We start from the raw sequence: 55,169 nt of genomic DNA on the forward strand, positions 1-55,169 counted from the left end.
TGTGGTGAAGAGCCCGATCGATGGCCGCGTCACGGCGCGCAACGCCGCCCCCGGACTTTTCGTTCAGCCCGGCAGTGCGCCGGCGCCGTACTCGGTGGCGGATAACTCGACCATGTGGATGCTGGCGAACGTCGCCGAGAGCGATGTCTCCACCATTCACGTCGGCCAGGAGGTCAAGGTCGCCGTGATGTCGTATCCCGGAAAGGTCTTCGAGGGGCACATTTCCACGATCAGCTCGAGCGTCGATGCCAATACGCACCGGATGCTGGTTCGGTCGGAGATTGAAGACCCGAACCATGAATTGCGATCCGGGATGTTCGCGCGTTTTGCCATCACGACCGGCAATCCGGTCAGATCGCCTGCGGTGCCGCTTGACGGCGTAGTGCGCGAAGGGGATGGCACCATGACGGTGTGGGTCACGACCGACCGGAAGCGCTTCATTCAGCGCACTGTCAAGATCGGCGACCGCAAGGACGGTCTTCGTCAGATCCTTGATGGTTTGCAGCCTGGCGAACTCGTCGCCACGGAGGGGGCGATCTTTCTGAGCAACATGCTGGCGATCGGCCAGGTCGGCGGTTGAGCGGACGTGCCAATCGCGTTCGCGCGCTCGAACTGCAACTTAAGAAAAGAGGCAAACAGTGCTGAAGGGAATCCTCGCATTCGGCTTGACCCGGCGTCCCATCATCTTATTGGGGCTCTTGGTGTTCATTGGTGCCGGAGTGCTTGCGTTCTACAAGCTGAATATCGAGGCCTATCCGAATCCCGCACCAGTCATCCTCGAGATCACGGCACAGGCTCCAGGCCTCTCTGCGGAGGAGATGGAACGCTACTACACGATTCCGATGGAGATCGGTCTTTACCCGACGCCGGGCGTCGAAAGCATTCGCTCCACGTCATTCTACGGACTGACTTTCATTCGCGTAACCTTCAAATACGGCATTGATTATTACTTTGCCTACACGCAGGCGGCGCTCAGCCTGCAGCAGAACGTTACGCTGCCGCAGAACCAGATCCCCCAAATCCAACAATCGAGCCTCACAGGGGAGATCTTTCGCTACCAGGTGGTGGGACCACCGCATTTCGGATTGAGCAATCTGCGTACCGTGCAGGACTGGATCGTCCTGCGGCGCCTGTTCTCGGTGCCGGGTGTCGCGCAGGTCAATTCATGGGGCGGGACCACCAAGCAGTACAGCGTCAACGTTGATCTTCACAAGCTCGATGCTTACAGCATCACGATTCCCCAGATCATTACCGCGCTCGGTAACTCCAACATCAATATCGGCGGCCGCGAGATCACCGTCGGCCAGCAGTCGATCAACATTCGCGGCCTCGGTCTTTTCGACTCGGGCGGCGGCGACAATTTAACACAGGGTTACCACGTTCAGGACATCGAGAACGTCGTTCTGACGCAGTTGAACGGTGTACCGGTGACGATCAAGGATGTCGCCAGGGTCGAGCTTGGATTCGTGCCTCGGCTCGGGATCGCGGGGCGCGACCACGACGACGATGTGGCGTTGTCCATTGTGGTGATGAATCGTACGCTGCACACCAACGACGTGTTGCCGAAGGTGCAGGCCATTGTTGATCAGATGAACCACGACGGCACCCTGCCGCCAGGTGTAAAGCTCGTTCCTTACTATGATCGCGGCACACTCGTATCGGTGACCACACGCACAGTCCTGCACAATCTGGTCTTCGGTTGCGTACTGGTCTTCTTGATTCAGTGGATGTTTCTCGGCAATCTTCGCAGCGCGATCATCGTCGGCGTGAACATTCCGTTTGCCTTGTTCTTCAGCGTGATCATTCTCGTGCTGATGGGCGAGGACGCCAACCTCTTATCCGTGGGCGCTGTCGATTTCGGTATCATCGTGGACTCCGCGGTGATTCTCGTCGAAAACGTGTTCCGGAACTTTCAATCGAGGGCGGAGCAACAGCAGGAAGCCCTGGGCCTCCTTGCCGATGGTCGGTGGGGTGAGGATCCGACGCGGGACCGCCCGGGTGTCCGCAGCCTCTGGACCGATCGGTTGCGGCTGATCCTTTCCAGCGCGCTGCAGGTCGACAGGGCGATCCTGTTTTCGGCGCTCATCACCGTCGCAGCGTTTGTCCCACTGTTTGCAATGCAGGGCGTCGAGGGCCAGATCTTCGGACCGATGGCGCGCACCTACGCCTACGCACTTGCCGGCGCATTGATCGCGACCTTCACGGTGACGCCGGTGTTGGCGTCATATCTCTTGCCGGAACACGTGCACGAAGCTGAAACCATCCTTGTGCGGGCTCTGCGCAAAACGTACGAGCCGGTGCTGCATTGGTCGTTGGGTCATCGCAAGACCATGTTCGCCGTTGGATTGGTGTTCCTGGGTTTGATCGGGCTGTTGGGGACGCGGCTTGGTAGCGAATTTCTACCGCACCTTGAGGAAGGCAATCTGTGGATCCGGGTGGCATTGCCACCCTCGCTTGGGCTCGACGCCGGCACCCCCGCGACAGGGAAATTGCGCGAAATCCTGCTCAGTCATCCAGAGGTGATCACGGCAGTGACGCAGCACGGTCGCCCCGACAACGGAAGCGATGCCTCGCCCTTCTCCAATATCGAAATATTCGCGCCGCTCAAGCCATACGAGGAGTGGCCGACAAATTACACCAAGGACAAGCTGATCGAGCAGCTAAACAAAGAGTTCACCGATGCAGTGCCTGGCGCGACCTTCAACTTCTCGCAGTACATTCAGGACAACATCGAGGAGGCATTGTCGGGCGTGAAGGGCGCCAATTCGGTCAAGATCCTTGGCCCCAATCTCAGCGTATTGGAGCAGCTTGCCACTCAGGTTCAGTCTGAGCTGCAAAAGGTCCGCGGCGTTACCGATCTCGGCGTGTTCCACGTGCTCGGTCAGCCCAACCTGAACATCAAGGTCGATCGTGAAAAGACGATGCGCTATGGCCTTAATACCGGCGACGTCAATACCGTGATTCAGGCGGCGATGGGAGGAACCCAGGCAACGACCCTGCTTGAGGGCGATCGCCAGTTTTCGGTCTCGGTCCGCCTTGACCAGGACTACCGCAATAGCCTCGAATCCGTCGGCGACATCAAGGTTGGCTACACAACATCTGCTGGTACCAACGCTTATATCCCGTTGCGTGAGCTCGCCACCATCACACTCGACACTGGTGCCACCTACATCTATCATGAGACCAGCACACGCAACCTTCCAATCAAGTTCAGCGTGCGCGGGCGCGATCTCGGCGGCACTGTCGAAGAGGCGCAGGAGCGGATCGCGAGGAACGTTAAGCTGCCGCCCGGATATCGTATCGTCTGGGCCGGCGAGTTCGAAGACCTCGAACTTGCCAAGAAGCGGCTGGAAGTGGTGGTCCCGATCAGCCTGATCCTGATCCTGGTGTTGCTGTACGGCCTGTTCAACTCGCTGCGCGACAGCCTGCTGGCGCTGGCGGGTATTCCGTTTGCGATCGCTGGCGGCATCGTCGCGCTCTATGTCACTGGTCTGGATTTCAGCATCTCTGCTGCCATCGGCTTCGTCTCTCTGTTCGGTGTGTCGGTGATGGACGGCATTCTGATGATCACTTACTACAATCAGGTTCACGTCGGCGGCATGCCGAGGCTCGAAGCCATGTTCCATGCTGCCACCCAGCGCATGCGGCCGATGCTGATGACCGCGATGTCGGCTTGCATCGGTCTGTTCCCCGCAGCAATCTCTTCAGGGATCGGCAGCCAGGTGCAGCGCCCGCTCGCCACCGTGGTCGTGGGCGGCATGCTGATCGGACCAATTATGCTGCTTGTGGTGGTGCCGGCGCTTCGGATGATGTTTCTCGATAGAGAGGGCGAACCGGCAGGCGAAGGTGGCGCGCAGAGTCTTGCGCCGGCTGAGTAACGTACTGGGGCGGTTCACAATTGCAGGAGATGACGATGAAGTTCGGTTCGCATTTGATTGGTCTGGCGCTTTGCATGGCGATGACGGCCTCGGCCGTCGCTCACGACGCTGGTAGCGCGGCGCCGGCAGCGATCGGAGGTGCCGATCAAGGCAATGGTGGCGGCAAGAGCGGTATGGATGTCGACACCCTGTTCGGTCCGAAAGGCAAAGACGCTAAGGGAACGGGTGCCAGCTCGAAGCTGCAACCGGTCGTTAAGCTCCAGACACTGGCCCAGGCAGGCCAGAAGCCGTCCATCGCCGGCACCGCCAAGATCGGGACCTTAAGCAACAAGGCGTCGGCCGGTTCGGGCAGCCCTGTGGGAGTGGCGCCTCCAAGTCACACGCCGACTTCGGCCGGAGCTGCCGCCGCGACCACCAACGGTCCCAGTATCAACGGCACCGCGATGGTCCGACCGGCTGCGCGGACAGCAACAGTTGGCGGCTCGGCCAAAGTTACCCCGGGCGTTTTGAGCGGGAGCAGCATCACGCCGAAGCACCCTTGAGGCGTGCAAACGGGAGCAACAGATGGGCAGATGGTTCTTTCGCGTGACGGGAGACGAGCCGACACCTCCGACGGTGCCGCCACATCAAACGCCGAGCGTCGTCGTTGGCGACCCCAAGGAATCGAAGGGAGCTGTTGCGCCCGCGACCGACGCCAGACATCAGGAAAAGATACGCGAGCTTCTACGTCTCGAATTCGAATGCGCAGCTGATTCCGCCCTGAGTAAAGGCAATTTGACAGCAGCAAGGATCCTCCGGAAACTTGCAAGAACGACCCGCGATGTCGAAGTCGACGTGCTCTACGCCTATGCGCAGTTGTTGGACGATATCAGTGGCCCGCCTGTAGCATCGGATGAACTAAGGCAGATCGGCGTCGAGTGGTTTCCGAAAAGTGCTGTCGAATATGTCGAGAGGTTGGCATCCGCTCGCGAGAATGCGCGCGCCTCTATGCACAATGAGGAATAAACACTTTCAAGCGAAATAGATGTTCCCTGAGAGGCCTTGGTGATGTGCCGCACAACACGGCTTGCGGCATTTGCCCAATGGACCGGGAAAGGCTTTCGAGGAGGGCTGGCAAGATCCTCGGAAATCAGGGCTCGATCAGTTTGCCTGTCACGGCCTTGATGGCTGCTTGAGTCCGGGTCGCGACACCAAGCTTGATTCGCGCACTATCGATGTGAAAATCGACCGTTCGCTTGGCTAATTCTAGGATCTTTGCGATCTCGGCCGAGGTCTTGCCGCGCGCGACCCATGTTAAGGTCTCAATCTCGCGATCATTCAGTTTGGCTTCTTTCGCCCAGACATCGGTTCGCGCAACATGGGCAAGGCGGGCGTTGATGATGGAGACCAGAATGTCGAAATCGATGGGCTTCGTGACATAGTCGTCTGCGCCAAGCTGCCGCCCCTTAAGTTCGTTCCTGCGGTCGGTGAGGGCAGTAAGAAAGACAAACGGCATGTTGTTGAATCGAGGCGCGATCTTGGTCAGGTGCTCCAAAACCTCGAAGCCAGACATCACTGGCATGTTGATATCGCACAGCACCAGGTCGGGCATCGTCTTGAAGATCGCGGCGAAACCCTCCCCCCCGTCGTAAGCGAGCGTGACCTCGAATCCCCGATCGACGAGCTCCTCGGCGATCAGGGCCGCCGTTTCGCGGTGATCCTCGATGCAGAGAATCTTCTTCCTGGTATCCGCCATGGCTGCGTCTCTAGCTCGCGGAAAAGCGATGACTTCGTTGCCGGCAGTCCTGCCCGGTGCAGCTAGCCTGACGCAGCCTTAAAGGGTATTCGGGAAGGGGGCAAATGTGATTAATCACAGTAGCCGTTGAGGTAAAACTCCGTAGATTCAATCAATTTGCAGTCCCAAACGTGGCTGCACTCTTAGGTGGCGGAGATGCGCGCGCGCTCGCTCAATCTGATCCTGTCATTGGTATTCCTGCTGTTCTTTCTGCTGATCGCAGCCTTGGGCTTGTTCAGCGTCCAGCGGCTTGGCGAGTTCAATCGGGTGTCGGCCGATGTGCGCGACATCTGGTTGCCAAGCACCCGGCTTATTGGCGACCTGAACAACTTTACATCCGATTTTCGTGCGGCCGAAGGGCGATATTTGTTGTCGTCAAACCACGAATCGGACTCGGCCAGGAGGGAGATCGAGAGCCTCGGACAGGCCGTCGGGCAGGCACAAAAAGGCTACGAGAGCCTGCATCGGTCGCCCACCGCCTCTGCGCTCTATGTCAAATTCAAAAAAAACTGGAGTGCTTATCTTGCTGTGGTTGATCGTGTTCTGCAGTCGTACATGGCGGGGCAGACAGCGCAGGCCATCAATCTCTACCGAACAGATTCACAGTCGGCTTACGATGCGGCCAGCGATGCGCTAGACAGCCTCGCGCGTCTCAATGTCGACAGCGCGAAGGTCGCAAGCTACGAAGCGGACGCCGCCTACCAGCACTCGCGGACGCTGATTTTCCTCGCCATGGGGATTGCAGCACTGTTGATCATGGCAGCACTATTCTACGTGAAGCGCTTCATTTCAACGCCGTTGCGCGGGCTGGCGTCGGGGATGCACCGGCTTGCGGGGAATGACACCAACATCGAAATTCGCGGAACAGACCGGATCGACGAGATCGGCGAAATGGCCCGCGCGCTCAGCGTGTTTCGCACCAACGCGATCGAGCTGATGCTCAGCCAGCGCTCTTTGTCGCAGCAGGCAACAATGCTGGAAGAGAGGCTCGCGGAGGAGCAGCGGTTGAACCAGCTGCAGCAGGACTTCGTGTCCATGGCGTCGCACGAATTCCGCACGCCGCTGACGGTGATCGATGGACAGGCGCAGCGCCTTGCCAAGACGAGTCAAGGGGCCACAAGCGCGGATATCGTTGAGCGCGCAAGCAAGATCCGCAAGGCTGTCCTCCGCATGACGACCGTCATGGATAAGCTTCTCAATTCCTCGCGCCTCGTTGACGGTGAGGCGCAGCTATATTTCCGCCCCGTCGAGCTGGAGCTTCGAGGGGTCCTGGATGAGGTTTGTCAGGTCCATCGCGAAATCGCGCCACAGGCGAATATACACCAGGACCTAGGAACCAGATCGCTGCCGGTCCTCGGCGATGCCAAGCTGCTTTTTCAAATGTTCGGCAATCTGATATCAAACGCTCTAAAATACTCGCCCGATGGCAGCTTGATCCAGGTTGTTGCCGCGATCGACGGCGACCAAATCATGGTTGCTGTCCGTGATCGTGGCGTGGGCATCCCTAAAAAAGATCTTGCGAAAATCTTTGATCGCTACAGCCGCGGCAGCAATGTTTCCGGGATCGTCGGCACCGGTGTCGGTCTGTACCTGGTCAAGATCGTCGCCGAGCTGCACGGTAGCAAGGTGAGCGTCGAAAGCGAGGAGGAGAAGGGGTCCTGCTTCACCGTATGGTTGCCGTTGTCGCCGACGGCCAAGTCTGGGAGACTATCCCAGTCGAGGTTAGTTCCAATTGAACCGGGCCAAGGGTGAACGAAGCAAGCGAGGCTTTCGGCTATCCCTTGTTCGTCGTATCGGCAAAATCCCGGAAATAGCGAACATAGGCGTCTTTGCTGACGAGAAGGCCGGCTTTGCGGGCGGCCTTCGCAAAGCGCTCGAACTTCTGCTGTTCTGCCTTTTTGAAGTTCGCCGTTTGCTTCTTGCCAGACTTTCCCACGAGGCGCTCCGCCGCCGGGACACAAAGTTGGTCGTCGAACCCATGACGGATTCCGATGGATGAATCGCTGAAATGAAGTGTCCCGGGACACTACGGACGCAAGTGGTACAAGTGTAAACTGTAACAAATACCAGCGCCGGACTAGTGCAGGACGCTGCCGCCGCGTTCGGCAAGACCGCGATCGACGGCCGCTGCGTAAGCCTTTGCAAGCTCCGTCTCGAGATGCTCGTTGATCAGGAGCAGCGCCCGCACGGCACCGCGCAGGTCGCCGTTGCAGCTCGCGACGATCTCGTCGATTGCAGTATCGTTCGATCTCAAGCTCATCGAAAATCCTCCGGTTCAAACCAGGACAAATCCTGCCGGTCTTTCCTGCATCCCCTGGGATTGCGAGGAGGATCGGCGCCCACCCGCGCCTAGATGGCGGAACCGACCGTGGCGATTATAAGGAAGCTGCGATGACGACTGCATGAAGCTGGTCCGAGCCTTGCCGGCCCTCCAGTGAGACCATTGATTCTATTGCGTTTTTACAGATTGAGATTATGCACATATCCACAGGCCCGGCATTTCCGGTGGAAGCGCTGATGCCCACGGGGCGAAACTGCCGCGTGCCGAGACCCGTAGCTGTGATGTGCCCTGGATTGCCCGGACTCTCTCCATGACCGTGATGTCAGTCGTGACGGCGCTGGTTCTGCTGGCGCTGGTCACGCAGGCCGGAATCGTCGCCGTGCAGCGTAGTTTTCCGCCGCAGGGCCGGATGATCGAGGTCGATGGTGCTGTGCTCCACGTCGTCGACATCGGCCCGCACGACGCCGGCCTGCCGATCGTGATGCTGCACGGCGCGAGCTCCAATCTGGAGGTGATGCGGCGTCCGCTTGGCGACCTCCTCGCCAGGGAGCATCGGGTCATCCTGATCGACCGTCCCGGCCACGGCTGGAGCACGCGCGCGCGGCGGCAGGATTCGACGCCCGAGATCCAGGCGCGGATGATCGACGAGGCGCTTGGCAAGCTCGGGATCGATCGCGCAATCTTCGTCGTGCATTCGTGGAGCGGGGCGCTCGGCGCGCGGATGGCGCTCGATCATCCGCGCCGCGTCGCCGGCCTCGTGATGCTCGCGCCCGTCACCCATCCCTGGCGCGGCGGCGTCGGCCGCTACAACGAGATCATCGCAACGCCGTTGATCGGCCCGCTGCTCGCCTACACCGTCACGCTGCCGCTGGGCTATTTCGTCGCCGAGTCCGGTGCGCGCAACGTCTTCCTGCCGCAGACCATGCCGGACGGTTTCGTGCAGGACTCGGCGACGCCGCTGCTGCTGCGCCCGCGCGAGTTCATCGCCAATGCCTATGATCTGGTGACGTTGAAAGAAGCGGTCGCCGCGCAAGTCGCGCGCTACGGCGAGATCAGGATGCCGGTCACGATCATCGCCGGCGAGCCCGACAAGACCGTATCCACCAACATCCACGCACGCCCGTTTGCCGCGACCGTGCCGAATGCCAAGCTGATCGTGCTGCCCGATCTCGGCCACATGGTGCAGAACGCCGTGCCGGATCTGGTGAAGACCGAGGTCGAGACGATGATCGGTCAAATCGCCGCGGCGCAGGCGGCCGCAGACTAAAGCGTTTTCGAGCGAAGTGGATACCGGTTCGCGTGAAGAAAACGCGTCAAAACAAAAGGCTAGAGCTTCGGTTCTGATTCAATCAGAACCGAAGCTCTAGCGGCCGCCATTCGTCCGCTTACTGCTTGATCTTGCCGTCCTTGTCGAACTGCGACACGTAGGTCCAGAGATTGTTGATCTCGGTCTCGTTCTTGATGCCGGCGAACGCCATCTTGGTGCCGGGGATCTTGGCCTTCGGATCCTTGATGTATTCCTTGAACTGTGCCTCACCCCAGGTGATGCCGGAATTCTTGTTCGCATCCGAGTAATTGTAGTCGGGCGCGGTGCCGGACTTGCGGCCGTCGAGGCCGTTGAGCTCGGGGCCGACCTTGTTCTTGGCGCCTTCGCCGATCGCGTGGCAGGCCAGGCATTTGTTGAACGACGATTTGCCGGCCGCGGCATCCTGCGCCATCGCGCTGGTGGCCGTGGCAGTGACGGTGAGGATCATCAGCGCGCCAAAAGTCAGTTTTTTCATAGGGTGCTCTTCGTCTCTTTCCCGGTGGGGTCTCGTTCGGTCGGCGATCGTCGAACCCTGCCGGTTTTGGCACGGCCCGCTCGGCTTGGACAAGCCACGAAACCATGACAGGTTTCATGATTTCCTACTTGTCCCAGAGCGAACTCGCCGGAAGATCGTGGCTCCGACTTTCGGATGGCCTACCCAAACGGCCGCGGACGTGGTTGATTTGTCGCGACAAATCGATCACGCGGCGGGAGCCGGAAGGATAAGTCATGGCCATCATGATGCCTGCGAGCGACCAGACGGTGCTCGGGCGCCGCGCGGAGATCGTTGCTGCATTGCGCGCAATCGTGCCCGGCGAGGGCGTGATCGACACGCCTGCCGAGATGCGGGCCTATGAATCCGATGGGCTGACCGCCTATCGGCAGCCGCCGATGGTCGTGGTGCTGCCCGACACCACCGAGCAGGTCTCGCTCGTCCTGAAATATTGTGCCGCCCACGGCATCAAGGTGGTGCCGCGCGGCTCCGGCACGTCGTTATCCGGCGGCGCGCTGCCGCTGGAGGACGGCGTGCTGCTGGGCCTCGGCAAGTTCAAGCGCATCCGCGATATCGATTTCGACAACCGCGTCGTCGTCACCGAGCCCGGCGTCACCAATCTGGCGATCAGCCAGGCGGTCGCGCATGCCGGCTTCTATTACGCGCCCGATCCGTCCTCGCAGATCGCCTGCTCGATCGGCGGCAATGTCGCGGAGAATTCCGGCGGGGTGCATTGCCTCAAATACGGCATGACCACCAACAACGTGCTCGGTTGCGAGATCGTCCTGATGAGCGGCGAGATCCTGCGCATCGGCGGCAAGTCGGTGGAGAATTCCGGCTACGATCTCATGGGAGTCATCACGGGCTCCGAGGGCCTGCTCGGCGTCATCACCGAGATCACGGTACGCATCCTGCAGAAGCCGGAGACGGCGCGCGCCCTGATGGTCGGCTTTGCGCAGGTCGAGGCCGCCGGCGAATGCGTGGCGCGCATCATCGGCGCCGGCATCATTCCCGGCGGCATGGAGATGATGGACAAGCCCGCGATCCACGCCGCCGAAGCCTTCGTTCATGCCGGCTATCCGCTCGATGTCGAGGCGCTGCTCATCATCGAGCTCGACGGCCCCAAGATCGAGGTCGACGAGCTGATCACGCGCGTCGAGACCATCGCGAATGGCTGCGGCTCGACCACCTGCCAGATCTCGACCTCGGAGGCCGAGCGCAATCTGTTCTGGGCCGGGCGCAAGGCCGCGTTCCCCGCGGTGGGGCGCATTTCGCCCGACTATCTCTGCATGGACGGCACCATCCCGCGCGGCGCGCTGCCGAAGGCGCTGGCGCGCATCCGTGAGCTCTCGGAAAAATACCAGCTCGGCTGCGCCAACGTGTTCCACGCCGGCGACGGCAATCTGCATCCCCTGATCCTCTACGATGCCAACAAGCCCGGAGAGATCGAGCGCGCCGAAGCTTTCGGCGCCGACATCCTGCGCGCCTGCGTCGAGTTCGGCGGCGTGCTCACCGGCGAGCATGGTGTCGGCATCGAGAAGCGCGATCTCATGGGCGACATGTTCACCGAAATTGACCTCAACCAGCAGCAGCGGCTGAAATGCGCCTTCGACTCGCAGGGCCTGCTCAACCCCGGAAAAGTGTTTCCGACCCTGCACCGCTGCGCCGAGCTCGGCCGCATGCATGTGCATGCGGGCAAGGTGGCGTTCCCGGACATTCCGCGGTTCTAGGCCGCCGGATATCCGGCATGGTGGCGGCATGGTGGACGTTCTGATCAGTGCCACGGAAGCAGCGCCGACCAGGCCGCAGACGAAGTCGCGCCTGCTGTTCATCGACAACATCCGCTGGTCGATGATCATTCTCGTGCTGAGCATGCACGCGGCCGACACCTACTCTCCGTTCGGCAATTGGTACTATGTCGACCGGCAGGAGACCGGCTTTGGCACCGCTCTGTTCTTCGGCATCTATCAGAGTTTTCTCCAGGCCTTCTTCATGGCGGCGCTGTTCTTCATCGCCGGTTATTTCGCCGCCGGTGCCTTCGATCGGAAAGGATTTTCGAGATTTGCGCGTGATCGGCTGATCAGGCTCGGCCTGCCGACCTTGCTCTACATGTTGGTGATCGGCCCGCTGACGCAGTATTTTCTGTCCCGGACCTGGGGCAAAGGCGGCTTCAGCCACCAATGGCTGACCCATCTGAGAGACGGCGAATGGCTCTCCGAGACGGGGCCGATGTGGTTCTGCGCGGTGCTGTTGCTGATTTCGCTGCTGTATGGCCTGATCCGCCGCACCGGATGGCGCGAACCGCAGCTCGCGCTGCGCGGCTGGGGAATCGTCCTGTTCATTGCGGCTATGGCGGCGAGCACGTTTGCCGTCCGCATTGCAATCCACGCCGATGCTTCCGTGCTCAACGTTCACCCCGGCGACATCCCGCAATATATCCTCATGTTCGCAGCCGGCGGCCTCGGATATCGCGGCAATTGGATGCTTGGGGTTTCCGAACGCTCCTGCATCCGGTGGGGACTGTTCGCGCTCTCGCTCTCCGCGCCGCTGTTCGCGGCGCTCGTGCTGTTCGGCGGTGGCCTGCACGGCGACACGGCGCTCTATGCAGGCGGCTTCAACTTCGTCAGTGCCGGAAAGTGCCTGTGGGAGGCGCTGGTCTGCGCCGGCATGGGCCTCGTGATACTGGCCGTCTACCGCCGCCATTTCGACGCGCAGGGCCCGGTCGCGAAATGGCTCTCGGACAACGCCTTCGGCGTCTATCTGATCCACCCGCCGATCCTGATCGGCTTCGCGTTGCTCCTGCACGCGCTGCCGCTGTTCGCACTCACGAAGGCGCTGCTGCTGACCATGCTCGCCGCGATCGGCAGTTTGGCCGTCTCGGCGTTGATCCTGCGCAAATCGCCGCTGCGCGCGATCATCTGACGGTGCACGCCGCGATCCGTTTGAACCGCGGCGTGCAAGCAGGCTCCTACAGCAGCCCGTACTGCGCCCGCTCGCGCTTCGCCAGTAGCGGCAATGCTTGGCCTGCGATGTAGGTCTTGAAGTGCGCGCTCTCCTGATGTGCCTTGAAGGCCGCCTCGTCGCGGAACAGTTCGTAGAACAGGAACTGCGCCGGATTGTCCGTAGCCCGCGAGATTAGGAACAGCTTGACGCCGTCCTCGCGCTGCGCCTCCGGCAGGAAGCGGTCGAGGATTGCGGCGACCTTGTCGGCCTCGCCGGGCTTCGCCTCCCATTGCGCGACGACGAGCAGCCCGCCGCCGTCAACGGCGTCACTCAGCGATTTCTGCGTGGCATAGTGGTTCATGGTTCTTCCTCCTTGCTGCTGGGCCTGAGATGACGCCGCCGCCCACGGCGAGAGATAGATCGCCAGCACGGCGCCAAAGGCCCGGATAACCGTCCTGCGGCTGAACGCTTCCTGGCCGTGCGGCACCGGCCACTTCTGTGTCGATCGCATGTCTGTCTCCATGGCTTGGTTTCGATCGCGATCGACGCAGACTTGTAGCGACGGCTTGCCGGCGTTGGTTCGCCGGTGATCGAAGTGTCGATGTCGTGAACGCTTCGATCGTGATCGAAGCGTCATTGTCGCCCGTGGCGGGTCCCGAACGCGTTGGCGAGGGACGCGGGGCGTCACGTCACATTTGATTTCGGCGGCGAATTTCGCTACCGCCTTTTCCCGTGGATACGCTCAAGGTCAGAGACGCCAAAGACGTCGAAGAGGTGGTGCGCGCGGCGATTGCCAATGAGCAGCCGCTCGAGATCATCGGCCATGGCAGCAAGCGCAGCATCGGGCACGCGATGGCGACCAATGCCGTGCTCGACGTCTCCGCGCTGAATGCGGTCACCTCCTACGAACCCAACGAGCTCATCGTCACGCTTCAGGCCGGCGCGCCGCTGGCCGACGTGCTGTCGCTGATCGATGCCAAGAACCAGCAATTCGCCTTCGAGCCGATGAACACCGCCCCGCTGCTTGGCACGCCCGTATCAGGCACCATCGGCGGCATGATCGCCGCGGGCCTCGCCGGCCCGCGCCGGATCAAGGCGGGCGGGGCGCGCGACCATCTCCTGGGGGCGCATGCCGTCTCCGGCTTCGGCGACAGCTTCAAGACCGGCGGCAAGGTGGTGAAGAACGTCACCGGCTACGATCTCTGCAAGCTCCTTTCCGGGTCCTGGGGCACGCTGTCGGTGATGACCGAAGTGACGCTGAAGGTGATGCCGAAGCCCGAAGCCGAGCGGACACTGCTGCTGCGCGGGCTGGACGATGCCGCCGCCAACCAGGCGATGACCGCGGCGCTCGGCTCGCCCTTCGACGTCTCCGCCGCCGCGCATCTGCCGAAATCGGCCGTCCGCGCCAGGACAGATGGGCTTGGCGATATCGCCGGCCAGGGCGAGGCGCTGACGGTGCTGCGGCTCGAGGGCATTACGGCCTCCGCCGCCCATCGCGCCGGCTCGCTCCGCGAATTGCTGGCGCCGTTCGGAACCGCAACCCTGATCGAGGATGCAGCGTCATCCACGCTATGGGCCACTATCCGCGACGTGCTGCCGTTCGCCGCCACCGGCGCGCTTGGCGCCTGGCCGGTGTGGCGGATCGTCTGTCCGCCGGCGTCGGGCGCGGCGCTCGGCACGCAATTGGCGCGCGAGACCGGGGGCGACGTCATCTACGACTGGGGCGGCGGGCTGATCTGGGCGGCGCTGCCGCCGAAGGCCGACGCACATGCCCCGGCCGTGCGCCAGCGGACCAATGCGCTCGGCGGGCATGCCACGCTGATCCGGGCCGCCGAGGACGTCAGGCGCAGCGTCGACGTGTTCCATCCGCAAGCGCCGGGTGTCGCCGCCCTGAGCGAACGGGTCCGCGCCAGTTTCGATCCGAAGTCCATTCTGAACCGGGGACGTCTGACGCGGGGCGCTTGCTGAATGAAGACCGAATTCTCACTCGCACAGCTCGCCGACCCCGACATCGCGGAAGCCGACAAGATCCTGCGCGCTTGTGTTCATTGCGGCTTCTGCACGGCGACCTGCCCGACCTATGTCCTGCTCGGCGACGAGCTCGATAGCCCGCGCGGCCGCATCTATCTGATCAAGGAGATGCTGGAAAAGGACCGGGCGCCGACGGCCGAGGTGGTCAAGCATGTCGACCGCTGCCTGTCGTGCCTGTCCTGCATGACGACCTGCCCCTCCGGGGTGAACTACATGCACCTCGTCGATCAGGCCCGTGTCAGGATCGAGCAGCGTTATCAGCGACCGCTTGCCGAGCGGCTGTTGCGGCAGGTGCTGGCCTTCGTCCTGCCCGACCCCAAGCGGTTTCGCATCAGCATGCGGCTGGCTCAGCTGGCCCGGCCCCTTGCTGTCTTCCTGCCGACCCCGCGGCCCTCCGCCACGCCCGGCCTGATCCAGCGCCTCAAGGCGATGCTGGCGCTGGCCCCGGGCCGGTTGCCGGCCCGGGGCGCGCTTCCGGGCAGCGTGTTCACAGCGCTTGGCAAGAAGCGCGGCCGGGTCGCGCTGCTCCAGGGCTGCGCCCAGCAGGTGCTGGCGCCGCGCATCAACCAGGCCGCCATCAGCCTTCTGACCCGCCACGGCATCGAGGTCGTCCTGGTCAGGGACGAGCAATGCTGCGGCGCGCTCACCCATCACCTCGGTCACGACGATGACGCGCTGGGCCGGGCCCGCGCCAACGTCACGGCGTGGCAGAAGGAGGCCGCCGGCGAGGGGCTCGATGCCATCCTGGTGACGGCGTCCGGCTGCGGCACGGTGATCAAGGACTACGGCTATCTGCTGCGCGAGGACGGCGCGTTCGCAGCCGATGCGGCGAAGGTGTCCGCGCTTGCGAAGGACATCACCGAATACGTCGCCGGCCTCGGACTCGAACCCGCTGCGCGACAAGACAACATCGTCGTCGCCTATCACTCTGCGTGTTCGCTGCAGCATGGGCAGAAAATCACGGGCCTTCCGAAAGAATTGCTTTCCAAGAATGGATTCGTGGTGAAAGATGTGCCTGAGAGCCATTTGTGTTGCGGTTCGGCGGGGACCTACAACATTCTCCAGCCCGAGCTTGCGGGCAGGTTGCGCGATCGCAAGGTCGCCAACATCGCAAGCGTCAAGCCGGACATGATTGCCGCGGGCAATATCGGCTGCATGGTGCAGATTGCCAGTGGCACGTCAGTTCCGGTCGTACACACGATTGAGCTTCTCGATTGGGCTACGGGCGGGTCGCGGCCGGCATTGAATTCGTCGAGCTGAGCTTTCGTCCCAGGTGACGGCTGAAGGCGCCCGATCGACCATTGTTCGGCGGCAACAGGAGGACCACGATGGCGAAAGCGAGCAAAAAGAAAAGCAAGAAGGCCAAGAAGGCCAAGAAGGTTGTAGCGGCGAAGAAGGCGACGAAGAAGAAGGCGGCCAAGAAGGCTGCGAAGAAATCGGCCAAGAAGGCTGCGCCGAAGAAGGCTGCCAAGAAGACGGCAAAGAAGGCTGCGGCCAAGAAGGCCGTGAAGAAAGCATCGCCGAAGAAGGCGGCCAAGGCAGCCACCAAGACAGTAGCACCGAAGAAGGCGAAGGCAGCTCCCGCGCCGAAGCCGGCAGCTCCGGTGGCAGCACCGGCACCCGAGCCTGCCGCCGAGACGAGCTGGGCGATGCCTTCGTCTTCTGCGGAACCCACGCCGGCCGAAGGGCAGGGTTAGGTCTAAGGGGGTGGCCCAAGGTTAGAGCCAAGCTCAGCCCAAAGGCCGGTCCATCTCTGCGACCATGATCGAGAACAGGAAGGCCGCAGCGGTGACGCTGCGGCCTTTTTGCATCGCCGCTCCGGTTGCCGGGGGGCTGCCCTTTTTTGAGTCAGCTGATTCGTAGCGCGCGCGTCACGGTGCCGCCGGGCTCCGTAGTATCCCGGACGGCTCTGTGCACTTTGCAGTGAAAATAATGTGATCGAGAAGCAACACCGGCTGACAACCTTTCGTGGAATCGCCAGAACGCCCAAAAAGTCGGCAAATGCTCTTGTTTTTTGCTTCTCGCTTTACGCCCCTCCCTTCAAATTGCCGCTGTAACGCAATTTTGCAGATAGGTCGCACACCCCGGGGGGCTTCCGGGAATCCGACTGGGTGGAACTGGTGATGGGGATCGAAATGAAGAAAGTGACTTTGTTGGCAACGGCGCTGGCAATGGTGACGGGTTCGGCGTTCGCGGCGGACATGCCCTTGAAGGCTGTGAAGGCTCCTCCGGCGCCCGCGTTCGATCCCTGGGATGTCGCCTTCGGCGGCGCGATCATGAGCGACTACATCTTCCGCGGCGTGACCCAGTCGAACCACAAGCCGTCGGTCGCCGCCTATTTCGAGCCCCGCTACAACGTCAACAAGGACTTCCAGCTGTACGCCGGCGTGTCGGCTGAGAGCATCTCCTTCGCCAACCGGGCTGCGGCGGAAGTCGACGTCTACGGCGGTATCCGCCCGACCTTCGGCGCCTTCGCGTTCGACATCGGCGTCTGGGGCTACCTGTATCCGGGCGGAAGCTGCGCCGACAACACGCTCACGGGCGGCATTCCCGGCGGCGGCGTCTGCCCCGTCAGCACCACGACCATTTTCCTTGCCGACGGCAACGTCATGAAGAAGGACGTCAGCTTCTTCGAAGTCTACGGCAAGCTGAATTACACCATCAACGACAACTGGGCCGTCGGCGTGAACGAGTACTACTCGCCGAACTTCCTGAATTCGGGCGCTTGGGGCAACTACGCTTCGTTGACCGCGAAGTGGACCGCGCCGAGCACCACCTTCGGTGCTTCGGGCGTCGGCATGTATGTGTCGGGTGAGTTCGGCCGTCAGTGGTTCGGCACCTCGGATGCCTTCTACGGCACCGGTCCGGGCACCGTCTTCGCCAACGGCATCCCTTACAAGGACTACAACACCTGGAATGTCGGCGTCGGCTTCACCTACAAGGTGTTCACGCTGGACCTGCGTTACTCCGGCACCGACCTGAACAAGGGTGATTGCAACGCCTTCACCAGCGCCTTCAACGCCACTGGCACCACCAACGTCACCCCGATCAATCCGGGCGGCGCTGGCTCCAACTGGTGCGGCTCGGCGGGTATCGCCAAGCTGTCGTTCGACCTGACGGCGATGAGCAACCTGAAGTAAGATTTGTCCCGAGACGACTAACAAGGGCGGCAGAGCAATCTGCCGCCCTTTTGTTTTGGGTGCCAAATTAGCTGTTGAACTGATGGCTGCTCCACAAGGTCGTCATGGCCGGGCATAGCCGTCTGAAGGACGGCGTCGCTTCCGCTCGCCTATGTCCCGGCCATCCACGTCTTGGCCGCGCGGAGCGAAGAAAGTGGATGCCCGGGCCTTCGCCTCGCCGAAGAGGCTTCGGCCTCGCAGGCGGGACAAGCCCGGGCGGCACCGAAGGTTCACAGCTCCTCTTCAGCGCGCCGTGCTCGGCTCCGGCTCGGCCGGCGCCCCGTCATTGCCCAGCACGTGGATCGCGCCGTCCTTCACCATCGACACCTTGCGGGTGTGGAAGGCGTCGAGCGTCGCGCGGTGGCCGATCGAGACGATGGTGGCCTGCGGCAACTTCTCCGCCAGCAGCCGGTACAGCCGCGCCTCGGACGGTTCGTCGAGCGAGGCGGTGGCCTCGTCGAGGAACAGATAGTCAGGCGCGTGCAGCAGCGCGCGGGCAAGCCCGAGGCGCTGCTGCTCGCCGAGCGACAGCATCCGGTTCCAGTGGCCGACCTCGCCGAGCCGATCGGCGAGGTCGGGCAGGCCGACTGATATCACCGCGTCGCGGATTTCGGCTGCCTGGAATGCGCCGGGCGCTGCGGGATAGATCACGGCGTCACCCAGCGCGCCGACCGGGAAATAGGGGCGTTGCGGCAGCATCATCAGCTTCGCCTGGGCGGGGATGACGATGCTGCCGGTGCCGAACGGCCAGATGCCGGCGATGGCGCGGAACAGGGTCGACTTGCCGGAGCCCGACGGCCCGGTCACGAGCACGCGCTCCGGCGCCTGGATGGCGAAGCCGTCGGCTGCGACCAGCGGCGTGCCGTTGGGGAGATACACGCAGAGCTTCTCGAGGCCGATATTGCGGCTGCCGCCGGCCGCCCTGAGCTCGATCGTGGCCTCATGCGCCGGCAGGTTTGCCGCGCTATCGACCGACATCTCGAAGCCGTCGAGACGCGCGACGATCGAACGCCACTCCGCGATCGTTCGATAGGCCGTAACGAAGAAGGACAGCGCATCCTGCACCTGGCCGAAGGCCGAGCCGGTCTGCATCATGTCGCCGAGCTGGATGCTCTTGGCGAAGTAGGCGGGCGCGACCACCACATAGGGAAAGATCGTCGCAGCCTGACCATAGCTCGCCGTGAAGGCGGTGAGGCGCTTGGTCCGGCTCATGATCGCATACCAGTTGGCAATGACGGAGCCGAAGCGCTGAAGGAGATGACCTCGCTCCGCGCTCTCTCCTTTCAAGAGCGCAATCTGCTCGGAATTTTCGCGCACGCGGATCAGGTTGAAACGGAAGTCGGCCTCGTAGCGCTGCTTCTCGAAATAAAGATTGATGAGCGGCGCGCCGATCCAGTGCGTCAGTGCCGTACCCAGGAGCGCGTAGGCCAGCGCGCACCAGACCAGGAAACCCGGGATGACGATATCGGTGCCGTAGATGTGCAGGGGCGCCCTGTTCGACAGACCCCAGAGGATGACGATGAACGACGCCAGCGTCACGACGGACGACAGCAGGCCGAGACCTAGGGCGAGCGTTTGCTCGACGAAGTTCGTGACGTCCTCGGTGACACGCTGGTCCGGGTTATCGGCGGCGTCGCCCTTCAGCTGCATGCGGTAATGCGTGGCGCCGTCGAGCCATTCGCCGAGATAGTGTTGCGTCATCCATCGCCGCCAGCGGATCTGCAGCCACTGGTTCAGGTAAAGCTTGTAAACGGCCAGCGCGACGTAGGTGAAGGCAAGGCCGAGGAAGATCCAGACCTGCATGACGAACTCGTTCAGATCGTAGGCCTGAAGAGCGCTGTAGAACCGGTTCTGCCACTGATTGAGCAGCACATTGATCGCGACGAGCGCCAGCTCCATTGCGACGACGACGCCGAGCAGGCCGCGGCCCGCCCATTTGTCCTCTGATCGGAAATAGGGACCGGCGATTCGCCAGACGGTCGCGAGCGTGGCGCTGATGTTCTTCACAGAGGGGGATCTCCTGACGGATATGCACAGCGGCCCTGGGGCCAAGCGGCTGAGGCCATGGCAGAAATGGGGTGCGCTTAGACTAAAGTCGCAAGTTCTGCAATTTGCGTTGGCTAGCCGCGGCTTGCAACCCTAGCATGGGCACAACGGCGTGGGGTGGGGGCCTCCGAATTTTCGCGAGCTTGTGAGCAGGCGGGAACCCGCGGCTTTCGCGAGGAATTCGCATCCAACTCGGGGGTTATCGCTTCCAACGTCAAGCAGGTCCGCCGCCCACGCTGGTCGGCCTGCCACATAAACGCGTGGGGGAGGAAGACCATGTGGAATCAAATCTATGATCCGCTGCACAGCCCCGTGCTGTCGACGATCGCGGCGGCGATACCTGTCGTCACGCTTCTGGTCCTGATCGCGAGCGGGCGCGTTCAGGCTCACATCGCAGCAATCGTCGCCGTGATCGTGACCAACCTGATCACGATTTTCGTTTTCACCATGCCGGTGAACATGTCGATCCGCGCCTCCATCCTCGGCATCGTGACCGGCTTCTTCCCGATCGGCTGGATCGTTCTCAACGTCATCTTCCTCTACCAGGTGACGGTGACGACCGGGCGGTTCGAACTGTTGAAGCGCGCAGTCGGCGGCGTCACCGAGGACCGGCGGCTGCAATTGCTGCTGATCGCGTTTTCGTTCGGCGCTTTCTTCGAGGGCGCCTCGGGCTTCGGCACGCCGGTGGCGATCACCGGCGCCGTGCTGATCGGCCTCGGCTTCTCGCCGCTTGCGGCCTCCGGCCTGTCGCTGATCGCCAACACTGCGCCTGTCGCCTTCGGCGCACTGGGCACGCCGATCCAGGGCCTCGCCTCCGTCACCGGGCTCGATCCCTACATCCTGGGCGCGATGGTTGGACGGCAATTGCCGCTGTTCTCTCTGATCGTGCCGTTCTGGGTGGTGTGGGCGTTCGCGGGCTGGAAGGGCATGAAGGACATCTGGCCGGCGATCCTCGTTACCGGCGTATCGTTCGCGGTCCCGCAATTCGTGATCTCGAACTACGTCAATCCCTGGATCGTCGACATCGGTGCGTCGCTGATCTCGATGGGCGCGCTGATCCTGTTCCTGAAGGTTTGGCAGCCGAAGCAACTCTGGCTGTCGCCGGCGCTGCGTGGACATGATGAATCGGCGGCGACGATGGCGAAGGCAAAGCCGCTCGATAAGACGCCGCTGACGCAAAGCGAGCTCTTCAGCGCGTTGTTGCCATGGATCATCGTCTGCGTCGTGATGCTGATCTGGGGCAATGGTGCCTTCAAGACCTGGGCGAACGGGATCTTCACCTGGAACTACGCCGTTCCCGAGCTGCATCAGATGATCAACAAGATGCCGCCGGTCGCGCCGGGGCCGACCAAGGAAGCGGCGGTGTTCGGCTTTACCTATCTGTCCTTCACCGGCACGGGCATGCTGATTGCGGCGATCATCTCCGGCTTCCTGATGGGCGTCGGTCCCGGCAGGCTGCTGGTTGAATATGGCCGCACCATCCGGCTCTGCGCGATCTCGCTGATCACGATCTCGGCGATGCTCGCGATCGGCACGCTGACGCGCCTCTCCGGCGTCGATGCGACGCTCGGTCTCGCCTTTGCCGCAACCGGCGTGTTCTATCCCTTCTTCGGCACGCTGCTCGGCTGGTTGGGCGTGGCGCTGACCGGATCGGATACGTCGTCGAACATCCTGTTCGGCAACCTCCAGAAGATCACCTCCCAGCAGCTCGGCCTGTCGCCGATCCTGATGGCGGCGGCGAACTCGTCCGGCGGCGTGATGGGCAAGATGATCGACGCGCAGTCGATCGTCGTCGCCTCCACCGCGACCAATTGGTACGGCCACGAAGGCACGATCCTGCGCTTCGTGTTCTGGCATTCGATCGTGCTGGCCTGCCTCGTCGGTGTGTTCGTGACGTTGCAAGCCTATGTCTATCCGTTCACGGAGCTCGTCCTGAAGTAGCAGGCGACGCCCGGCTTCGACGCAAAACCCCGCGGGCTCGTCCCGCGGGGATTTTTGTGGCTTGAATCGGCGAACCTTCTCAAAGGCTTTGCCGTCTTATAAAAGACGCCGCAAAGCGGGTCGGTCGAGAGGTCTCATGGAATCGTTGAAGCAGATGGTGTGTGCGGCAGTTGCGTTGCTTGTGATGTCCGCCGTTGCGCGCGCGGAAGAGGGCTTTCCCTTCGGCACCGAGATGACGCTGGAGGCCGTGCCGCAGCCCGGCTCGAAACGAATTCCGAACATCGAGATCGGTGACAATGGCGAGGTCGTGCTCGAGCTCTGGTGCAAGGGCGGCAAGGGACAATTCTCGGTGGCCGGCAACACCGTGATTTTCGTTCCCGGCGCCATTCAGGATCGTTCCTGTCCGCCGGCAAAGGCCCAGGCCGATGACGATCTCGTCGCCGCTCTCGCCGCCGTCGAGACCTGGAAGCGTCAGGGCGACGTGCTCACCCTGACCGGCCCGAAGCCGCTGCGCTTTCGCGCCAACGGGAATTAGCGTCTGGTAAGCACTGCTCTCGTGTCCCGGACAAGGCGCAGCGCGCAAGCGATGCGCCGCAGAGCCGGGACCCAGAATCTATCCACAATTTCGCTTTGAGGCTTCTGGGCCCCGGCTCGCGTCGCCTAAAGCGCGTTCACGCGCGTCTTCGACGCGCTATGGCGCTGCGTCCGGGGCACGAAAGCCTACTTCCACACCGACTTGTCGGCGTCCCAGCGCTGGCCCTTCAGCTCCTTGGCGAGCGCCTCGATCGAGCCGTTGTCGTCGGGCTGGTCGCCTTCCTCGTCGGCCGTCGCCTCGTCCGACACGTTGAGCTTTGCGCCGCTGCTCTCATCGGCGGTCGTGGTCGAGGGGCTGCCGATCCAGACCATCAGTCTGTCGGTCGTCCCCGGCTTGTCGGCGGAGACGAGGCCCGAGACCTCGATCGTGTCGGTGAGATCGAGCGCCGGGAAATCCTGGTTCGGCCGCTTGAAGACGAGCTTGAGCTTGCCGGTGCTGGGGCTGAAGCTCTGTGAGGCCGGCTTGGCCGCGAGCGTCTTGCTCAGCACGCCAGCAATTGCGGTGGCGAGCTTGTCGCGGTTGATCTTGTCGCCGTCGCGCCAGTCGGCGGCGGGGATGCGGATGGTGCGGTCCATCTCGGCGAGCCCGGCGGTCCAGCCGACGGCCGTGACACCCGGCATCGCCTTGAATTTGGCGAGCAGCGCGGCCGAGCGTTCCGGATCGACCGACATGTTGATGGTCTGCTCGCCGGCGCGCAGCGCGTCGCAGCCGACGGAGAGACTTGCCAGCGTCACCTCGACGTCCTGGCCCTTGAGGCTCTTCAGGAACTCGGTCGCGTTATCCAGCTTGACCTTGACCGCGATTGCTTCGGGCGAGACTTCGGTAAAATCCTTCGGCTGGGGCGTGATGCCGTCATCGGTGGTCTGGTTGTCCAGAAATTCCTTCTCGCTGAGATCGGCATTGTCGGGCGAGGTCACCTCGGTCACGGTCTGGCCGATGCCGATCTGGCCGCGGAACTCGAAGGTGTCGCCCGTTGGCTTGCGCGTGAGCTTGACGGTGACCGGCGCCTTCGCGCCGAGGCTCGAGGTCGTTCCGCTCAGCGTCTGGCCCGCGATCTGGAGATTGACGACGAAGCGGTCCTTGCGGTCGGAGTTCTTGGCGACGGGGTAGCAGACGTCGAGCACCGCCGCGGTGACCGTCTTGCCCTGCCGCGTCTCCTTCAGGATCACGTCGGCATTGCCGTCCATCAGGCCGTCGATCGAGGTGAAATAGCGCGTTTCCATGCCGCCTGGCGCCGCGGCCTTCGGCGACAGCTTCATCTGGGCAGAGGCGACCTCGGGCGAAACGGCAAGCAGAGCGGCCAAAAGGGCGGTCGAACAAACCAGAAGCGCGCGCATCGACGAAATCCTCGAACGACTAGAATCGGGCGCCACCGTAGTGGGTTTTGGCCGCCGGTTGAAGCGCAGGCCAGTGTCGGCAAAAAAGAAGGCCGCCCGGAGGCGGCCTTCGCAACACTGTCAGGTGAGGATGGGCTTAGAAGCCGCCCATGCCGCCGCCGCCCGGTGCGGGCGGGGCGTCCTTCTTCGGCGCTTCGGCGACCATGGCCTCGGTGGTCACCAGCAGGCCGGCCACGGAGGAGGCGTCCTGCAGCGCGGTGCGCACCACCTTGGCGGGATCGATGATGCCCTTCTCGATCATGTCGACATAGTCCTCGGTCTGGGCGTCGAAGCCGAAGGTCTCGGACTTGTTCTCGAGGATCTTGCCGACAACGATCGAGCCCTCCACGCCGGCATTCTCCGAGATCTGGCGGATCGGAGCTTCCAGCGCCTTCAGCACGATGTTGATGCCGGCCTGCACGTCGGCATTGGCGTTGGTGAGACGGCCGACCGCCTTCTTGGCGCGCAGCAGCGTCACGCCGCCGCCGGGGACGATGCCTTCCTGCACCGCGGCGCGGGTGGCGTTGAGCGCGTCCTCGACGCGGTCCTTCTTCTCCTTGACCTCGATCTCGGTCGCGCCGCCGACGCGGATCACCGCGACGCCGCCCGCGAGCTTGGCGAGACGCTCCTGGAGCTTCTCACGGTCGTAGTCCGAGGTGGTCTCCTCGATCTGGGCCTTGATCTGGCCGACGCGGGCCTCGATCTCCGGCTTCTTGCCGGCGCCCTTGACGATCGTGGTGTTCTCCTTGTCGATCACGACCTTACCGGCACGACCCAGCATCTTCACCGTGACGTTCTCCAGCTTCATGCCGAGATCTTCCGAGATCAGCTGACCGCCGGTCAGGATCGCGAGGTCTTCCAGCATGGCCTTGCGGCGATCGCCGAAGCCCGGCGCCTTGACGGCGGCGACCTTGAGGCCGCCACGCAGACGGTTGACGACCAGGGTCGCCAGCGCCTCGCCCTCGACGTCCTCGGCGATGATGACGAGCGGCTTGCCCGACTGCACCACGGCTTCCAGCACCGGCAGCATGGCCTGCAGGCCGGAGAGCTTCTTCTCGTGCAGGAGGATGTAGGCGTCCTCGAGCTCGGCGGTCATCTTCTCGGGGTTGGTGACGAAGTATGGCGACAGATAGCCGCGGTCGAACTTCATGCCCTCGACGATATCGACTTCGGTGTCGAGCGACTTGTTTTCCTCGACGGTGATGACACCCTCGTTGCCGACCTTCTGCATCGCCTGGGCGATCATCTTGCCGATGGCGGCGTCGCCGTTGGCCGAGATGGTGCCGACCTGGGCGACCTCGGAGGAGGCAGCAACCGGCTTGGCGCGCTTCTCGATGTCCTTGACCACGGCGGCAACCGCGGTATCGATGCCGCGCTTGAGGTCCATCGGGTTCATGCCGGCGGCAACCGCCTTGGCGCCTTCGCGCACGATGGCCTGGGCCAGCACGGTCGCGGTGGTGGTGCCGTCGCCGGCGAGGTCGTTGGTCTTGGAGGCGACCTCACGCAGCATCTGGGCGCCCATGTTCTCGAACTTGTCCTCGAGCTCGATCTCCTTGGCGACGGTGACGCCGTCCTTGGTGATGCGGGGTGCGCCGAACGACTTCTCGATGACGACGTTGCGGCCCTTCGGGCCGAGCGTCACCTTGACGGCGTTGGCGAGAATGTCGACGCCGCGCAGCATGCGATCGCGCGCGTCTCCGGAAAACTTGACGTCTTTGGCAGCCATGGTCTGCAATCCCTGTTATATCGTGATGTGTCTAGTTTAATGCTGTGCGGCGGGAATGATGGATGCCCGGACCTGATGATCCGGGCATGGCATTCAGCGGCCGTTCAGGCGTCTGGCCTTAGGCCATCACGCCCATGATGTCCGACTCCTTCATGATCAGGAGATCTTCGTTGTCAATCTTGACCTCGGTGCCCGACCACTTGCCGAACAGCACGCGGTCGCCGACCTTGAGGTCGATCGGGATCAGCTTGCCAGCCTCGTCGCGGCCGCCGGGGCCGACGGCGACGACTTCGCCCTGGGACGGCTTTTCCTTGGCGGTGTCGGGGATGATGATGCCGCCCTTGGTCTTTTCCTCGGCATCGATACGTTTGACCACGACACGGTCATGCAGCGGACGAAATTTGGACTTAGCCATGACGTTTCCCTTTGGAGGCTGGGTTTTCTGAAAGCAGCGGAAGTGGGTGAGGGCGGCGCTCCCGTCCACCCTCTGCCCGAGGATCAAACGGTGCGCTTAGCAATCGGTCTTTCCGAGTGCTAATAGTGCGTCCGGAAATATGGCTTGGCTGCGATCCTGTCAAGCAAAGGTGGTTAAGCGATTGGTGAGGCGGATATAGGATGGTGTCTACGGAAACTCGATTCCGGCGCGGGCGTATATTAGGACGTCATTGCTCTGGCGGCGGTTTTACGCTTGGCTGCGGGAGGGTTGCGGCCGTGGTCTTGTTCGGGGGAATGCCATGATCAGTTCAGCTCACGCGCGCACGTTTGCCAATCTGGCGGCCGCCTCTTGCCTTGCGCTGCTGCTCGGCGCCTGCGGCGGCGGCATGAGCCTGCCGTCCTTCTCCTCGTCCCAGCCGGCGGCCGAGACCGAGCCCGGCGTCGCGCCGGAAATGCCGGCCTCGATCCGCGCCGACGAGATCGTCGGCCGCTGGGGCCTCGCCTCGTTCCAGAACCCGGCTGACCGCGCCCGCACCGAGGCGGCCGCACGGGCCCAGTGCAAGAATCCTTACGTGATCGGCGCCGGAACGTCCGGCGGCGTGGTCATGCATCTCGCCGACCAAGCGACGCCGCAGGAACTGCGGCTGAAGGGCTCGCCGGGCGGCAAGAATTATATCGGCCCCTCAGGCCCGACGCCGGGCGAGCAGGACCGCGAGATCGTCTCCTTCGACGGCCGCGTCATGATCACCCGCTTCGTCGACAAGGACGCGGCTACCCGCTACGGCAACATGGTCTACGTCCGCTGCGCGCCAAGGGCGTGATCCGGCTTTCGGCCTAACCGCGAAGACAATAAAAAACGCCGGCTCGTGCCGGCGTTTTGTTTGTCTCTGTGTCGCGCTCGCTTAGTCGAACAGCGCGTCGATGTCGTCCTGCGAGGCGTGGCCGACGTCGCCGGCGAGCTTCGGGCCGTTGAGCAGCTTGTCGTCCTCGCTGCGGGTGTCGACCTGCGCCGGCACGTGGGACTTGATCGCGTCGACGCCACCCCAGATGTCCATCATCGCATTGATGTGCTGCTCGATGAACTTCATCGTGGTCATGACCTTGCTGATGCGCTGGCCGGTCAGGTCCTGGAAGTTGCAGGCCTCGAAGATCGAGATGACGCGCTCCTGGATGTCGTCGGCGAGGCGCTTCTGCTGGTCGACCGAGTCGACCTTGCCGAGCGCGGAGGCCGCCTGGTCGATCGACTCGGCGGCTTCGAGGATCTGCTGGGTCGCCTGTTCGGTACCGCCGACCACCGCGCCGAGCTCGCCATTGACCTTGGCCATCTCGCCGCCGTCGAAGCTCTTGCCGTGCAGGGTCGCGATCTCGCGCTTGGTGCGGTCGATGGCGTCATGGATGAGGTCGAGCTCGACCTTCAGCTTCTCGCACTGCTCGATCTGGGCCCGATAGGTCTCGAGCATCGTGCGTGCGTCGGAAAGCTCCTGGGTCGTGGAGGCGTCGATCGCCGCCAGGGCTGCGCTGCCGGTCAAGGGCGCCGCGCCCTTTGCCATCTGTGCGCGGATCGCGCGCAGCTCCGCCATAATCTCGCTATGCATCGGGCCTGCCTCTTCAGTTACGTCAAGAATCGGCATCTCGCCACCGGCGATGTCCTCGACACGAAAACGTTTGCGGTGAATAGCCATCAGGAACTCCCCCCACCTCACTCACGCGTCTTTGTAGGCAGAAGCAATTTAACACGAGGTTCACGGCTGGAACTGTTGCGCGGCCGCGCGCGACGGCATGCAAACGGGCGATTAACCATGAGGCTTCGCCCTTCATCGAAAATAAACGCTGATCGCCAAATTGCCGCGCCGATCGCGACGTGGTGAATCGAAACGCCCGATACGTTTACCAAACGAAACGGAGTTTGCTCTTTATTGACCACGTCGAGGACGCGAACAGCCAACGCGTTCGGCGGCGAATGCAACTAGACGAAACAGTACAGAGTACGTCGATGTTCAAGAAAATGTCTGTCGCGCTGCTCGGCAGCGCTTGCGCCTTCATTGCCGGCGCCGATCGCGCCAGCGCCTTCGACAATACGGTGCCGAACGATCCGCCCGCGGTGCTCTATCAGCCGCGTGGCACCCCGGCGCCGGTGCGCGTCGCCTCCAATGCCAATATGGGCGGCGGCTTCATCGAGTTCCTGTTCGGCGATGGGCCCGGCCGCGGTCCGGCCTATGCGCCGCAGCAGTCGATCTATCAGCAGCAGCCCGGCTACAACGATCCACGCCGCCTGCCGCCGATGGGCGAGCCGCAGATGCAGGGCGGATATCAGCAAGGCGCAGCTCTCCAGCAGGAGGCGGTCGATCCGCGGCAGCGTCCGTTCGACCCGAAATTCGAGAAACAGCTTGTTGACTATAGCGGCAAGGAAAGTGCCGGCACGATCGTGGTCGATTCCAACAACAAGTTTCTCTATCTCGTCGAGGGCAACGGCCGGGCGATGCGCTACGGCATCGGCGTCGGACGCGAGGGCTTCACCTGGAGCGGCGTGAAGTCGATCACGGCCAAGCGCGAATGGCCGGATTGGACCCCGCCGGCGGAAATGATCGCCCGCCGCCCCGATCTGCCGCGGCACATGGAGGGCGGCCCGGAAAACCCGCTCGGCGCGCGTGCGATGTATCTGGGCTCCACGCTCTACCGCATCCACGGCTCCAACGAGCCCTGGACCATCGGCACCAACGTCTCCTCCGGTTGCATCCGCATGCGCAATGAGGACGTCATCGACCTCTATGGCCGCGTCAATGTCGGAACCAAGGTCGTTGTGATGTGAGGGCCTGCGGCATCAATGATGCCGCAGAAGTGAGCAGTCGTGACGGAGCGGCGGATTGGGGCGGTAAAGCCCTGGTCCTATGTCATACGCATAGCTACTCATCTTGGAGCAATGCGATGCGTACGATCTTGGCTTTGGGTGTTCTCGTCGCCCTGACCGCCTCGGCTAGTGCGGGGACCGTGCATCATCGGCGCCATGTCGCCCATGCCGGCCAGGCCTTCGCCCCCCGGCTCACGCCGCGCGCGGCTGAGGGCTTTGCCTATGTTCCTCGCCCGGTCCCGTACTCGGCGCCGGTCGAATACAACAGCAATCCCTATCCGTACTGGGGCGGCTGACCGCCGCTAGAGACAAAACGGCCGCTGATCTGGCGGCCGTTTTTCTTTGCGGATCGGACTTGCTCAGGCGTAGTCGCTGCCGCCGTCGTCGTTGCCGCCGAAGTCACTATCGTCGGCGAGGTCGATATTATCGTCGTGATCGTCACCGTAGTTCTGATCGTTGTTGTTCTGGTCGTCGTTCGACGCCTGGTCGGTGAAGCCTTGACGGGAATCCCGGTTCGACCCGATGTCGTCGAGGCCGGCATCGCGGGCGAGCGAGCCGCCGGACTGGTCGCCAGCCCACGGGCTGCGGTCGCCGAGCGCATTGGAGTCGCCAAAGGCCTGATGCGATCCGCCACCCATCATGCCGCGGATGCTGGAGAGCAGCAGCGATCCGCCGACCACACCGGCCGCGGCCGCCGCTGCCGTGCCCAGGAACGAGCCGCCGCCACCGCCGGCCGGCGGTGCGCCGTAGCCTTGGCCATAACCCTGACCCTGTCCGTAAGCCTGACCATAAGGCGGCTGGCCGTAGCCCGGCTGGGCCTGCTGCATCGCCTGGCCGCTGTTCCAGACCGGCCGGGAGTCACGCGGCGGCACGTTCGGAACCGAGCCGCGCGACGGGCTCGAGCCGAACAGCGTGTCGCGCATGGTGTCGAGGAAGCCGCCGGACTGCGGCTGCTCCGGCGCATGGGCCGCTTCCAGCTCCTGGATCCGGTTATGCGCGCGCTTCAGCGCTTCGTCCTGCAGCAGTGTGGTCTGCACCAGCGCATAGACTGCGCCCGGTGCCTTGCGTAAGCCGTCCGAAATCGCGGCGATCGCGTCGGGATCGCGCGGTGCATTTTCCAGTTTCGAAAGCCGGTCGAAAAGCTCGTCGACGAGTTGGCGTTCCTGCGGCGTCATGGTCTGTCTCCCTCGCGCGAAACAAGCGCAAGCGGCATGTAGGGTTCCATTGTGGCCCCAACAGTGGCGGCCGGATTAAATTTCGGTATGCGACCGACTGCCTCGCGACCCGGCTTTCGCCGGTTTCATCCCAGTGTCATGTGGCTGGCCGCCAGAAGCTGCGCGAAGGCGTCGCTGGCGAGATAGGCATGCTCGCGTTCTCTGACATCCGTCATCGGGTCGAGGCCGGTGAGGACCTCGTCGACGAAGCCGGGATGGCACATCACGAGGCCACCCTTGGGGAGACCTTCCAGGAACTGCCGCATCAGATCGCCGAAATCGGCCGCGCGCGTGAAATCATAGGCGCCGGCAAAGGCGGGATTGAACGCAAGACCGGCACGCACCGCGCGGCGACGGAATTGTGCGCTGAGGATATCGAGCACCATTGCCTTTGGTGAAGCCAGCCGCCGCGCCAGCGGCAGGTCGCGTCCGCCCTGGCGCACCCACGCGTTGGGCGCTGCCTCGCTGACGGCATCGACGAAGCCGTCGCGCACCTGCGGAAACAGCTGCACGTGCTGATGGCCATCGACGAAATCGGGCGCGCGGCCGAAGGCTTCCGCGAAGGCGGCCAGCTGCGCTCGCACCTCGTTGCGGAAGAATTCGCGGTCGAGCCGCCGCAGAAGTCCGGCGCGCAGCAATTTTGGAAAGGCCATGAACATGTCGCCGTCGAGCGGCCGGAAATGCATGGTGAGGGGGCGGAACGGCGCCGACAGCGTCACGTGCAATCCGATCGCGCAGCGCGGGCTCGTCTTCGCGGCGGCCTGGAGCGTATCGATCTCGCCATGCTCGATCGCGGGGCCCACCATCATCACCGAGGTCGCGTTGAGGCGGCCACGCTCGATCAGGTCGCGGATGGCACGGTTGACACCCGGGCTGATGCCGTAATCGTCGGCGCAAAGCCAGATCGGCTGCGGCACTGCCGCCGGGCTCATTCGGCTGCGGTCCTGTTGGCTGCGTCGCCGGCCTTGTCGGCTTCAAAATGCTTTTCGCTATGTTCGGCGACGAAGTAGATCGGACGCGCCTTCAGCTCCGAGAGGATCTTGCCGATATATTCGCCGACGATGCCGATCATGATGAGCTGCACGCCGCCGATCGTCATCAGGCCGACCACGAGCGATGGATAGCCCGGCACCTGTTTGCCGGTCGTGAAGACCTCCCAGAGGATCGAGAGGCCGAACAGGAAGGCGACGCCGGCGAGGATGACGCCGAGCAGGCTGGCGAAGCGCAGCGGTGCGACCGAGAACGAGGTCACGCCTTCGATCGACAGACCCAGCAGGCGCGCGGCGCTGAAGGTCGTCACGCCGTGGACGCGCGGCGCGGGCTCGTAGTCTACGCGGATCTGACGGAAGCCTATCCAGCTCGCGAGCCCCTTGAAGAAGCGGTTGCGCTCCGGCAGTTGCCTCAGCGCCGTGACCGCGCGGGGCGACAGCAGGCGGAAGTCACCGGCATCCTCCGGGATCTTCTGGCGTGCGCCCCAGTTGATCAGCGCGTAGAAGCCGTGCACGGCAACGCGGCGCAGGAAGGGCTCGTTGTCGCGATGGGCCTTGGCGGTATAGACGACGTCATAGCCGTCCTCGATCCAGTGCCGCACCAGCTGCTCGACGAGATCAGGCGGGTGTTGGCCGTCGCCGTCCATGAACATGACCGCGCCGAGGCGGGCGTGGTCGAGGCCGGCCATGAGCGCAGCCTCCTTGCCGAAATTGCGCGAGAGCGACACCACCTGGACGTCGATCGCGTCTGCCGGCAGCGAGCGCGCGACCGACAGGGTCGCATCCGCGCTGCCGTCGTCGACATAAACGACCTCGCAGGCAAGGCGGTAGCGTTGCCGCAAGGTCTTGGCGATATCGCAGATGCGCTGGTGCAGGACGGCGAGGCCCGCCGCCTCGTTATAGACGGGGACGACAATCGACAGCCCCTTCGCGGCGGCACTCGCTGCGGTGGTGGTCAGGGCGGAAACGTCAGAGCCCAGCGTCATCGATCAAGGTTCCAGAGGCGTCGAAATCATCTCAACAGCATATGGTAGCTGCTGTTTGCTGTCGCTACGCTGAACGGACCTGAGGCTCACTGCCGCAGGAACGCCTCGAGCTTGGCAAACAGCGGGTTCTCCCGGTCGAACACGTAGTCGAGCGAGACCACCGAGACGGTCTCGGCGCCATGTTCGCGCAGGAAGCTCGCAAGCGCATAGAGCTGTCCGGGCGGGCAGTGCAGCGTGAGCATGCCCGACGAGGTCGGCCCGCCGAACGGAGCCTCGACGCCGAAACGGCTGTGGGCCTCAGCGAGCAGGGCGGCATCGCATTGCCGGAAGCGGGTCCGGACCTCGCGGTACTTGTTGGCCCGGGCCCGGGCGGCGATGTGGTCGAGGATGACGCGGGCGGTCTCGCGGGCCTGCGGCGACCAGTCGGCCTCCTTTGAGGCGACCAGATTGGCCTGGCTGCGCAGGATCACGCCGTCGTCGAGCACCCGCAAGCCATTGGCGGCGAGCGTCGCACCTGTCGTGGTGATGTCGACGATCAGCTCGGCGCTGCCGGCCGCCGGCGCGCCCTCAGTTGCGCCTGCGCTCTCGACGATGCGGTAATCGGTGATGCCGTGACTCTGGAAGTAGGCGCGGGTGAGGTTGACGAACTTGGTCGCGACCCGCATCCGCATGTGATGCTGCTCGCGGAAGCCGGTGGTGACGTCGTCGAGATCCGCCATGGTGCGGACGTCGATCCAGGCCTGCGGCACCGCGACCACGACGTCGGCATAGCCGAAGCCGAGCCCGTCGATCAGCGACACGTGCTTGTCGGCGTCGGCGATATTCTCGCGCACCAGGTCTTCGCCGGTGACGCCAAGATGCGCGAAGCCGCGGGCGAGTTGCGATGCGATCTCGCTTGCCGAGAGATAGGCGACCTCGACATTGTCGAGGCCTGCAAGCGTGCCGCGATAATCGCGGGCGCCGCCGGCCTTCGACAGTTTCAGCCCGGCACGGGCGAAGAAGGCCTCGGTGTTTTCCTGGAGGCGACCCTTGGAGGGAACGGCCAGAACGAATGGCGCGCTCATGACTTAAGCTCCCACCTTGCGGCCGATCCTGGTCAGCGCGTCCACCCAGACCGAGAAGCCGACGGCCGGGATCGGCGCCGGCGATCCGAGCTGGGTCATCAGTCCATCATAGCGGCCCCCGGCAACCAGCGGCTCGGCGCCGTTGCCCCTGTGGTGTAGCTCGAATTCGAAGCCGGTGTAGTAATCGAGGCCGCGCCCGAACGCAGTCGAGAAGCGCGTGGTCTTCACGTCGATGCCGCGCGCCGCCATGAAGCCGATCCGGCTCTCGAACTGGTCGATTGCGCCGGCAAGGTCGAGCTTCGCGTCAGCGGTCAGCGCGCGCAGCTCGGCAATTGCATCGTCCGGATTGCCTGAGATCGACAGGAAGCGCTTCAGCACGTTGACCGCCTCGCGCGGCAGCGCGCCGCCCTTCAGCGTCGACTGCTCGAGGAAGCGGTCGGCAATCTCGGCCGTGGTGCGGCCACCGACATTGGTGGTGCCGGCGATCGACATCAGATCGGTGACGAAGGCCAGCGCCGCCTTGCGATCGGAGCCCGCGAGCGCGGCCAGCACGCCCTCATATTCGCTGCGCGTGGTTGCGGTCGTGCGGGCCAGCCCTTCCAGATCCTGCTCCAGGCTGATCTTGCGATGGAAGTCCTTGACCAGGCGGCGGCGCCAGACCGGATAAAGGTCGAGCGCGTCGAGCAATGCGTTGAACAGCGCCACGTCGCCGGTGCGGATCTCGACGTCGCGCACGCCGAAAGCGGCGGTCGCCTCCAGCGCCAGCGCCAGCGTCTCGGCATCCGCGGCAGCCCGATCCTGGCGGCCGAACGATTCGAGCCCGGCCTGGAGGAACTCACTGGCCTGTCCGCTGCGGTAACGGAACACGGGACCCAGATAGCTGAACCCTGCCGGCTGGCCGGCGCGGCTGGAGGCGAGATAGTCGCGCGCCACCGGGATCGTCAGGTCGGGGCGCAGGCAGAGCTCTGCGCCGGACAGGTCCGTCGTCAGATAGAGGCTTTTGCGGATGTCCTCGCCGGACAGGTCGAGGAACGGCTCGGCCGGTTGCAGGATGGCGGGCTCGGCCCTGACGTAGCCGGCCTGCGCAAACGACAACAGCAGCGTATCCGCCCAGGCGGCGGAGCCGGCAGCATTTGAGGTGGCAGTCGCGGTCATAACAGGGATCCATCGTCCCGGCGGAACCGGGCAGGCAAGGGGAGGCCAAAGGGGTGCCAACAGGCAGGCACAGGAATTGGCGCAGCCCTTAGCATGGCCGGAAAACGGTTTCGACCTCCAAAGGATCAATCGCTTAACGACTTTGGAGCCGTCCGGACCATCGGGCCTGGATCTGACGCCGACTGCATCGTCAGCCCGGGCAATGGCTAATGATAGGTAATATAATACTTACGTTTCCAGCGAAGCTCGAGCGCTGCCGGCAGCGACAGAGTGGCTTCGCTCTCACTCAGTTCGTCCTGGGACGTCTCTGGGCGTTTCCGCTGATGATGCCTCGGTCGAGGCGAAGGCAAGTCCCGCTGGTTCAGATGCAGCGTCATCCGCGAGCTGCTCTGCCAGTTTCAGAACTCTCTGCCTTTTGCTTGGGTCCGTTATGCTGAGGAATGATCTGATCAGCCACAATTCCTCGCGTCGCAGCCTGTCCGATTCATTGTCGTCCATGGCCATGTCGTCCTGCGCGACCGCCGGCTGATTGGAGCCGGCATCGCCGAAACAATCAGATACGGCGGATCTGCATGAAAGTTTCGGCGGCCGTCGATCTGGCCGACATGCCGAAGGTCCGCCTCATCGTCAGCCGCCAAATTGTCCTGCATTCGCGCCGCGCCGCGCCTGCAACCCCGCCCTGACATCACAATGAGAGGTTGAGGACACTTGGCCGTTGTCACATACTCAATTTGGGTATGCAGGATGATACGCTTGCTGCTGCCTTCGTTTACAAGATGGATATTGGTTTCCGATTCATGCGCAATGCTTCTGATATCATCCGGACGGTCTCGCGACACACGCTGGCCTATATGCTGTTTTCGATCAGCGAGATGTTCCGGAACTACGATGAATTCGATCCGATGGACCTTCTGATCGTTCACGCGATTCTCAATGCGAACGTCATCCATGTGATGAACGATCCGTTGCTGGACGAGAGGTTTTCCAGCATTCACGCGGTCGAGCCGGATACGATAAAGCAGGGCGTGTCACGAGCGGCACTCTCTCGCTTCCTCAGTCTGCCGCTGGAGACGGTTCGCCGTCGCGTGGCGGGATTGAAGAGGCGGAAGATTCTCGCTGAGACCGAGGCCGGGCTGATCGTGACCGAGCAGAACGCATTCAAGTTTGGCAATAACCACGAGCTACAGAAGACCAACATGCTGCTGCTGACGAAGCTGCTCCGCGATCTCAAGCGCGCCGGCATCAACGGACCGGATGATCTGAGTGCCGCCAAGGTCGTCGTGGCGGCGAAGAAGGCGAAGTAAGCGGCAGGACATGGATCAAAGCCATCTCAACATTGCTCGCGATGGAGTCCAAAAAGGCGCTGCGGAGCGCCTGTTGTCGTTCCAGGATCTCAAGCCATCATCGGCGCTCGAGCTCCAATCGTATGACATCGATCATTTCGGCGACAGTGAGAGATATGCCGGTGCGTCCAGCATGCCGTTGTCTGCCGGGACGACTGCGATCATGCGCGCGCGGCTCAGCCTGCCGACCTTGAGCCTCTCGCTGGTGAGGACCTTCCCGCGGATCATTCGCGGTTATCAGCTGGCGCATGCTGCCGCCGTGGTGGTGCCGATGGATCAAGTGACCTCGACCCGCATCAATGGGCAGTCAATCGGCAGTTCGATCGTCATTCTGAAGGGCGGCTCCGATTGCCTGGTCTATGAGCCGGTCGGCCGTCTGATCGGTGTCGTCTACTTCACACCGCCTGCGTGCGAGCTCTGGTCTCGACTGGATGGCTATCATTTGCTGAGCCCGGCATCGGACGTCCTCGCCTCCTTGCAGTGCCTGATCTCCACAATGCTTGAAACCGCCGCCAATGATCCGGACTTTCTGAACGAGCCGACATCGCAAGCGGCTGTCGAACAATCCCTGCTCAGCGCGATCGACGGCGCCATCCAGGCCAGCGTGGACAGCAGGTCTGTGCACGCCACGACGGAGAGCTATCTGCGGATCGTCGCCGACATGGAAAGATTGATCCGGCACGATCTGACGATCTGGCTCAAGACGACCGAAATGGCCGAGCGGGTGGGCGTGTCGGTCCGGACCCTCCAGAGTGCGACGCAGGCCATCTGCGGCATGAGCCCGCATCGCTATAGCCGGGTCCTGCGTCTCTGGTCGGTGCGTCGGCAGCTGCGCACCGGCCCGGGACGGCGCAGCGTGAAGGCCTGCGCCATTGCCCATGGCTTCTGGCATTTGAGCGAGTTCGCGGCGAGTTACAGGGCGGCGTTCGGCGAACTGCCGTCCGAGACTCTGCATCGATCTGTGCGGGAGCACAGCTAGAGCGTTTTCGAGCGAAGTGGGTACCGGTTCGCGTCAAGAAAACGCGTCAAAACAAGAATCTAGAGCCCCGTTCCGATCCCATCGGAACGGGAAAGGCTCTAGCCGGGATATCGCGACCTAGTCGCGTGTGCCGCCCCAATCGCCCAGCACGGCCTGCACCAGCGCCAGCGCCGCCACTGCGGCCGTGTCAGCCCGCAGGATCCGTGGGCCCAGCGCCAGCCGCAGGATCCTGGGCTGGCGCAGCAGCAAGGCCCGCTCCTCTTCGGCGAAGCCGCCCTCGGGGCCGATCAGGACGTCGATACCGTGCCCGGACGCGCGTGCTTGTCGCAGGCTCTGGATGGGATCCTCGACCTCGGCCGCCTCGTCGCAGAACACCAGCAGGCGATCGGCGGGGCGCTGGCTGAGGTAGCGCTCGAGCGGCGCGGGTTCGGCCACGGTGGCGAGGCTCAGGATCCCGCATTGTTCGGCGGCCTCGATGACATTGGCGCGCATGCGCTCGGTGTTGACGCGGGAGGCCTGGGTGAACCGGGTCTGGACTGGTTGCAGGATGGCGGCGCCCATCTCCACGGCCTTCTGGACCGTGTAATCGAGCCGGGCATGCTTGAGCGGAGCGAACACGTAAGCGAGGTCGGGCAGCCGATCCTGGGGGCGGACTTGCTGGAGGATGACAAGGTTGTCGGGCCGCTTGCGGCCTTCGATCGCGGCCTGCCATTCGCCGTCGCGGCCGTTGAAGGCCAAAACCTCGGCCCCGGCGGCAAGCCGCAGCACATTGCCGAGGTAGTTGCTCTGGTCGCGGTCGAGCAGAACCTTGGCATCCTGGGCCAGGGTGGGCTCGACGAACAGGCGGGGGCCGCGAAAATCGTGGGAGGGCATTGATCAAAAGTCCGATTTGCCGCCGTTCTTAACCGAAAGCAGCCGTTTCGGGGGTAAATATTGCCGAATCGATGCGTCGGCACGCCGCGCTCTTGCCCTATTCGACGGGTTGTTAAGCGTTGGCGGGAATCGTAAAATCGCGAACACGCTGGTTGCGCTTCAATTGGGAAGACGCCGAGCCCCGTAAGCTCCTGCCGGAGAGACTATCTTGATGATCCGTCGTTTGATGGTTCCGATCACTGCCGTCATGGTCACCATGGGTGCCGCTGGCGCCTACGCCCAGGGGTTCCCGGCTCCGTTGCCGAACCAGGCCGCTGCACCCGATTCCGCATTTCCGCCCGTGAACGGCTCGGCGCCGGTCGCCTCTATGGGGACTGCGCCGCAAGCATCCTTCCCCGTCAACGGTGCTGCACCGCTCGGTGGCTCCGGCGCTTTCAGCGCGGCTCCGCCGACGCAAGGCGGTCCCGGCGAGGACTGCATGAAGGCCTTCATGCCGCTCCGCGAGGACGCAGAGAAGCGCGGCAAGCTGATCAAGGCGGCGAGCGATCGTCACGCGCCGCCGGACGAAGCGTGCAAGCTGATCCGCAATTTCAGCCAGGCTGAGACCAAGATGATCAAATACATCGAGGCTCACGCCGCCAAATGCGGAATCCCGCCGAACGTCGGCGCCCAGATGAAGGACGGCCACAAGAACACCGAGGCCATGGCAACGAAGGTCTGCAATGTAGCGCAGCAGATGCAGAACCAGCCGCGCGGTCCGGCCGGTCCGTCGCTGAGCGAGGTGGTGGGTTCGGGATCGGCGCCGGAAGCCAATGCCGGCAAGAAGGGCGGCAGCACCTTCGACACGCTCAACGGCAACGTCCTCACCCGATGAGCGACACATCCGCCCGCGTTGCCGATTCCACCGGCAACTGGGTCGATACGCTCGCGCCGCCATGGGCGCGGCCATATTTGCGCTTGTCCCGCTTCGATCGTCCGATCGGCTCCTGGCTTTTGCTGATGCCGTGCTGGTGGTCGGCCGCGCTCGCGAGCGGCATGGCGCATGATGTCCATCGCCTGCCGCTTGTCATCGTGCTGTTCTTCATCGGTGCTTTCGTGATGCGCGGCGCCGGCTGCACCTGGAACGACATCACCGATCGCGACCTCGACGACAAGGTCGAGCGCACCCGCTCGCGGCCGCTGCCGTCGGGGCAGGTGACCACCAAGCAGGCGCTCGCCTTCATGGTCGCGCAGGCCCTGATCGGGCTCGTGGTGCTGTTGCAGTTCAACCGCTTCGCGATTCTGACCGGGATCGCCTCGCTTCTGATCGTTGCGATCTATCCCTTCATGAAGCGCATCACCTGGTGGCCGCAGATCGTGCTCGGGCTGGCCTTCTCCTGGGGCGCCCTGATGGGCTTCGCCGTCACCTTCGGACGTATCGACGTCACCGCACTGGTGCTCTACGCCGGCGCGATTTCCTGGGTGATCGGCTATGACACCATCTATGCGCATCAGGACGCCGAGGACGATGCGCTGATCGGCATCAAGTCCACCGCGCGCCTGTTCGGCGTGCATACGCACCAGGCGCTGATCCTGTTCTATGGTCTTTCAGTGATGCTGATCGGTGTCGCGCTGGCGTCGGGCGATGCGCGCTGGCCGGCCTGGATCGGGCTTGCCGCCTTCGCCGTGCATCTGGCGTCGCAGATCATGCGGCTGGATATCAGCGATCCCTTGCTGTGCAAGCGGCTGTTCTATTCGAACAGGGATGCTGGGCTGCTGCTGTTTGCGGGATTGCTGACCGATGCGGTGATCCGCGCGGCTTAGTTCCTTGCGATGATCTCGCGTTCCTCGCGATGGATCGGCAGCGCGCGCGCCATGGCGGTGCGGCGGCGCATCAAAAATTTCGGACGGCGGTCGCGGATCGCGTTGCTGCGGCGACGGCGGGCTGCGGGCTTGCGGGCGCCTTCGTCGAGCTGTGGCAGCGCGAAGATCTCGCTCCAGATCGCCCAGGCCTCGGCGAGATCGTCGCCATCGGCACTGACCAGCAGCGGAACGGAAAGTGAGGGATCGCGATGCACCAGCACGAGGGTCTGCGCCTCGTCATTGCCGCGCAGCGCGACGCCGGTGAAGTCGCTGACGCGCACGTTGATCGCCATCTGCATGCCGCGGACGGCACGGCGCAGCACGACACGTTCGCGATGAAGCTCGATTTGCCTGGTGTAGCCGTCGGCGCGCGGATCATGCGCATCGAAGCGGACCGGAAGGGAAAGAGGGTCGAGCCGCAAGCTGCGGCTCGACCCGGCGGGGTTGGCCCCGCATGTTGCTGTTTGACGCCTCACGGCTTTCGTTCTCCCCGCCAGGATTATGTTCCCGGTCGATGCGAGGACCTTAGCGCGGGCCGCTCCGAAACAGCTTAAAAAGGCTGGTTAATCCAGCGTCACCGCCCGCCATGATTGACAAGACCTTGGCGCGGATGATTGACGAGACGTTGCGCGAACCTCGCGAATCTGAGCCTTCTGCTGGCTGATAATGCTTGAAGTCCGCACCATTTGGGCACATCTGGTGTTCAGGGCCCCTGATCGCCCGGAAACCTCCCGCGCCCCAACAGGATTTCGTTTGTGAACTCTTCACCAAGCTCGACGCTTTCGCCCCAGGGCTCTTCAAAGTCCAATCGCGACCTGTTCGATCAATCCGCGCTGTCCGATCTCGCGCAGCGTCTGGTCGAGGCGGCGAAGCGCGCCGGCGCGGATGCGGCCGATGCGGTCGCGGTGCGCGGCATCTCGCAAGGCGTCGAGGTGCGCGACGGCCGCGTCGAGGAATCCGAGCGGTCCGAGGGCGACGATGTCGGCTTGCGCGTGCTGGTCGGCCAGCGCCAGGCCGTGGTTTCAACCAATGACGCGAGCGGCGATGCCGTCACCAAGCTTGCCGAGCGCGCGGTGGCGATGGCGCGCGTGGCGCCCGACGACAAATATGTCGGCCTCGCCGATCCCGCGCTGCTCGCGCGCGATTTCCCCGATCTCGATCTGCTCGATCCCGACGTGCCCGCGACATCAGAGCTCGAGCGCCGCGCGCTCGAAGCCGAGGCTGCGGCACTCGCCGTGAAGGGCGTGTCGAAATCCGGCGGCGCCTCGGCCTCTGCCGGCATGGGCGGCATGGTGCTTGTCACCTCGACAGGCTTCCACGGCTCATACCTGCGCTCGAGCCAGGGCATCTCGGCGACCGCGATCGTCGGCGAAGGCACCGGCATGGAGCGCGACTACGACTTCACCTCGGCGCCGCATGGTGCGGACCTGTTGTCGCCCGAAGTGGTCGGCCGCTCCGCCGGCGAGCGCACCGTGGCGCGCTACAATCCGCGCAAGGTCGAGACCTGCAAGGTGCCGGTCGTGTTCGATCCGCGCGTCGCGGGCTCGCTGGTCGGCCATGTCGTCGGCGCCATCAACGGCGCCTCGATCGCGCGCAAGACCAGCTTCCTCAAGGACAAGCTCGGCCAGCAGCTGTTTGCGAAAAACATCCGCATCATCGACGACCCCCTGCGCAAGCGCGGCCTGCGCTCGCAGACGTTCGACGCCGAGGGCGTTGCGGTGAAGCGGATCGCGCTGATCGACGAGGGCGTCCTGACGACCTGGCTGCTCGATTGCGCCACCGCGCGCGAGCTCGGCCTCACCACCACCGGCCACGCCCATCGCGGCGTGTCGTCCTCGCCGTCGCCCGGCCCTTACAATCTGCATCTCGAGCCCGGCACGCCGACGCCCACTGAGCTGATCGCCGACATCAAGCAGGGCTTTTACGTCACCGATCTGATCGGCTCGGGCGTCAACGGCGTCACCGGCGATTACAGCCGCGGCGCCTCGGGGTTCTGGATCGAGAACGGCGAGCTCACTTATCCCGTCAGCGAGGTGACGATCGCGGGCCATCTGTTCGAGATCTTCAAGTCGATGCAGCCGGCCAACAATCTCGAGTTCCGCTACGGCATCAATGCGCCGACGGTGCGCATCGAGGGTTTGACGCTTGGCGGACGTTGACGCGAACGAAACCATCCTGACGCGCGACGCCGCGCTGCTGCAAGACACGGTGCGAGACGCGGGCGCGCTGGCGCAGTCGATGTTCAAGACCGAGCTGAAGAAATGGATCAAGGGCGCGTCTTCGCCGGTCTCGGAAGCCGACATCGCCGTCAACGACCTTTTGGAAGCACGCCTGCGCGGCGCCACGCCGGACTATGGCTGGCTGTCGGAGGAGAGCGCCGACGATGCCAGCCGGCTGTCGCGGCGGCTGACCTGGGTGGTCGATCCCATCGACGGCACCCGCAACTATCTCAACGGCCATGACGAATGGTGCGTCAGCGTCGCGCTGGTCGAGGATGCCTCGCCCGTGCTCGCCGCGGTGTTTGCGCCTGTTAGCAACGAGTTCTTTTTCGCCGCCCGCGGCCAGGGCACGATCCTCAACGGCAAGCCGGTCCGGGCGACGGGAGGGACCGCGCTCGACTTCGCCCGGGTCGCCGGCCCGAAGCCGATGGTCGAGCGGCTCAATACAAGCGGCGGCGACATCAAGCTGCATCCGCGAATCGGTTCGCTGGCGCTGCGGCTCTGCCGGGTCGCCAATGGCGGGCTGGATGCGGCTTTTGCGGGGGGCAACAGCCATGATTGGGACCTTGCGGCGGCCGATTTGATCGTGCAGGAAGCGGATGGTAGGATGAGCGACCTCTCCGGAGATCCCATCCTCTACAACCGTCGGGAAGTGACGCACGGGGTGCTGGTGGCAGCGGGACGCGATCGTCATGCGAGCATTGTCGCGCATTTTCGAAACCGTCCCCTGGCCTGAGCGCGTCCGTTATGCTTTTCGAACACTGCTTTGCCGGGCAGCCCGTTAGGAGAACCCATGTCTGATAGTGCCCCGCAACAACTGCTTCATCTCGTCATCGGTGGTGAGCTGCTCGATCTCGAGCACAACACCTTCAAGAACCTGGACGACGTCGAGATCGTCGGCCTCTATCCGAACTACGCATCCGCGCACGTCGCCTGGCGCGCCAAGGCGCAGAGCACGGTCGACAACGCGCAGATGCGCTATTTCATCGTCCATCTTCACCGGCTGCTCGACCCTACCCAAGAAACGAAGGCGCGTTGAAAAAACTGCTTCGCAATACGCTGCGAAGCAGCTGGTTTCAGCGTGCCGTCGGGGTCCTGGCGGCCGAATATCTGCGTCTGGTCTGGCGGACCAACAAATTCACGTTCGATCCGCCCGATGTCTATGACATCGTCGAGCCGCAGATCCCGGCGATCTTCGCGTTCTGGCACGGCCAGCATTTCCTCACCCCGTTCATCAAGACCAAGGAGTCGTATCGGGCCAAGGTCCTGATCTCCCGGCATCGCGACGGCGAGTTCAATGCGATCGCCGTCGAGCGGCTCGGCATCGGCCTCATCCGGGGGTCCGGGGATCACGGCGGCGCGTTCCACCGCAAGGGCGGCGTCGGCGCCTTCAGGGAAATGGTGTACACGCTCCAGGACGGTTGTAATGTCGCGCTGACCGCCGATGTCCCCAAGCGCTCGCGCGTGGCCGGCCTCGGCATCATCATGCTGGCACGGGAATCGGGGCGGCCGATCATGCCTTTCGCGATGGCGACCAGCCGCTTCATCCGGCTCAAGAACTGGGATCGCACCACCATCAACCTGCCGTTCGGGCGGGGCGCCCTGGTCGGCATCAAGGAAATCCACGTGCCGCCGGATGCCGATGCCGCGACCATGGAAGCGTTGCGGCAGGAGCTGGAAGACACGCTGAACGAAGCCACCCGCCGCGCCTATGCGCAGCTCGGCCGCCCGGGACCTGCAGATGGCTAACTCGCTGCCCCATGCGCTGCCCAAGTCCCTGCCAATGACGCTGCGGATGTATCGGCGCCTGGCCACTAGCCTGGTGCCGCTCGCGCCTGCGCTGATCAAGCGGCGGCTGAAGCAGGGCAAGGAAGATCCCGAGCGCGTCGGCGAACGGCGGGGGCTGAGCCGGGACGTGCGGCCGCACGGCCCGCTGGTCTGGATCCACGGCGCCAGCGTCGGCGAGGTTTTGGCCGCGGCCGCGCTGATCGAGCGGCTGCGCGATCTCAATTTGCGCATCCTGCTCACCTCGGGCACGGTCACCTCGGCCGCCGTGGTGGCAAAACGTTTCCCGCCCGACGTCATCCATCAATACGTGCCGTATGATTCCCCGCGCTATGTCGCGCGCTTCCTCGACCATTGGAAGCCGTCGCTGGCGCTGTTCATCGAATCCGACCTGTGGCCGAACCTGATTCTGGCGGGCGCGGCGCGCCGGGTGCCGATGGTGCTGATCAACGGGCGAATGTCGCCGCGCTCCTTCCCGCGCTGGCGCCGGATGCACGGCACCATCTCGGCGCTGCTGTCGCGTTTCGACATCTGCCTGGCGCAGTCGAAGCTGGACGCCGAACGTTTCTCCGCGCTCGGCAGCCGCGACGTCGTCACCACGGGCAATCTCAAGCTCGACGTTCCGGCGCCGCCCGCCGATCCCGCAAAGCTCGAACGGCTGATGGCGATGACGCGCGGGCGGCCGATCATCGTCGCGGCCTCGACCCATCCGGGTGAGGACGAGATGCTGGTCGCCGCGCATCGCAACCTCGTCGGCTTCTTCCCGCAGCTTCTGACCGTGATCGTGCCGCGGCATCCCGATCGCGGCTCGTCGATCGCAGGCCTGATCACGGCGTCCGGGCTGAAGCCCGCGTTGCGCTCGCGCGAGGAGCTGCCGACGGCGACGACCGATATCTATGTCGCCGACACCATGGGCGAGCTTGGCCTGTTCTACCGCCTGTCGCCGATCGTCTTCATGGGTGGATCGCTGATCCGCCATGGCGGGCAGAATCCGATCGAGGCGATCAAGCTCGGCGCGGCGATCGTCCATGGTCCGCACGTGTTCAATTTCGCCGACGTCTATGCGGCACTCGACGAAAGCGGCGGGGCGCGCCAGGCTGACTCGCAGGAGGCCCTGGTCAAGCAGCTCGGCTTGTTGCTGGCCGAGCCGACCGTGCGCGACAAGATGCATCGCGCTGGCTCCGGCGTGGTCGAGGAGCTCGGCGGCGCGCTCGATCGCACCATGACGGCGCTCGAGCCGTATCTGATGCAGTTGCGGATCGAGATGGGAGCCGCCAATGCGTGAGCCGGCCTTCTGGTACCGGCCGCGTTCCCCGAAGTCGCATCTGCTGAGCCCATTGGGTGCGCTCTATGGCGCCATCACCGCGCGCCGCATGGCGCGCAAGGGCTTTGACGCCGGCATCCCCGTGCTCTGCGTCGGCAATTACCATGTCGGCGGCGCCGGCAAGACGCCGACCGTGCTGGCGCTGACGAAGCTGCTGCGCGAGCTCGGCGAGACACCGGTGGTGCTCAGCCGCGGCTATGGCGGACGCTCGCACGGCCCGGTGATGGTCGATCGCGAACGTCATACCGCCGCCGATATCGGCGACGAGCCGCTGATGATGGTACGCGACGTCCCCGTCGCCGTCGCACGCGACCGCCTCGACGGCGTCGCGCTGGCGAAGTCGCAGGGCGCCACCGTGATCCTGATGGACGACGGCTTCCAGAACCCGCTTCTGTTGAAGGACGCCTCGCTGATCGTGATCGACAGCGAACGTGGCCTCGGCAACGGCAAGGTGTTTCCGGCAGGTCCGCTGCGTGCGCCGCTGAAGGCGCAGCTTTCGCGCACCGATGCGCTGGTGCTGATCGGCGACGGCCATGCCGCGGACGAAGTCGCATCGGAGATTTCCGCGCGCGGCAAGCCGGTGCTGCGCGCGCGCCTGAAGTCGGACGCCGCCGCAGTCGCGCAACTCTTCGGCAAGCAGGTTTTCGCCTTCGCCGGCATCGGCGATCCCGAGCGCTTCTTCCGCAGCCTGCGCGCCAGCGGCATCGAGGTCGCACGCACGCGTCCCTTCGCCGATCACCACATGTTTTCGCGCGACGAGCTCTTAGCGCTCGCGGCCGACGCCCAGCGCGAGCAGCTCATATTGGTGACGACGGAAAAGGATCTCGCGCGCCTGCGTGGCCGTGACGGCGTGCCCGATGGCATCGTGCCGTTCGCCGTCCAGCTCGAATTCGGCGATCCGGCCAGGCTCAAGCAGCTGATCAGCGACCATCTCTACAAGGCCCGCGAGCGAAGGTTTTCCAGTCGCTGAAATCTCCGCAAACGAAGATCTCGTAGGGTGGGCAAAGCGAAGCGTGCCCACCATCTATGTTCGCGTCCGGAGTGAGGTGGTGGGCACGCTTGCGCTTTGCCCACCCTTGGCATCGTTGACTTGGCTTGAGAATAGAATTTCCGCTCAATCACGCCGGACATCCAAAATCTTTCATGCATCCACCGAACTAGAGAAGCGAATTGCCCACTCGTCCGCCTAAGGTTGCAGAAACATCAGGGGGCAGGCGATGAACAATGTCCGAGCGGGTTTCCTCGACTCTATCGGCAATACGCCGTTGATCAGGCTGCGAGGGCCGTCAGAGGCCACGGGCTGCGAGATCTATGGCAAGGCTGAATTTCTCAACCCCGGCGGTTCGATCAAGGATCGCGCGGCTCTGGCCATGATCAACGATGCCGAGCGGCGCGGCAAGCTCGCGCCAGGCGGCATCATCGTTGAAGGCACCGCCGGCAATGTCGGCATCGGCATCGCGCTGGTGGCGAATGCGCGGGGCTATCGCAGCGTGATCGTGATGCCTGAGACGCAAAGTCAGGAGAAAAAGGACATGTTGCGGCTCTGTGGCGCCGATCTGCGCCTGGTGCCCGCCGTGCCGTATTCCAATCCCGCTCATTACGCGCGCTACTCCGGCCAGCTCGCCGAGGAGCTCGGCGCATTCTGGGCCAATCAGTTCGACAACGTCGCCAATCGAGAGGGGCACTATCGCACGACGGGTCCGGAGATATGGGCGCAAACGGAGGGCCGGATCGACGGCTTTACCTGTGCCGTCGGCAGCGGCGGCACCTTGGGTGGGATCGCGCGCGCTCTGAAAGAGCGCAACCCCGACATCAAGATCGCGCTTAGCGATCCCATGGGCGCCGCCCTCTACAACTGGTTCACCAAAGGCGAACTCACGACGGAAGGCGACTCCATCACGGAAGGGATCGGGCAAATCCGTGTGACCAGGAATTTGGAAGGCGCACCGATCGACATGGCCTATCAGGTCACGGACCAGGAAGCCTTGCCCGTCCTGTTCGACCTGATCGAGCACGAAGGACTGGTGCTGGGTGGCTCGAGCGCTATCAATGTCGTCGGCGCCATGCGGCTTGCGCGCGACCTTGGTCCAGGCAAGACCATCGTGACCATCCTTGCAGACGGCGGACAGCGCTATCAATCAAAATTGTTCAACCCGGAGTTCCTGCGCGGGAAGGGCCTGCCTGTGCCACGGTGGTTGCAATAGCGAACCGCCATTCAGCCGACGTTCATCGCAAAACCCCTATCGCTTCAGGACGATCCTGGAGAATGCGATGAAGCTCCCTCTCGCGGCGCTGGCCGCCAGCCTTGTGTGTCTGATTGTTGCGCCGGTGTTTGCGCAGACGACGCCGGCTCCCGCGGCTCCGACCGCCACGGTGCCGGTTCCCGCGACCAAGCGCGTGACCTGTCTCGCCACGACGCAAAACCTGAAGGGGCAGGACAAGCGCGACCAGATGCAGCTCTGCATGGCGCAGGCGCGGGTGGATTGCCTGAAGCAGGCGATCGATCAGAAGCTGGTCGGCGAAGCGCGCAAGAGTGCGATCAAGACTTGCGTGGGCACGGATGCGACCGAGCAGCAATAGAAGCGCGGGCGAGGCCTCACCATTGCGGCTTCGGCGCGTTGGGGAAATGCCGCTGCAGCACGGCGGCGGGCGTGGCGTAGGCTTCCTGCAAATCCACGCTCCAGTATTTCAACTCGTCGAGCGGGATCCGCGTGTCGGTGATGGCGCAGCGCACGAAGGTCCCCGGTGAGATCACACGGAAATCGCCGTCGAGATATTGCACCTGCGCTTCGCCATGGCCCGAGGGGCCGAACTTGTTCAGCACGGTCGAAAGTCTCCGTGGAAGGCACCTGCTTGGAAAACCTTGCAGGGCACGATGTGTTGGACTGGATTTAGCATAGATAGGGTGGCTTGTCCGCCCGTTAAACCCACCGGTTTGTGATGTTTTGCCGCCGTTACCGCATGATAGTGCTTGAGGCCGTGCGGCACTTCCTGCGACAGAGTCCGATGCGCCTTCCGCTGACCGCCCTGTTCCTGACGCTTCTGATGTCGGCCGCACATGCCGCGCCGGCACCTGCACCTGCGCAGGTCGAGATTCCCCTGTCGTCCGGCGTCCTGCATGCGCAACTGTTCAAGCCCGACGGTGAGGGGCCGTTCCCGACCGTGATCGCGCTGCATGGCTGCGGCGGCCTCGGCAGCCATTCCGATTCCGTCCAGCCGCGCTATCGCGATTGGGCCGAACGCCTGCTCAAGGCCGGCAATGCCGTGCTGCTGCCGGACAGCTACGGCTCGCGCGAGCTCGGCCCGCAATGTCGCGTCAAGGAGGTGCACGTCAAGGCGCGGCGCGAGCGCGTCACCGACATCGCGGCATCGCGCGCCTGGCTGATGAAGCAGAGCTGGGTGGCGCGTGATCGTGTCAGCCTGATCGGCTGGGCCAACGGCGCCAGCGCGCTGCTCTGGGCGGTGCGCCCGCAGAGCGTGGCGCGTGATGCGGGACCGGATTTCCGCGCCGCGATTGCGTTCTATCCGGATTGCCGGATCTCCGCCGGTCTCGGCTGGAGCACGCGGGTGCCGACCTTGGTGCTGATCGGCGCCAATGACGACGTCTCGTCGCCGCCGGCCTGCCGCCAGATGGTGGATGGCGCGCACGGCCGCAGCGCGCTGGCGCGCATCGTGGTCTATCCCGGCGCCTATCACGATTTCGACCGCGCCAACACGCCGCTGCACGCGGCCGCCAGCAGCACCGATGCCGCCGTACCTGAGCACGGCCATCTCGGCACCGATTCCGAAGCGCGCGTGGAGTCGCAGAAGGAAGTCGCGGAGTGGCTGGCGCGATAGCAAGCGGGCTCGCCGCGCCGTAGCTCGAAAGAAGCGAAGGCGGGGCCGCCCGAGGAACAAGGTGAGGCGGACAGCCCCGCATCGACCACCGCCCTGCACGAACCAGGATGGCCGACGGGGAAACTACGGTTCGCGCCTCGCACCGGTTTCAGCGGATGTCGGCGCCTTAGTTCGACCACGATGTCGGCTAAACGCATCCGTCATGCGCAATCGCTTCGTCCTCTTCTCCTCCGCACTGGTCATTTTCACGGTCGTGGTCTTCCTGTTCGAAGCCCACGCCGGCGCACCGCAGCTCTCGCCGGAACATTGCGGCTTCTGGACCACGATCGACGCGGGATTGTCCTGCCGGTAGGGCTCCGCTGTCGTCCCGGCCTAGTGCGCAAGTGCGCACGGGGGGCCGGGACCCATACCGCGTGATCTAGCAATTGCCGGTGGTAGGAGTACCGAACCACGAGTCTCCGCCAAACTTCTCCCTGAGGTTATGGGTCCCGGCCTTCGCCGGGACGACACCGGGGAGAGTGCGTGCGACCTCTAGAACAAACTGCCCTGATCCACCGGCTTGCCCACGCGCTTCGGCGCCGGCTTCGCCTCCTGTGCAGCCGCCTTCGGCTGAGCCGGCGCGCGCTTGGCCACAGGCGCAGGCCGATCCGCATCCGCCGTCGCGCTCACGCGTCCATCCGCAAACTCGATCGCGATCCGCGCATTCGGTCCGACGCTGTCGGCCGAATGCAGCGGATGCCCGGCTTCGTCGCGCACCAGCGCGAAGCCGCGGGCGAGCACGCCGCGATAGGACAGTGCGGAGAGCAGCTTGCCGCTGTTCTCGACGCGGGCATCGAACCGCTGCAGCAAGGTGACAAGCGCGCGGCCCGCGCGCTCGGCGAGGCGAAGCGTGCGCTCGCGCTGGCGGGCAATTGCGTTGCGCTGGGCCTGTGCGTTGGAGAGCTTTGAGGCGCGCAGGCGCACTTCAAGTCCGGCGAAGCGGTCGCGCCGTTGCCGCAGCAACGCGCGTTCCGAAAGGCCAAGCCTCTCGCCGGATACAGTGAGCCGGTGATCGGCCTGCGAAATCTGGCCGTGCAGCACCCGCAGCGTCAGTTTTGAGCTCGCCGCGGTGAACCTGCGGAAATGCGCGTGCGTGTTGGCCTTCAATCCGCGGGGCAGGGCGCTGCCCGCTGAATCCAGCCGCTGTCGCGGGATCGCGAGCAGATCGCCGGCCGCCGGCAGCGCGCGCGCGGCGGCGCGCAATTCGCTGCGGCGGCTCTCATGGGCGCGCTGCCAATAGGCGCGCGTGCGGCGCGCGAGATCGGCGACCTCGACGAACAAGTCGCTGCGCACCGGCACGGCCATTTCGGCGGCCGCCGTCGGCGTCGGCGCGCGCTTGTCGGCGACGAAATCGATCAGCGTGATGTCGGTCTCGTGGCCGACCGCCGAGATCAGCGGGATCATGCTCTCGGCGGCTGCGCGGACCACGATCTCCTCGTTGAACGACCAGAGATCCTCCAGCGAGCCGCCGCCGCGCGCGACAATCAGAACATCTGGCCGCGGAATCTTGCCGCCCGGAGCAATCGCGTTGAAGCCGCGGATTGCGGCCGCGACCTGCTCGGCCGAACCTTCGCCCTGAACTTTCACCGGCCACACCAGCACGTGACGGGGGAAGCGATCCTCGAGCCGGTGCAGGATGTCGCGGATCACGGCGCCGGTCGGCGAGGTCACCACGCCGATCACGTCCGGCAGCCAGGGCAGCAGCTGTTTTCGCGCTTCGTCGAACAGGCCTTCGGCGGCGAGCTTCTTCTTGCGCTCCTCCATCAGCGCCATCAGCGCGCCGATGCCGGCCGGCTCCAGCGCTTCGATCACGATCTGATACTTGGAGGAGCCCGGATAGGTCGTGAGCTTGCCGGTGGCGATGACCTCGAGCCCTTCCTGGGGCTTGAAGCGCATGCGGCCGTGCACGCCCTTCCAGATCACCGCCTCGATCTTGGCGCTCTCGTCCTTGAGCGCGAAATAGCAATGGCCGGAGGAATGGGCGCCGCGGAACCCGGAAATCTCGCCGCGGACCCGGACATGGCCATAGGTGTCCTCCACCGTCCGCTTCAGGGACTGCGAGAGCTCGGAAACGGTGAATTCGGGCGTATTGAGCAGGGGTTCCGCAGGCGGCATCGGCAAACGATTCGGCATTTTGGGGTCGATCTCGACGTTAAGGATTTTCGCCGGCAAGCGCGAATCCGGCTCTTGATCAAGAGAGTACTCTGCAATATAGAGTTCTCTATCAATGATCTGGCCAGGGAGTTTGGACCATGGCGATGCGGCTGCTGCGAGGAGCTCTGGGCTTGCTCAAATGGGGTCTGTGCGCGGTCGGCGCAGTGGCGCTGATCTTCACCGCCTTGATCGCAACACCCTTGGAGCGGCCACCAGAGCTGCGCTCGGTCTCCGACTCCCGCAAGGGCGTCGACATGTCGACCCTGCCGGCGCTGGAGCGCTTCCAGGCGCGCGACGGCACATGGCTCGGCTATCGACATTACGCCGCCGGCGGCACCGACGCCGGCCGCGGCGCGATCTTCATCCACGGCTCGTCCGGCTCATCCGGCACGATCAATCACGCCCTGACGGCGGCGATCGCCGCACACGGCGTCGAAACCTGGGCGCTCGATACGCGCGGCCACGGCGCGTCCGGCACACGCGGCGATATCGGCTATGTCGGCCAGCTCGAGGACGACCTCGTCGATTTCGTCGCCCATGTCCGCAAGAGCGCGCCGGATCTGCCGCTCACTCTGGTCGGCCATTCCGCCGGCGCCGGCTTTTCGCTGCGCGTCGCCGCGACGCCGATCGTGCAGGATTTGTTCGTGCGCACCGTGCTGGTCGCGCCCTATCTCGGCTATGACGCACCGACCAACAAGCCGCATTCCGGCGGCTGGGCCAATGCCGACATCCCGCGCTTCCTCGGGCTCACCGCCTTACGCAAGCTCGGCATCGACTGCTGCGCGCAGCTTCCGGTGCTCGCCTTCGCCGTGCCTGCGAATTCGGAGCGGATTCTGACGCCGACCTATTCCGACCGCCTGATGCGCAACTTCGCCACGCACGGCTATCGCCTCGATCTCGCCTCGGTGACGCATCCGATGACGATCTTCGGCGGCGCCGAGGACGAGATGATGATCTCGGAGAAATATGCGGAGACCGTGCAGGCGATCAAACCTTCCGTCGACGTCAAGCTGATCGAGGGCGTCAACCATATGGGCATGGTCACCAGCCCGAAGGCGGTCAACGCGATCGCCGATGACGTGGCGACGCGCGGGAGCGGGCAGTCATGATCGACAGCAAGGAGGCGTCTGCAGCGCTGGCCGATATCGACGACATCGTCCAGCGCGTGCGGCAATCGCAGCTCTATGAGCTGGCCAGCCTCGCGGCGCTCTGGTGGGGCGTTCTGGTCTTCGCCGGCAATGTCGTGACCTGGCTCTGGCCGTTCTACGCGATGTACGCCTGGCCCGCCGTCGACATCCTGGGGGTCGGCGGCCTGATCGCGATCCGATTGCTCGCTCCGTCGCAAGCCCAGGCCGCGGCCTTCGACATCAGGCTCGTACTGGTCTTCGTGCTGTTCTTCGCGTTCGGCTACATCTGCACCAACGTGCTCGGTCATTTCGGCCCGCGCGAGCTCGGCGCATTCTGGCCGATCTATTTCATGCTCTTCTACACACTTGCCGGTCTCTGGTTCGGCTATGCGTTCGTCGCGATCGGACTCAGCATTATTGCCCTTACGCTGATCGGCTTCTTCTACATCGGCGAGGCATTCCCGCTCTGGATGGCCTTCGTCAACGGCGGAGGTCTGATCGTCGGTGGCCTCTGGATGCGGCGGATCTGATGGCCGAACTTGACGACATCATCCATCAGCCGCTGCGGTTGAAGATCATGGCGGCCCTGAACGCATTGCCGGCCGCGACGGGTCTCGAATTTTCCCGGCTCAAGAAGCTCACCGGCGCCACCGACGGCAATCTCGGCGCACATATCGAGACGCTCGCCAAGGCCGGCTACGTCTCAGTCGACAAGGCCTTCGTCGGCAAGAAGCCGCAGACCACGGTCACCGCAACCGCCACCGGCCGCGGCGCCTTCGCGCGGCATGTCGCGACGCTGCAGGAGATCATTGCGGGGAAGCAGGGCTAGGCTATCCCCGGGGGAGGGTTAGGATAGCGTCAAAATGCGCTGAGTTTCCTACAAAAAATCGGCTACTCTGGCCGCACCATGGCGGCCACTACCTGCTACCACCTTCAAGATATCAGCCCAGCGCCTTTTCTATAAATTGTGCGATAGCCTGAGCAGGGACGGCAGAACTCACCATGTTAATGCCGCCCTCATGCCTTGTCTCAAGTGAGCGGACAACTAACCCGATTGCTTCTCCGTCCGTGTTCAGAACCGGACTACCACTGCTGCCGGGCGATACGCTATTTGAAATCAGAAGGTATTCGGATTGATCCTGATAGGATTTGATCTTGGCGTTCAATTCGCCCCGATGGGCCAACAAATAAACATTGTCTGCCGTCGACACCTTCGGAAACCCAAGCGTGATTGTTTGTTCTAATATCTCCGAGGAAGACGCCAAATTGATTGGGACGGGTTCTCCTCGTAGCTCGATAGGAACAAACGCTAGATCGGCGGTCGAATGACGTATCCACTCCGATTTGATCTGATAGTGTGATCCGCTGGTGCCGACCAAGCCGCGCACCGAAACGCCTTCGTCCGGATCGACGTTATGCTTGGCTGTGACCAAGACGGGGCCGTGAACGCGGCTATTGACGAAGAATCCTGTACCGACGTGGATGTCCCGGCCTTTCACGACCTCAATAGCCACAACGCTTGGCCTATATCTCTCTACGATGAACGACGGTCCTCGCAATAAGTTAGAAAGAATATCTCGCTGGATTGCCGTTTCAATATTTTCTCTTTGCCAAGCGTATGGGTAATGACCCTGAAGCCCCAAATCGAGATCACCGACCAACGCCAAATCGAGTAGCTTCTTCAGAATTCTCGTGACTGCAGAACCGTTGGTGGAGCCGCTAGTGGAGAAATTGGCGACGAGCAGCATAAAATCGACGGTCCGAAAATTTCCCTGCTTTAGGAGAGGGATAGAGGGATTTGTACGAGCGCCAGCAAATACCTTCTCTACCAGAGAAGAATACTCCAAGGGGTCGCGCACCGCGTTCAGCAGTTGCATGACGGATTCTAGCTCTTCCGAGTCTAATCTCGAAAATCTCATTTCCATCTGGCCTTCTGTTTCGACTCTAAACCCGCGAGCCGGCTTACAATTGATAGTCGTTACTACGTTCACCTGCCAGCAGACTTACATGTTGTCGTATTCTTGATAGTGCTCGGGCTCATAGAGATCATGAAGGCTCGTTGATTCTACTTTCTTGAAATGCGTCGGGAGACCCGCATGTGCAATCTCTTCGATTGAGCTGAACGACAAGTCGCAAGAGGTACACTTGAACGCTGTTGCAAGGTATTCGACCTCGTTGAAGAGTTCACCGTCCGAGTATTGTTCGGGCAGCTCTTTGAATCTTCGTCCAGTCAATAGCGCTTTATTCTTGCATGCTGGACATGCGCATGTGTGCTGGCTGTTGCCCGGAAAGGCTAGTGCGGAGGAAGCGGCATCCTGCAGCTTCTTCTTTTCGTCGGCGGACTTTGCTTCGAAAACCTTCTGATGCGCTGCTACCTTGGACTTGACGCCACTGAGAACGCTTTGATTGAGGGTCTTAATCAGCTCCTTTGCCATCTTGGTTCCGTCTGTACCAAGAAAGTCGGACATTGGCTTCCCGATGAAGTCGTGCAGCACCGACACGGTTTCAAAAAATCGAGCTAGCCACTTATCGGTGCCAAGGTTTTCATACGGAAGGTCTGCGGTGTGAACATGAGCATTGCGTTGCAGAGCAAGAAACTCGCACAACTCTCGATGCTGTGCCTGAAACGGATCGATGATCTTTTCTACTCGAAGATAGACTGAATGCGCAGGCAGCGAGCGGGGCTTTGCGAATGTGTAGCCGCAGGCGTAGAGCACGTTAGAATCATCTCTCGGGTCTGCATTTAGAACCGGATGTACTTTGGTGAGAGCACTTCTAGCCAAGCACTCAAGCGCCAACGATGCAAAAAAGGCGAGCTCTGGTGAACCGTGATCGCTCTCGTTCGCTTGGTCCATAAATAGCTTCGCCTTCTTCCATAGCCCCTCTGATTCCCAAGCCTGCACGTCAGCCTCCCCCAATCAATATACGCTTTAACACTCTGTTCGCGTCGGGACGCTTGCTTGGTCCACGTGCGTGAACCATGCGTCGATTGTCGATAATCAGTAGGCATTCCGGCTCCCACGAAACGCGGGTCTTCTCGGAACCATCGATCCGCTGCTCAACGAGCGCCTCTAGTTCTCGCGCCTCTCTAGTCATGGGGCGCATGCAATCTCTGTCGTAACGGACTGCGATACCATCGGCTGAGCGTTGGGCCAGCATACAAAGCCGGGGTCTAACGTGTCCCGTTTTCCACAATGCTCGGCAAGCAAGCTCTACTTCATCATCTTCGAGCTGCCATGCCCGAGAATCCTGCAAAAGAGTTTCGCGCTGTCCCTCGCCCGGATCAACGCAGAAGAGCACTAGGTAGCGAGCCGGCTGATCCCAATGTGCCGTATCCGTATGAAATGGAAACGCGTCGGTGCCATATCGGCTCGATAGGGTATTTGC

56 protein-coding genes (2 of these 56 cut by a window edge) are annotated in these 55,169 nt (G+C 63.4%); 34 read left to right on the forward strand and 22 right to left on the reverse strand.

Annotation, left to right across the window (positions count from 1 at the left end; all coding sequences use genetic code 11):
- The 4 genes in view from ACLFLU_RS06285 to ACLFLU_RS06300 are tightly spaced (at most 58 nt apart) and all read left to right on the forward strand, a layout consistent with a single transcriptional unit that may run on beyond the window.
- On the forward strand, positions 1-580 hold the 3' portion of the coding sequence (locus tag ACLFLU_RS06285; protein WP_426411449.1) for an efflux RND transporter periplasmic adaptor subunit. 659 nt of this gene lie to the left of the window's left edge; only the last 580 of its 1,239 coding nucleotides appear in the window; its start codon lies off the left edge, out of view; the stop codon is at positions 578-580.
- Between the two features lie 58 nt (positions 581-638).
- Positions 639-3,878 carry an efflux RND transporter permease subunit gene (locus ACLFLU_RS06290; protein ID WP_426411450.1) on the forward strand — a complete coding sequence of 1,080 codons (3,240 nt, stop codon included), beginning with the start codon at positions 639-641 and terminating at the stop codon, positions 3,876-3,878.
- Positions 3,879-3,898: 20 nt separating this feature from the next.
- Positions 3,899-4,420, forward strand: coding sequence for a hypothetical protein (locus ACLFLU_RS06295; RefSeq protein ID WP_426411451.1), 522 nt, complete (start codon positions 3,899-3,901; stop codon positions 4,418-4,420).
- Positions 4,421-4,442: 22 nt separating this feature from the next.
- Positions 4,443-4,883 (forward strand): hypothetical protein, encoded by a 441-nt coding sequence (locus ACLFLU_RS06300; protein ID WP_426411452.1) that lies wholly within the window; start codon positions 4,443-4,445, stop codon positions 4,881-4,883.
- 124 nt (positions 4,884-5,007) lie between these two features.
- On the opposite strand, the gene ACLFLU_RS06305 is transcribed toward ACLFLU_RS06300, so the two are convergent.
- Entirely contained in the window at positions 5,008-5,613 is a 606-nt protein-coding gene (locus ACLFLU_RS06305) for a response regulator transcription factor (protein ID WP_426411453.1), read from the reverse strand.
- A gap of 195 nt (positions 5,614-5,808) precedes the next feature.
- Here ACLFLU_RS06305 and ACLFLU_RS06310 point away from each other — a divergent pair, with 195 nt between their 5' ends.
- Positions 5,809-7,404 (forward strand): ATP-binding protein, encoded by a 1,596-nt coding sequence (locus tag ACLFLU_RS06310; RefSeq protein ID WP_426411454.1) that lies wholly within the window; start codon positions 5,809-5,811, stop codon positions 7,402-7,404.
- Positions 7,405-7,426: 22 nt separating this feature from the next.
- On the opposite strand, the gene ACLFLU_RS06315 is transcribed toward ACLFLU_RS06310, so the two are convergent.
- Positions 7,427-7,588, reverse strand: a complete 162-nt coding sequence (locus ACLFLU_RS06315; RefSeq protein WP_426411455.1) for a hypothetical protein — start codon at positions 7,586-7,588, stop codon at positions 7,427-7,429.
- Between the two features lie 141 nt (positions 7,589-7,729).
- Complete coding sequence (locus ACLFLU_RS06320) at positions 7,730-7,912, reverse strand: hypothetical protein (protein ID WP_148755059.1); 183 nt, start codon at positions 7,910-7,912, stop codon at positions 7,730-7,732.
- Between the two features lie 331 nt (positions 7,913-8,243).
- Between ACLFLU_RS06320 and ACLFLU_RS06325 the strand changes: the two genes are divergently transcribed.
- Complete coding sequence (locus tag ACLFLU_RS06325) at positions 8,244-9,200, forward strand: alpha/beta fold hydrolase (RefSeq protein WP_426411456.1); 957 nt, start codon at positions 8,244-8,246, stop codon at positions 9,198-9,200.
- A gap of 118 nt (positions 9,201-9,318) precedes the next feature.
- Here the strand turns inward: ACLFLU_RS06325 and cycA are convergent, their stop codons facing one another.
- Positions 9,319-9,714 (reverse strand): cytochrome c-550 CycA, encoded by a 396-nt coding sequence (cycA, locus tag ACLFLU_RS06330; protein ID WP_426411457.1) that lies wholly within the window; start codon positions 9,712-9,714, stop codon positions 9,319-9,321.
- Between the two features lie 254 nt (positions 9,715-9,968).
- On the opposite strand from cycA, the gene ACLFLU_RS06335 reads away from it, so the two are divergent.
- Together ACLFLU_RS06335 and ACLFLU_RS06340 are read left to right on the forward strand one after the other, a co-directional pair.
- A complete protein-coding gene (locus ACLFLU_RS06335; protein ID WP_426411458.1) occupies positions 9,969-11,462 on the forward strand; it encodes an FAD-linked oxidase C-terminal domain-containing protein in 1,494 nt (497 codons plus the stop codon).
- A gap of 28 nt (positions 11,463-11,490) precedes the next feature.
- Positions 11,491-12,654, forward strand: coding sequence for an acyltransferase family protein (locus tag ACLFLU_RS06340; RefSeq protein ID WP_426411459.1), 1,164 nt, complete (start codon positions 11,491-11,493; stop codon positions 12,652-12,654).
- A gap of 46 nt (positions 12,655-12,700) precedes the next feature.
- Here the strand turns inward: ACLFLU_RS06340 and ACLFLU_RS06345 are convergent, their stop codons facing one another.
- Positions 12,701-13,186, reverse strand: a complete 486-nt coding sequence (locus ACLFLU_RS06345; protein WP_426411460.1) for a putative quinol monooxygenase — start codon at positions 13,184-13,186, stop codon at positions 12,701-12,703.
- Positions 13,187-13,407: 221 nt separating this feature from the next.
- On the opposite strand from ACLFLU_RS06345, the gene ACLFLU_RS06350 reads away from it, so the two are divergent.
- From ACLFLU_RS06350 to ACLFLU_RS06365, 4 genes are all read left to right on the forward strand, one after another.
- Positions 13,408-14,643: an FAD-binding protein gene (locus ACLFLU_RS06350; protein ID WP_426411461.1), complete on the forward strand. Its 1,236-nt coding sequence runs from the start codon at positions 13,408-13,410 to the stop codon at positions 14,641-14,643.
- On the forward strand, positions 14,644-15,966 hold the full coding sequence (glcF, locus tag ACLFLU_RS06355) for a glycolate oxidase subunit GlcF (protein ID WP_426411462.1): 1,323 nt from the start codon (positions 14,644-14,646) through the stop codon (positions 15,964-15,966).
- Between the two features lie 68 nt (positions 15,967-16,034).
- Positions 16,035-16,403, forward strand: a complete 369-nt coding sequence (locus ACLFLU_RS06360) for a histone (protein ID WP_426411463.1) — start codon at positions 16,035-16,037, stop codon at positions 16,401-16,403.
- A gap of 438 nt (positions 16,404-16,841) precedes the next feature.
- Positions 16,842-17,846: a TorF family putative porin gene (locus ACLFLU_RS06365; protein ID WP_426411464.1), complete on the forward strand. Its 1,005-nt coding sequence runs from the start codon at positions 16,842-16,844 to the stop codon at positions 17,844-17,846.
- A 282-nt stretch (positions 17,847-18,128) separates the two neighbouring features.
- Here the strand turns inward: ACLFLU_RS06365 and ACLFLU_RS06370 are convergent, their stop codons facing one another.
- On the reverse strand, positions 18,129-19,892 hold the full coding sequence (locus ACLFLU_RS06370) for an ABC transporter ATP-binding protein/permease (protein WP_426411465.1): 1,764 nt from the start codon (positions 19,890-19,892) through the stop codon (positions 18,129-18,131).
- A 315-nt stretch (positions 19,893-20,207) separates the two neighbouring features.
- Here ACLFLU_RS06370 and ACLFLU_RS06375 point away from each other — a divergent pair, with 315 nt between their 5' ends.
- Entirely contained in the window at positions 20,208-21,872 is a 1,665-nt protein-coding gene (locus ACLFLU_RS06375) for an L-lactate permease (protein ID WP_426411466.1), read from the forward strand.
- 136 nt (positions 21,873-22,008) lie between these two features.
- Positions 22,009-22,407 (forward strand): META domain-containing protein, encoded by a 399-nt coding sequence (locus tag ACLFLU_RS06380; RefSeq protein WP_426411467.1) that lies wholly within the window; start codon positions 22,009-22,011, stop codon positions 22,405-22,407.
- Between the two features lie 185 nt (positions 22,408-22,592).
- On the opposite strand, the gene ACLFLU_RS06385 is transcribed toward ACLFLU_RS06380, so the two are convergent.
- The 3 genes from ACLFLU_RS06385 to ACLFLU_RS06395 form a co-directional block, all read right to left on the reverse strand.
- Positions 22,593-23,804: a hypothetical protein gene (locus ACLFLU_RS06385; protein WP_426411468.1), complete on the reverse strand. Its 1,212-nt coding sequence runs from the start codon at positions 23,802-23,804 to the stop codon at positions 22,593-22,595.
- Between the two features lie 136 nt (positions 23,805-23,940).
- Positions 23,941-25,569: a chaperonin GroEL gene (gene groL / locus ACLFLU_RS06390; protein ID WP_426411469.1), complete on the reverse strand. Its 1,629-nt coding sequence runs from the start codon at positions 25,567-25,569 to the stop codon at positions 23,941-23,943.
- Between the two features lie 118 nt (positions 25,570-25,687).
- Positions 25,688-25,984 carry a co-chaperone GroES gene (locus tag ACLFLU_RS06395; RefSeq protein WP_254134456.1) on the reverse strand — a complete coding sequence of 99 codons (297 nt, stop codon included), beginning with the start codon at positions 25,982-25,984 and terminating at the stop codon, positions 25,688-25,690.
- A 319-nt stretch (positions 25,985-26,303) separates the two neighbouring features.
- Between ACLFLU_RS06395 and ACLFLU_RS06400 the strand changes: the two genes are divergently transcribed.
- On the forward strand, positions 26,304-26,825 hold the full coding sequence (locus tag ACLFLU_RS06400) for a hypothetical protein (protein ID WP_426411470.1): 522 nt from the start codon (positions 26,304-26,306) through the stop codon (positions 26,823-26,825).
- A gap of 81 nt (positions 26,826-26,906) precedes the next feature.
- On the opposite strand, the gene ACLFLU_RS06405 is transcribed toward ACLFLU_RS06400, so the two are convergent.
- On the reverse strand, positions 26,907-27,686 hold the full coding sequence (locus tag ACLFLU_RS06405; protein ID WP_426411471.1) for a protein phosphatase CheZ: 780 nt from the start codon (positions 27,684-27,686) through the stop codon (positions 26,907-26,909).
- Between the two features lie 311 nt (positions 27,687-27,997).
- On the opposite strand from ACLFLU_RS06405, the gene ACLFLU_RS06410 reads away from it, so the two are divergent.
- Both ACLFLU_RS06410 and ACLFLU_RS06415 read left to right on the forward strand, forming a co-directional pair.
- Entirely contained in the window at positions 27,998-28,813 is an 816-nt protein-coding gene (locus ACLFLU_RS06410) for a L,D-transpeptidase family protein (RefSeq protein WP_426411472.1), read from the forward strand.
- A 116-nt stretch (positions 28,814-28,929) separates the two neighbouring features.
- Positions 28,930-29,148 carry a hypothetical protein gene (locus ACLFLU_RS06415; protein WP_426411473.1) on the forward strand — a complete coding sequence of 73 codons (219 nt, stop codon included), beginning with the start codon at positions 28,930-28,932 and terminating at the stop codon, positions 29,146-29,148.
- Positions 29,149-29,211: 63 nt separating this feature from the next.
- Here ACLFLU_RS06415 and ACLFLU_RS06420 read toward each other — a convergent pair whose 3' ends face one another.
- The 5 genes from ACLFLU_RS06420 to ACLFLU_RS06440 form a co-directional block, all read right to left on the reverse strand.
- Positions 29,212-30,027: a DUF2076 domain-containing protein gene (locus ACLFLU_RS06420; protein ID WP_426411474.1), complete on the reverse strand. Its 816-nt coding sequence runs from the start codon at positions 30,025-30,027 to the stop codon at positions 29,212-29,214.
- 125 nt (positions 30,028-30,152) lie between these two features.
- Positions 30,153-30,998, reverse strand: a complete 846-nt coding sequence (locus ACLFLU_RS06425; protein ID WP_426411475.1) for a ChbG/HpnK family deacetylase — start codon at positions 30,996-30,998, stop codon at positions 30,153-30,155.
- The gene (locus tag ACLFLU_RS06430; RefSeq protein ID WP_426411476.1) at positions 30,995-32,041 is read right to left on the reverse strand and encodes a glycosyltransferase family 2 protein; all 1,047 of its coding nucleotides are present in this window, start codon (positions 32,039-32,041) and stop codon (positions 30,995-30,997) included. Before ACLFLU_RS06430 ends, ACLFLU_RS06425 begins: the two co-directional genes overlap by 4 nt.
- A gap of 86 nt (positions 32,042-32,127) precedes the next feature.
- Positions 32,128-33,105: an ATP phosphoribosyltransferase gene (gene hisG / locus ACLFLU_RS06435; RefSeq protein WP_426411477.1), complete on the reverse strand. Its 978-nt coding sequence runs from the start codon at positions 33,103-33,105 to the stop codon at positions 32,128-32,130.
- 3 nt (positions 33,106-33,108) lie between these two features.
- A complete protein-coding gene (locus ACLFLU_RS06440) occupies positions 33,109-34,260 on the reverse strand; it encodes an ATP phosphoribosyltransferase regulatory subunit (RefSeq protein ID WP_426411478.1) in 1,152 nt (383 codons plus the stop codon).
- Between the two features lie 698 nt (positions 34,261-34,958).
- Between ACLFLU_RS06440 and ACLFLU_RS06445 the strand changes: the two genes are divergently transcribed.
- Both ACLFLU_RS06445 and ACLFLU_RS06450 read left to right on the forward strand, forming a co-directional pair.
- The gene (locus tag ACLFLU_RS06445; protein ID WP_426411479.1) at positions 34,959-35,564 is read left to right on the forward strand and encodes a hypothetical protein; all 606 of its coding nucleotides are present in this window, start codon (positions 34,959-34,961) and stop codon (positions 35,562-35,564) included.
- Between the two features lie 73 nt (positions 35,565-35,637).
- Positions 35,638-36,582 (forward strand): helix-turn-helix domain-containing protein, encoded by a 945-nt coding sequence (locus ACLFLU_RS06450; RefSeq protein ID WP_426411480.1) that lies wholly within the window; start codon positions 35,638-35,640, stop codon positions 36,580-36,582.
- 117 nt (positions 36,583-36,699) lie between these two features.
- Here the strand turns inward: ACLFLU_RS06450 and ACLFLU_RS06455 are convergent, their stop codons facing one another.
- Positions 36,700-37,455, reverse strand: a complete 756-nt coding sequence (locus tag ACLFLU_RS06455) for a 16S rRNA (uracil(1498)-N(3))-methyltransferase (protein WP_426411481.1) — start codon at positions 37,453-37,455, stop codon at positions 36,700-36,702.
- A 211-nt stretch (positions 37,456-37,666) separates the two neighbouring features.
- On the opposite strand from ACLFLU_RS06455, the gene ACLFLU_RS06460 reads away from it, so the two are divergent.
- Positions 37,667-38,329: a hypothetical protein gene (locus ACLFLU_RS06460; protein WP_426411482.1), complete on the forward strand. Its 663-nt coding sequence runs from the start codon at positions 37,667-37,669 to the stop codon at positions 38,327-38,329.
- Positions 38,326-39,258: a 4-hydroxybenzoate octaprenyltransferase gene (ubiA, locus tag ACLFLU_RS06465; RefSeq protein ID WP_426411483.1), complete on the forward strand. Its 933-nt coding sequence runs from the start codon at positions 38,326-38,328 to the stop codon at positions 39,256-39,258. Before ACLFLU_RS06460 ends, ubiA begins: the two co-directional genes overlap by 4 nt.
- Here ubiA and ACLFLU_RS06470 read toward each other — a convergent pair.
- Complete coding sequence (locus ACLFLU_RS06470; RefSeq protein WP_426411484.1) at positions 39,255-39,773, reverse strand: DUF6101 family protein; 519 nt, start codon at positions 39,771-39,773, stop codon at positions 39,255-39,257. The two genes, ubiA and ACLFLU_RS06470, sit on opposite strands and share 4 nt — an antisense overlap.
- 279 nt (positions 39,774-40,052) lie before the next feature.
- Here ACLFLU_RS06470 and ACLFLU_RS06475 point away from each other — a divergent pair, with 279 nt between their 5' ends.
- The 8 genes from ACLFLU_RS06475 to ACLFLU_RS06510 all read left to right on the forward strand — a co-directional run bounded on the left by ACLFLU_RS06475 (position 40,053) and on the right by ACLFLU_RS06510 (position 47,205).
- On the forward strand, positions 40,053-41,456 hold the full coding sequence (locus ACLFLU_RS06475; protein ID WP_426411485.1) for a TldD/PmbA family protein: 1,404 nt from the start codon (positions 40,053-40,055) through the stop codon (positions 41,454-41,456).
- Positions 41,443-42,252 carry a 3'(2'),5'-bisphosphate nucleotidase CysQ gene (locus ACLFLU_RS06480; protein ID WP_426411486.1) on the forward strand — a complete coding sequence of 270 codons (810 nt, stop codon included), beginning with the start codon at positions 41,443-41,445 and terminating at the stop codon, positions 42,250-42,252. The genes ACLFLU_RS06475 and ACLFLU_RS06480 overlap by 14 nt, the downstream gene beginning before the upstream one ends.
- Before the next feature lie 57 nt (positions 42,253-42,309).
- Positions 42,310-42,555 (forward strand): DUF4170 domain-containing protein, encoded by a 246-nt coding sequence (locus tag ACLFLU_RS06485; RefSeq protein WP_426411487.1) that lies wholly within the window; start codon positions 42,310-42,312, stop codon positions 42,553-42,555.
- Positions 42,552-43,265 (forward strand): lysophospholipid acyltransferase family protein, encoded by a 714-nt coding sequence (locus tag ACLFLU_RS06490; protein WP_254195659.1) that lies wholly within the window; start codon positions 42,552-42,554, stop codon positions 43,263-43,265. The genes ACLFLU_RS06485 and ACLFLU_RS06490 overlap by 4 nt, the downstream gene beginning before the upstream one ends.
- Complete coding sequence (locus ACLFLU_RS06495) at positions 43,228-44,586, forward strand: 3-deoxy-D-manno-octulosonic acid transferase (RefSeq protein WP_426411488.1); 1,359 nt, start codon at positions 43,228-43,230, stop codon at positions 44,584-44,586. Before ACLFLU_RS06490 ends, ACLFLU_RS06495 begins: the two co-directional genes overlap by 38 nt.
- Positions 44,579-45,595, forward strand: a complete 1,017-nt coding sequence (lpxK, locus tag ACLFLU_RS06500) for a tetraacyldisaccharide 4'-kinase (RefSeq protein WP_426411489.1) — start codon at positions 44,579-44,581, stop codon at positions 45,593-45,595. Before ACLFLU_RS06495 ends, lpxK begins: the two co-directional genes overlap by 8 nt.
- Before the next feature lie 247 nt (positions 45,596-45,842).
- Positions 45,843-46,829, forward strand: coding sequence for a cysteine synthase A (locus ACLFLU_RS06505; RefSeq protein WP_426411490.1), 987 nt, complete (start codon positions 45,843-45,845; stop codon positions 46,827-46,829).
- A gap of 67 nt (positions 46,830-46,896) precedes the next feature.
- On the forward strand, positions 46,897-47,205 hold the full coding sequence (locus tag ACLFLU_RS06510; protein ID WP_426411491.1) for a hypothetical protein: 309 nt from the start codon (positions 46,897-46,899) through the stop codon (positions 47,203-47,205).
- A gap of 16 nt (positions 47,206-47,221) precedes the next feature.
- Here the strand turns inward: ACLFLU_RS06510 and ACLFLU_RS06515 are convergent, their stop codons facing one another.
- Complete coding sequence (locus ACLFLU_RS06515) at positions 47,222-47,449, reverse strand: DUF2093 domain-containing protein (protein WP_426411492.1); 228 nt, start codon at positions 47,447-47,449, stop codon at positions 47,222-47,224.
- 182 nt (positions 47,450-47,631) lie between these two features.
- On the opposite strand from ACLFLU_RS06515, the gene ACLFLU_RS06520 reads away from it, so the two are divergent.
- Both ACLFLU_RS06520 and ACLFLU_RS06525 read left to right on the forward strand, forming a co-directional pair.
- Complete coding sequence (locus tag ACLFLU_RS06520; protein WP_426411493.1) at positions 47,632-48,462, forward strand: dienelactone hydrolase family protein; 831 nt, start codon at positions 47,632-47,634, stop codon at positions 48,460-48,462.
- Between the two features lie 202 nt (positions 48,463-48,664).
- Positions 48,665-48,814, forward strand: a complete 150-nt coding sequence (locus tag ACLFLU_RS06525) for a hypothetical protein (protein WP_426411494.1) — start codon at positions 48,665-48,667, stop codon at positions 48,812-48,814.
- 179 nt (positions 48,815-48,993) lie between these two features.
- On the opposite strand, the gene xseA is transcribed toward ACLFLU_RS06525, so the two are convergent.
- On the reverse strand, positions 48,994-50,634 hold the full coding sequence (gene xseA, locus ACLFLU_RS06530) for an exodeoxyribonuclease VII large subunit (RefSeq protein ID WP_426411495.1): 1,641 nt from the start codon (positions 50,632-50,634) through the stop codon (positions 48,994-48,996).
- 119 nt (positions 50,635-50,753) lie between these two features.
- Between xseA and ACLFLU_RS06535 the strand changes: the two genes are divergently transcribed.
- Genes ACLFLU_RS06535 through ACLFLU_RS06545 form a run of 3 tightly spaced genes read left to right on the forward strand, consistent with a single transcriptional unit; the run spans position 50,754 to position 52,611 of the window.
- A complete protein-coding gene (locus ACLFLU_RS06535; protein ID WP_426411496.1) occupies positions 50,754-51,764 on the forward strand; it encodes an alpha/beta hydrolase in 1,011 nt (336 codons plus the stop codon).
- Positions 51,761-52,312 carry a hypothetical protein gene (locus tag ACLFLU_RS06540; RefSeq protein WP_426411497.1) on the forward strand — a complete coding sequence of 184 codons (552 nt, stop codon included), beginning with the start codon at positions 51,761-51,763 and terminating at the stop codon, positions 52,310-52,312. Before ACLFLU_RS06535 ends, ACLFLU_RS06540 begins: the two co-directional genes overlap by 4 nt.
- Positions 52,312-52,611, forward strand: coding sequence for a winged helix-turn-helix domain-containing protein (locus ACLFLU_RS06545; RefSeq protein ID WP_426411498.1), 300 nt, complete (start codon positions 52,312-52,314; stop codon positions 52,609-52,611). The genes ACLFLU_RS06540 and ACLFLU_RS06545 overlap by 1 nt, the downstream gene beginning before the upstream one ends.
- A gap of 112 nt (positions 52,612-52,723) precedes the next feature.
- Here ACLFLU_RS06545 and ACLFLU_RS06550 read toward each other — a convergent pair whose 3' ends face one another.
- The 3 genes from ACLFLU_RS06550 to ACLFLU_RS06560 all read right to left on the reverse strand — a co-directional run.
- A complete protein-coding gene (locus ACLFLU_RS06550) occupies positions 52,724-53,659 on the reverse strand; it encodes a trypsin-like peptidase domain-containing protein (RefSeq protein WP_426411499.1) in 936 nt (311 codons plus the stop codon).
- Positions 53,660-53,785: 126 nt separating this feature from the next.
- Entirely contained in the window at positions 53,786-54,685 is a 900-nt protein-coding gene (locus tag ACLFLU_RS06555) for a hypothetical protein (protein WP_426411500.1), read from the reverse strand.
- A 1-nt stretch (position 54,686) separates the two neighbouring features.
- A protein-coding gene (locus tag ACLFLU_RS06560) for a TauD/TfdA family dioxygenase (RefSeq protein WP_426411501.1) crosses the window boundary here: on the reverse strand, positions 54,687-55,169 show its 3' portion. The gene runs 168 nt beyond the window's last position; 483 of the gene's 651 nt are visible here — the last part of the coding sequence; the start codon falls outside the window, past its right edge; its stop codon occupies positions 54,687-54,689.

The organism is Bradyrhizobium ganzhouense (assembly GCF_049949285.1).
GTDB classification, from domain to species: Bacteria; Pseudomonadota; Alphaproteobacteria; order Rhizobiales; family Xanthobacteraceae; genus Bradyrhizobium; species Bradyrhizobium ganzhouense.

What these genes read in the sequence shown, in the direction of transcription:
- ACLFLU_RS06460 (WP_426411482.1), top strand. Translation starts at nt 37,667, where the DNA reads ATGATCCGTCGTTTGATGGTTCCGATCACTGCCGTCATGGTCACCATG.
- hisG (WP_426411477.1), bottom strand. Translation starts at nt 33,105, where the DNA reads ATGAGCGCGCCATTCGTTCTGGCCGTTCCCTCCAAGGGTCGCCTCCAG.
- ACLFLU_RS06310 (WP_426411454.1), top strand. Translation starts at nt 5,809, where the DNA reads ATGCGCGCGCGCTCGCTCAATCTGATCCTGTCATTGGTATTCCTGCTG.
- ACLFLU_RS06335 (WP_426411458.1), top strand. Translation starts at nt 9,969, where the DNA reads ATGGCCATCATGATGCCTGCGAGCGACCAGACGGTGCTCGGGCGCCGC.
- ACLFLU_RS06540 (WP_426411497.1), top strand. Translation starts at nt 51,761, where the DNA reads ATGATCGACAGCAAGGAGGCGTCTGCAGCGCTGGCCGATATCGACGAC.
- ACLFLU_RS06420 (WP_426411474.1), bottom strand. Translation starts at nt 30,027, where the DNA reads ATGACGCCGCAGGAACGCCAACTCGTCGACGAGCTTTTCGACCGGCTT.
- ACLFLU_RS06505 (WP_426411490.1), top strand. Translation starts at nt 45,843, where the DNA reads ATGAACAATGTCCGAGCGGGTTTCCTCGACTCTATCGGCAATACGCCG.
- ACLFLU_RS06400 (WP_426411470.1), top strand. Translation starts at nt 26,304, where the DNA reads ATGATCAGTTCAGCTCACGCGCGCACGTTTGCCAATCTGGCGGCCGCC.
- ACLFLU_RS06550 (WP_426411499.1), bottom strand. Translation starts at nt 53,659, where the DNA reads ATGCAACTGCTGAACGCGGTGCGCGACCCCTTGGAGTATTCTTCTCTG.
- ACLFLU_RS06365 (WP_426411464.1), top strand. Translation starts at nt 16,842, where the DNA reads ATGAAGAAAGTGACTTTGTTGGCAACGGCGCTGGCAATGGTGACGGGT.
- ACLFLU_RS06320 (WP_148755059.1), bottom strand. Translation starts at nt 7,912, where the DNA reads ATGAGCTTGAGATCGAACGATACTGCAATCGACGAGATCGTCGCGAGC.
- ACLFLU_RS06425 (WP_426411475.1), bottom strand. Translation starts at nt 30,998, where the DNA reads ATGAGCCCGGCGGCAGTGCCGCAGCCGATCTGGCTTTGCGCCGACGAT.
- cycA (WP_426411457.1), bottom strand. Translation starts at nt 9,714, where the DNA reads ATGAAAAAACTGACTTTTGGCGCGCTGATGATCCTCACCGTCACTGCC.
- ACLFLU_RS06405 (WP_426411471.1), bottom strand. Translation starts at nt 27,686, where the DNA reads ATGGCTATTCACCGCAAACGTTTTCGTGTCGAGGACATCGCCGGTGGC.
- ACLFLU_RS06300 (WP_426411452.1), top strand. Translation starts at nt 4,443, where the DNA reads ATGGGCAGATGGTTCTTTCGCGTGACGGGAGACGAGCCGACACCTCCG.
- ACLFLU_RS06415 (WP_426411473.1), top strand. Translation starts at nt 28,930, where the DNA reads ATGCGTACGATCTTGGCTTTGGGTGTTCTCGTCGCCCTGACCGCCTCG.
- ACLFLU_RS06455 (WP_426411481.1), bottom strand. Translation starts at nt 37,455, where the DNA reads ATGCCCTCCCACGATTTTCGCGGCCCCCGCCTGTTCGTCGAGCCCACC.
- glcF (WP_426411462.1), top strand. Translation starts at nt 14,644, where the DNA reads ATGAAGACCGAATTCTCACTCGCACAGCTCGCCGACCCCGACATCGCG.
- ACLFLU_RS06510 (WP_426411491.1), top strand. Translation starts at nt 46,897, where the DNA reads ATGAAGCTCCCTCTCGCGGCGCTGGCCGCCAGCCTTGTGTGTCTGATT.
- ACLFLU_RS06385 (WP_426411468.1), bottom strand. Translation starts at nt 23,804, where the DNA reads ATGCGCGCGCTTCTGGTTTGTTCGACCGCCCTTTTGGCCGCTCTGCTT.
- ACLFLU_RS06395 (WP_254134456.1), bottom strand. Translation starts at nt 25,984, where the DNA reads ATGGCTAAGTCCAAATTTCGTCCGCTGCATGACCGTGTCGTGGTCAAA.
- ACLFLU_RS06535 (WP_426411496.1), top strand. Translation starts at nt 50,754, where the DNA reads ATGGCGATGCGGCTGCTGCGAGGAGCTCTGGGCTTGCTCAAATGGGGT.
- ACLFLU_RS06440 (WP_426411478.1), bottom strand. Translation starts at nt 34,260, where the DNA reads ATGACCGCGACTGCCACCTCAAATGCTGCCGGCTCCGCCGCCTGGGCG.
- ACLFLU_RS06380 (WP_426411467.1), top strand. Translation starts at nt 22,009, where the DNA reads ATGGAATCGTTGAAGCAGATGGTGTGTGCGGCAGTTGCGTTGCTTGTG.
- lpxK (WP_426411489.1), top strand. Translation starts at nt 44,579, where the DNA reads ATGCGTGAGCCGGCCTTCTGGTACCGGCCGCGTTCCCCGAAGTCGCAT.
- ACLFLU_RS06495 (WP_426411488.1), top strand. Translation starts at nt 43,228, where the DNA reads ATGCGCAGCTCGGCCGCCCGGGACCTGCAGATGGCTAACTCGCTGCCC.
- ACLFLU_RS06520 (WP_426411493.1), top strand. Translation starts at nt 47,632, where the DNA reads ATGCGCCTTCCGCTGACCGCCCTGTTCCTGACGCTTCTGATGTCGGCC.
- ACLFLU_RS06360 (WP_426411463.1), top strand. Translation starts at nt 16,035, where the DNA reads ATGGCGAAAGCGAGCAAAAAGAAAAGCAAGAAGGCCAAGAAGGCCAAG.
- ACLFLU_RS06345 (WP_426411460.1), bottom strand. Translation starts at nt 13,186, where the DNA reads ATGCGATCGACACAGAAGTGGCCGGTGCCGCACGGCCAGGAAGCGTTC.
- ACLFLU_RS06325 (WP_426411456.1), top strand. Translation starts at nt 8,244, where the DNA reads ATGACCGTGATGTCAGTCGTGACGGCGCTGGTTCTGCTGGCGCTGGTC.
- ACLFLU_RS06485 (WP_426411487.1), top strand. Translation starts at nt 42,310, where the DNA reads ATGTCTGATAGTGCCCCGCAACAACTGCTTCATCTCGTCATCGGTGGT.
- ACLFLU_RS06340 (WP_426411459.1), top strand. Translation starts at nt 11,491, where the DNA reads ATGGTGGACGTTCTGATCAGTGCCACGGAAGCAGCGCCGACCAGGCCG.
- ubiA (WP_426411483.1), top strand. Translation starts at nt 38,326, where the DNA reads ATGAGCGACACATCCGCCCGCGTTGCCGATTCCACCGGCAACTGGGTC.
- ACLFLU_RS06410 (WP_426411472.1), top strand. Translation starts at nt 27,998, where the DNA reads ATGTTCAAGAAAATGTCTGTCGCGCTGCTCGGCAGCGCTTGCGCCTTC.
- ACLFLU_RS06525 (WP_426411494.1), top strand. Translation starts at nt 48,665, where the DNA reads ATGCGCAATCGCTTCGTCCTCTTCTCCTCCGCACTGGTCATTTTCACG.
- ACLFLU_RS06305 (WP_426411453.1), bottom strand. Translation starts at nt 5,613, where the DNA reads ATGGCGGATACCAGGAAGAAGATTCTCTGCATCGAGGATCACCGCGAA.
- ACLFLU_RS06545 (WP_426411498.1), top strand. Translation starts at nt 52,312, where the DNA reads ATGGCCGAACTTGACGACATCATCCATCAGCCGCTGCGGTTGAAGATC.
- ACLFLU_RS06375 (WP_426411466.1), top strand. Translation starts at nt 20,208, where the DNA reads ATGTGGAATCAAATCTATGATCCGCTGCACAGCCCCGTGCTGTCGACG.
- groL (WP_426411469.1), bottom strand. Translation starts at nt 25,569, where the DNA reads ATGGCTGCCAAAGACGTCAAGTTTTCCGGAGACGCGCGCGATCGCATG.
- ACLFLU_RS06430 (WP_426411476.1), bottom strand. Translation starts at nt 32,041, where the DNA reads ATGACGCTGGGCTCTGACGTTTCCGCCCTGACCACCACCGCAGCGAGT.
- xseA (WP_426411495.1), bottom strand. Translation starts at nt 50,634, where the DNA reads ATGCCGAATCGTTTGCCGATGCCGCCTGCGGAACCCCTGCTCAATACG.